The sequence below is a fragment of the Streptomyces amritsarensis genome (genome assembly GCF_001953875.1).
GTDB lineage: Bacteria > Actinomycetota > Actinomycetes > Streptomycetales > Streptomycetaceae > Streptomyces > Streptomyces amritsarensis.
This window is the reverse complement of the sequence record NZ_MQUR01000007.1, coordinates 57,115-111,950: the sequence shown is the minus strand read 5'-3', so window position 1 is coordinate 111,950 and position 54,836 is coordinate 57,115. Positions and strand designations below refer to the sequence as shown.

58 protein-coding genes (2 of these 58 only partly in view) are annotated in these 54,836 nt (G+C 73.0%); 19 read left to right on the top strand and 39 right to left on the bottom strand.

The features are described 5' to 3' along the window. From AVW11_RS05390 to AVW11_RS05350, 10 genes are all read right to left on the bottom strand, one after another. Positions 1-916 carry the 5' portion of an NAD-dependent epimerase/dehydratase gene (locus tag AVW11_RS05390; protein ID WP_030853502.1) on the bottom strand. 95 nt of this gene lie to the left of the window's left edge, so the window shows 916 of its 1,011 coding nt (coding positions 1-916); its start codon is at positions 914-916; the stop codon falls past the left edge of the window. A 168-nt stretch (positions 917-1,084) separates the two neighbouring features. Then, positions 1,085-1,990 (bottom strand): hypothetical protein, encoded by a 906-nt coding sequence (locus tag AVW11_RS05385; RefSeq protein ID WP_206281881.1) that lies wholly within the window; start codon positions 1,988-1,990, stop codon positions 1,085-1,087. Continuing rightward, a complete protein-coding gene (gene pelF / locus AVW11_RS05380) occupies positions 1,987-3,609 on the bottom strand; it encodes a GT4 family glycosyltransferase PelF (RefSeq protein ID WP_076043406.1) in 1,623 nt (540 codons plus the stop codon). Before pelF ends, AVW11_RS05385 begins: the two co-directional genes overlap by 4 nt. 193 nt (positions 3,610-3,802) lie before the next feature. After that, positions 3,803-5,443, bottom strand: coding sequence for a dipeptide ABC transporter ATP-binding protein (locus tag AVW11_RS05375; RefSeq protein ID WP_076043392.1), 1,641 nt, complete (start codon positions 5,441-5,443; stop codon positions 3,803-3,805). Then, positions 5,440-6,432 (bottom strand): ABC transporter permease, encoded by a 993-nt coding sequence (locus AVW11_RS05370; protein ID WP_060176713.1) that lies wholly within the window; start codon positions 6,430-6,432, stop codon positions 5,440-5,442. The genes AVW11_RS05375 and AVW11_RS05370 overlap by 4 nt, the downstream gene beginning before the upstream one ends. Then, complete coding sequence (locus tag AVW11_RS05365) at positions 6,429-7,412, bottom strand: ABC transporter permease (protein ID WP_076043391.1); 984 nt, start codon at positions 7,410-7,412, stop codon at positions 6,429-6,431. The genes AVW11_RS05370 and AVW11_RS05365 overlap by 4 nt, the downstream gene beginning before the upstream one ends. Beyond that, the gene (locus AVW11_RS05360; protein WP_076043390.1) at positions 7,409-9,148 is read right to left on the bottom strand and encodes an ABC transporter substrate-binding protein; all 1,740 of its coding nucleotides are present in this window, start codon (positions 9,146-9,148) and stop codon (positions 7,409-7,411) included. Before AVW11_RS05360 ends, AVW11_RS05365 begins: the two co-directional genes overlap by 4 nt. Before the next feature lie 181 nt (positions 9,149-9,329). Continuing rightward, positions 9,330-9,425, bottom strand: a complete 96-nt coding sequence (locus AVW11_RS39070) for an Ms4533A family Cys-rich leader peptide (RefSeq protein WP_318658183.1) — start codon at positions 9,423-9,425, stop codon at positions 9,330-9,332. A gap of 69 nt (positions 9,426-9,494) precedes the next feature. Next, the gene (locus tag AVW11_RS05355) at positions 9,495-10,928 is read right to left on the bottom strand and encodes a DUF3152 domain-containing protein (protein ID WP_076043389.1); all 1,434 of its coding nucleotides are present in this window, start codon (positions 10,926-10,928) and stop codon (positions 9,495-9,497) included. Positions 10,929-10,933: 5 nt separating this feature from the next. Further along, complete coding sequence (locus AVW11_RS05350) at positions 10,934-11,929, bottom strand: alpha/beta fold hydrolase (RefSeq protein ID WP_076043388.1); 996 nt, start codon at positions 11,927-11,929, stop codon at positions 10,934-10,936. 132 nt (positions 11,930-12,061) lie between these two features. Here AVW11_RS05350 and AVW11_RS05345 point away from each other — a divergent pair, with 132 nt between their 5' ends. From AVW11_RS05345 to AVW11_RS05330, 4 genes are all read left to right on the top strand, one after another. After that, entirely contained in the window at positions 12,062-12,277 is a 216-nt protein-coding gene (locus tag AVW11_RS05345; protein WP_060176708.1) for a hypothetical protein, read from the top strand. Between the two features lie 146 nt (positions 12,278-12,423). After that, a complete protein-coding gene (locus tag AVW11_RS05340) occupies positions 12,424-13,062 on the top strand; it encodes a TetR/AcrR family transcriptional regulator (protein WP_030853473.1) in 639 nt (212 codons plus the stop codon). A 177-nt stretch (positions 13,063-13,239) separates the two neighbouring features. After that, positions 13,240-13,467 (top strand): DUF3107 domain-containing protein, encoded by a 228-nt coding sequence (locus AVW11_RS05335; RefSeq protein ID WP_030772789.1) that lies wholly within the window; start codon positions 13,240-13,242, stop codon positions 13,465-13,467. A gap of 109 nt (positions 13,468-13,576) precedes the next feature. Beyond that, the gene (locus AVW11_RS05330) at positions 13,577-13,879 is read left to right on the top strand and encodes a hypothetical protein (protein WP_225884930.1); all 303 of its coding nucleotides are present in this window, start codon (positions 13,577-13,579) and stop codon (positions 13,877-13,879) included. Positions 13,880-13,975: 96 nt separating this feature from the next. On the opposite strand, the gene AVW11_RS05325 is transcribed toward AVW11_RS05330, so the two are convergent. Then, positions 13,976-14,734, bottom strand: a complete 759-nt coding sequence (locus tag AVW11_RS05325) for a ferritin-like fold-containing protein (protein ID WP_060176707.1) — start codon at positions 14,732-14,734, stop codon at positions 13,976-13,978. Positions 14,735-15,181: 447 nt separating this feature from the next. On the opposite strand from AVW11_RS05325, the gene AVW11_RS05320 reads away from it, so the two are divergent. From AVW11_RS05320 to AVW11_RS37655, 3 genes are all read left to right on the top strand, one after another. Further along, positions 15,182-17,212 (top strand): DEAD/DEAH box helicase, encoded by a 2,031-nt coding sequence (locus AVW11_RS05320; RefSeq protein WP_240528133.1) that lies wholly within the window; start codon positions 15,182-15,184, stop codon positions 17,210-17,212. Between the two features lie 108 nt (positions 17,213-17,320). Beyond that, positions 17,321-18,178, top strand: coding sequence for an alpha/beta fold hydrolase (locus AVW11_RS05315; protein WP_030853460.1), 858 nt, complete (start codon positions 17,321-17,323; stop codon positions 18,176-18,178). A gap of 95 nt (positions 18,179-18,273) precedes the next feature. Continuing rightward, entirely contained in the window at positions 18,274-18,426 is a 153-nt protein-coding gene (locus AVW11_RS37655) for a hypothetical protein (RefSeq protein WP_167389209.1), read from the top strand. A gap of 76 nt (positions 18,427-18,502) precedes the next feature. Here the strand turns inward: AVW11_RS37655 and AVW11_RS05310 are convergent, their stop codons facing one another. The 4 genes from AVW11_RS05310 to AVW11_RS05295 form a co-directional block, all read right to left on the bottom strand. After that, the gene (locus AVW11_RS05310; protein WP_030853457.1) at positions 18,503-19,108 is read right to left on the bottom strand and encodes a MarC family protein; all 606 of its coding nucleotides are present in this window, start codon (positions 19,106-19,108) and stop codon (positions 18,503-18,505) included. Positions 19,109-19,184: 76 nt separating this feature from the next. Then, positions 19,185-20,048: a PHP domain-containing protein gene (locus tag AVW11_RS05305; protein ID WP_076043387.1), complete on the bottom strand. Its 864-nt coding sequence runs from the start codon at positions 20,046-20,048 to the stop codon at positions 19,185-19,187. Between the two features lie 102 nt (positions 20,049-20,150). Next, complete coding sequence (locus AVW11_RS05300) at positions 20,151-20,795, bottom strand: DUF6758 family protein (RefSeq protein WP_060176703.1); 645 nt, start codon at positions 20,793-20,795, stop codon at positions 20,151-20,153. 60 nt (positions 20,796-20,855) lie between these two features. Then, the gene (locus tag AVW11_RS05295) at positions 20,856-21,440 is read right to left on the bottom strand and encodes a suppressor of fused domain protein (RefSeq protein ID WP_030853448.1); all 585 of its coding nucleotides are present in this window, start codon (positions 21,438-21,440) and stop codon (positions 20,856-20,858) included. A 375-nt stretch (positions 21,441-21,815) separates the two neighbouring features. On the opposite strand from AVW11_RS05295, the gene AVW11_RS05290 reads away from it, so the two are divergent. Together AVW11_RS05290 and AVW11_RS05285 are read left to right on the top strand one after the other, a co-directional pair. Further along, the gene (locus tag AVW11_RS05290; RefSeq protein WP_060176702.1) at positions 21,816-22,931 is read left to right on the top strand and encodes a magnesium and cobalt transport protein CorA; all 1,116 of its coding nucleotides are present in this window, start codon (positions 21,816-21,818) and stop codon (positions 22,929-22,931) included. A 70-nt stretch (positions 22,932-23,001) separates the two neighbouring features. Continuing rightward, positions 23,002-23,517, top strand: a complete 516-nt coding sequence (locus tag AVW11_RS05285; RefSeq protein ID WP_030853443.1) for a hypothetical protein — start codon at positions 23,002-23,004, stop codon at positions 23,515-23,517. A 77-nt stretch (positions 23,518-23,594) separates the two neighbouring features. Here AVW11_RS05285 and AVW11_RS05280 read toward each other — a convergent pair whose 3' ends face one another. Continuing rightward, entirely contained in the window at positions 23,595-24,386 is a 792-nt protein-coding gene (locus AVW11_RS05280; protein WP_225884928.1) for a hypothetical protein, read from the bottom strand. A 186-nt stretch (positions 24,387-24,572) separates the two neighbouring features. Here AVW11_RS05280 and AVW11_RS05275 point away from each other — a divergent pair, with 186 nt between their 5' ends. The 3 genes from AVW11_RS05275 to AVW11_RS05265 all read left to right on the top strand — a co-directional run bounded on the left by AVW11_RS05275 (position 24,573) and on the right by AVW11_RS05265 (position 27,729). Further along, entirely contained in the window at positions 24,573-25,844 is a 1,272-nt protein-coding gene (locus AVW11_RS05275) for a magnesium transporter MgtE N-terminal domain-containing protein (protein WP_030853436.1), read from the top strand. A gap of 175 nt (positions 25,845-26,019) precedes the next feature. Beyond that, positions 26,020-26,526, top strand: a complete 507-nt coding sequence (locus AVW11_RS05270) for a DUF1003 domain-containing protein (protein ID WP_225885142.1) — start codon at positions 26,020-26,022, stop codon at positions 26,524-26,526. Positions 26,527-26,568: 42 nt separating this feature from the next. Then, a complete protein-coding gene (locus tag AVW11_RS05265; RefSeq protein ID WP_060176701.1) occupies positions 26,569-27,729 on the top strand; it encodes an Mrp/NBP35 family ATP-binding protein in 1,161 nt (386 codons plus the stop codon). A gap of 79 nt (positions 27,730-27,808) precedes the next feature. On the opposite strand, the gene AVW11_RS05260 is transcribed toward AVW11_RS05265, so the two are convergent. The 5 genes from AVW11_RS05260 to sigE all read right to left on the bottom strand — a co-directional run bounded on the left by AVW11_RS05260 (position 27,809) and on the right by sigE (position 32,091). Further along, positions 27,809-28,561 carry a hypothetical protein gene (locus AVW11_RS05260; protein WP_076043386.1) on the bottom strand — a complete coding sequence of 251 codons (753 nt, stop codon included), beginning with the start codon at positions 28,559-28,561 and terminating at the stop codon, positions 27,809-27,811. Between the two features lie 137 nt (positions 28,562-28,698). After that, entirely contained in the window at positions 28,699-29,127 is a 429-nt protein-coding gene (locus AVW11_RS05255) for a sec-independent translocase (RefSeq protein WP_030853423.1), read from the bottom strand. A 118-nt stretch (positions 29,128-29,245) separates the two neighbouring features. Next, the gene (locus tag AVW11_RS05250; protein ID WP_076043385.1) at positions 29,246-30,598 is read right to left on the bottom strand and encodes a S1C family serine protease; all 1,353 of its coding nucleotides are present in this window, start codon (positions 30,596-30,598) and stop codon (positions 29,246-29,248) included. Positions 30,599-30,652: 54 nt separating this feature from the next. Then, positions 30,653-31,279 (bottom strand): zf-HC2 domain-containing protein, encoded by a 627-nt coding sequence (locus AVW11_RS05245; RefSeq protein ID WP_225884926.1) that lies wholly within the window; start codon positions 31,277-31,279, stop codon positions 30,653-30,655. Between the two features lie 32 nt (positions 31,280-31,311). After that, positions 31,312-32,091: an RNA polymerase sigma factor SigE gene (gene sigE, locus AVW11_RS05240; protein ID WP_076043384.1), complete on the bottom strand. Its 780-nt coding sequence runs from the start codon at positions 32,089-32,091 to the stop codon at positions 31,312-31,314. Positions 32,092-32,267: 176 nt separating this feature from the next. Here sigE and AVW11_RS05235 point away from each other — a divergent pair, with 176 nt between their 5' ends. After that, entirely contained in the window at positions 32,268-32,930 is a 663-nt protein-coding gene (locus AVW11_RS05235) for an O-methyltransferase (RefSeq protein WP_030032218.1), read from the top strand. 40 nt (positions 32,931-32,970) lie between these two features. Here AVW11_RS05235 and AVW11_RS05230 read toward each other — a convergent pair whose 3' ends face one another. Further along, positions 32,971-33,588, bottom strand: coding sequence for a hypothetical protein (locus AVW11_RS05230; protein ID WP_076043383.1), 618 nt, complete (start codon positions 33,586-33,588; stop codon positions 32,971-32,973). Between the two features lie 122 nt (positions 33,589-33,710). After that, positions 33,711-33,878 carry a DUF3117 domain-containing protein gene (locus AVW11_RS05225; RefSeq protein ID WP_003966491.1) on the bottom strand — a complete coding sequence of 56 codons (168 nt, stop codon included), beginning with the start codon at positions 33,876-33,878 and terminating at the stop codon, positions 33,711-33,713. A gap of 333 nt (positions 33,879-34,211) precedes the next feature. Between AVW11_RS05225 and chcB the strand changes: the two genes are divergently transcribed. After that, on the top strand, positions 34,212-35,015 hold the full coding sequence (gene chcB / locus AVW11_RS05220; protein WP_030853399.1) for a 2-cyclohexenylcarbonyl CoA isomerase: 804 nt from the start codon (positions 34,212-34,214) through the stop codon (positions 35,013-35,015). Positions 35,016-35,109: 94 nt separating this feature from the next. Here chcB and AVW11_RS05215 read toward each other — a convergent pair whose 3' ends face one another. After that, positions 35,110-35,697, bottom strand: coding sequence for a DNA-3-methyladenine glycosylase I (locus AVW11_RS05215; RefSeq protein WP_060176698.1), 588 nt, complete (start codon positions 35,695-35,697; stop codon positions 35,110-35,112). Beyond that, positions 35,694-36,026, bottom strand: coding sequence for a DivIVA domain-containing protein (locus AVW11_RS05210; RefSeq protein ID WP_076043382.1), 333 nt, complete (start codon positions 36,024-36,026; stop codon positions 35,694-35,696). Before AVW11_RS05210 ends, AVW11_RS05215 begins: the two co-directional genes overlap by 4 nt. Before the next feature lie 76 nt (positions 36,027-36,102). Between AVW11_RS05210 and folP the strand changes: the two genes are divergently transcribed. Beyond that, positions 36,103-36,963, top strand: coding sequence for a dihydropteroate synthase (gene folP, locus AVW11_RS05205; RefSeq protein WP_060176697.1), 861 nt, complete (start codon positions 36,103-36,105; stop codon positions 36,961-36,963). 115 nt (positions 36,964-37,078) lie between these two features. On the opposite strand, the gene AVW11_RS05200 is transcribed toward folP, so the two are convergent. Together AVW11_RS05200 and dapE are read right to left on the bottom strand one after the other, a co-directional pair. Next, positions 37,079-37,837, bottom strand: coding sequence for an LOG family protein (locus AVW11_RS05200; RefSeq protein ID WP_030660072.1), 759 nt, complete (start codon positions 37,835-37,837; stop codon positions 37,079-37,081). Between the two features lie 64 nt (positions 37,838-37,901). After that, positions 37,902-38,981, bottom strand: coding sequence for a succinyl-diaminopimelate desuccinylase (gene dapE, locus AVW11_RS05195; protein ID WP_060176695.1), 1,080 nt, complete (start codon positions 38,979-38,981; stop codon positions 37,902-37,904). A gap of 87 nt (positions 38,982-39,068) precedes the next feature. On the opposite strand from dapE, the gene AVW11_RS05190 reads away from it, so the two are divergent. Both AVW11_RS05190 and AVW11_RS05180 read left to right on the top strand, forming a co-directional pair. Then, positions 39,069-40,031, top strand: coding sequence for a hypothetical protein (locus AVW11_RS05190; protein ID WP_030853386.1), 963 nt, complete (start codon positions 39,069-39,071; stop codon positions 40,029-40,031). Positions 40,032-40,346: 315 nt separating this feature from the next. Further along, a complete protein-coding gene (locus tag AVW11_RS05180) occupies positions 40,347-40,712 on the top strand; it encodes a hypothetical protein (RefSeq protein WP_030853379.1) in 366 nt (121 codons plus the stop codon). Between the two features lie 69 nt (positions 40,713-40,781). On the opposite strand, the gene dapC is transcribed toward AVW11_RS05180, so the two are convergent. Together dapC and fdxA are read right to left on the bottom strand one after the other, a co-directional pair. Next, a complete protein-coding gene (gene dapC / locus AVW11_RS05175; RefSeq protein WP_030853376.1) occupies positions 40,782-41,876 on the bottom strand; it encodes a succinyldiaminopimelate transaminase in 1,095 nt (364 codons plus the stop codon). Between the two features lie 109 nt (positions 41,877-41,985). Continuing rightward, entirely contained in the window at positions 41,986-42,315 is a 330-nt protein-coding gene (gene fdxA, locus AVW11_RS05170; RefSeq protein ID WP_030027294.1) for a ferredoxin, read from the bottom strand. Between the two features lie 117 nt (positions 42,316-42,432). Between fdxA and AVW11_RS05165 the strand changes: the two genes are divergently transcribed. Both AVW11_RS05165 and AVW11_RS05160 read left to right on the top strand, forming a co-directional pair. Further along, positions 42,433-43,419 carry a GNAT family N-acetyltransferase gene (locus AVW11_RS05165; RefSeq protein ID WP_076043380.1) on the top strand — a complete coding sequence of 329 codons (987 nt, stop codon included), beginning with the start codon at positions 42,433-42,435 and terminating at the stop codon, positions 43,417-43,419. A gap of 65 nt (positions 43,420-43,484) precedes the next feature. Beyond that, entirely contained in the window at positions 43,485-44,210 is a 726-nt protein-coding gene (locus tag AVW11_RS05160) for a transglutaminase family protein (protein ID WP_078096312.1), read from the top strand. A 590-nt stretch (positions 44,211-44,800) separates the two neighbouring features. Here AVW11_RS05160 and AVW11_RS05155 read toward each other — a convergent pair. From AVW11_RS05155 to AVW11_RS05110, 10 genes are all read right to left on the bottom strand, one after another. Further along, positions 44,801-46,801: a peptidoglycan binding domain-containing protein gene (locus tag AVW11_RS05155; protein WP_076043378.1), complete on the bottom strand. Its 2,001-nt coding sequence runs from the start codon at positions 46,799-46,801 to the stop codon at positions 44,801-44,803. Positions 46,802-47,005: 204 nt separating this feature from the next. Continuing rightward, positions 47,006-47,389 carry a DUF6113 family protein gene (locus tag AVW11_RS05150; protein ID WP_030853364.1) on the bottom strand — a complete coding sequence of 128 codons (384 nt, stop codon included), beginning with the start codon at positions 47,387-47,389 and terminating at the stop codon, positions 47,006-47,008. After that, entirely contained in the window at positions 47,386-48,282 is an 897-nt protein-coding gene (mshB, locus tag AVW11_RS05145) for an N-acetyl-1-D-myo-inositol-2-amino-2-deoxy-alpha-D-glucopyranoside deacetylase (RefSeq protein WP_060176690.1), read from the bottom strand. Before mshB ends, AVW11_RS05150 begins: the two co-directional genes overlap by 4 nt. An 84-nt stretch (positions 48,283-48,366) precedes the next feature. Further along, positions 48,367-48,561, bottom strand: a complete 195-nt coding sequence (locus AVW11_RS05140; RefSeq protein ID WP_030036986.1) for a hypothetical protein — start codon at positions 48,559-48,561, stop codon at positions 48,367-48,369. A gap of 359 nt (positions 48,562-48,920) precedes the next feature. Further along, positions 48,921-49,985, bottom strand: coding sequence for an ABC transporter ATP-binding protein (locus AVW11_RS05135; protein ID WP_030853358.1), 1,065 nt, complete (start codon positions 49,983-49,985; stop codon positions 48,921-48,923). Continuing rightward, a complete protein-coding gene (locus tag AVW11_RS05130; RefSeq protein ID WP_030853355.1) occupies positions 49,978-50,961 on the bottom strand; it encodes an ABC transporter ATP-binding protein in 984 nt (327 codons plus the stop codon). Before AVW11_RS05130 ends, AVW11_RS05135 begins: the two co-directional genes overlap by 8 nt. Before the next feature lie 12 nt (positions 50,962-50,973). Then, on the bottom strand, positions 50,974-51,993 hold the full coding sequence (locus AVW11_RS05125) for an ABC transporter permease (protein ID WP_030853352.1): 1,020 nt from the start codon (positions 51,991-51,993) through the stop codon (positions 50,974-50,976). Beyond that, positions 51,986-52,909, bottom strand: coding sequence for an ABC transporter permease (locus tag AVW11_RS05120; RefSeq protein ID WP_060176689.1), 924 nt, complete (start codon positions 52,907-52,909; stop codon positions 51,986-51,988). The genes AVW11_RS05125 and AVW11_RS05120 overlap by 8 nt, the downstream gene beginning before the upstream one ends. A 70-nt stretch (positions 52,910-52,979) precedes the next feature. Further along, positions 52,980-54,608, bottom strand: a complete 1,629-nt coding sequence (locus AVW11_RS05115) for a peptide ABC transporter substrate-binding protein (RefSeq protein WP_030853346.1) — start codon at positions 54,606-54,608, stop codon at positions 52,980-52,982. Positions 54,609-54,715: 107 nt separating this feature from the next. Next, a protein-coding gene (locus AVW11_RS05110; protein ID WP_076043377.1) for a GNAT family N-acetyltransferase crosses the window boundary here: on the bottom strand, positions 54,716-54,836 show its end. The gene runs 806 nt beyond the window's last position; the window shows 121 of its 927 coding nt (coding positions 807-927); the start codon falls outside the window, past its right edge — the gene reads right to left on this strand; it ends in the stop codon at positions 54,716-54,718.

The window sequence follows — 54,836 nt, the reverse complement described above, 5'->3', positions numbered from 1 at the left end:
CATCGGCCTGCTGCCAGGCCCCGCAGCCGTCGGGGTAGGGGTACGGCTGGGGGACCGCGGCGGCCATCTGCTCGGCGGTGGCCTCGGAGCGGGGGGACCCGATGGAGGCGAGGCCGGCCGGGCGGCCGGGGTGCCCGTGCGCCTGCTGGGGTCCGCCGTGCGGTACGTCCAGCTCGTGCAGGGCTCCGCCGTATCCGGCGACCCGTGCCAGGACGGCGGCCGCGTCGCGCAGCCGGACGGCGCGGCCGGTGCCGATGTTCACCACGCCCTGGGCGGCGGACAGGGATGCGGCGTGCACGGCCCGTGCCACGTCCCGTACGTCGACGAAGTCGCGCTGCACTCCGAGGCCGCTGAGCTTGAGCTCGCCGTCGCCGGACTGCATCGCGCGGCGCATGGCCTCGGCGAGGCGGCCGAGCGGTGACCCGGCCGGGGTGCCCGGGCCGACGGGAGAGAAGATCCGCAGCACGACGGCGTCCAGCCCGGAGCCGAGGACCAGCTCGGTGGCGGCCAGTTTGCTGACGCCGTACGGTCCGCCGGGTCTCGGGACGGCGTCCTCGGCCGTGGAGGATCCGGGCTGGCTGGGCCCGTACTCGGCGGCGCAGCCGAGCTGCACGAGCCGGGCCCCGCAGCCGCTGCGGCGCAGGGACTCGCAGATCGTCGCGACGGCGACGGTGTTGTGCCGGGTGAGTTCGCGGGCCCCGCCCCGGGTGGCTCCGGCGCAGTTGATGACGACGCCGGGGTGGACGGCGTCGAGGAAGCGCGTGAGCGCTCCGGGGCTGCCGGTGGCGAGGTCGAAGCGGACGTCGGCGTCGTCGCCGCGGCCGAGCGCGGTGAGCTGGACGGCCGGGTCGGCGAGCAGCCGGTCGGCGACGTAGCGGCCGAGGTATCCGTTGGCTCCGATCAGCAGCACCCTCATCGCGTGACCCCTTGGTTGGTTGGCTGGCCGGTCATGTCTGTTTCTCCTTGCGGACGGACGGACGGATGGGGCGGGGTACGGGCGGAGCGCCACGGCGTCGGCTCCCGGGCGGTGTCCTGCCGATCGGGCCGGATCAGGGCGCGGTCGGCGCGGTGGTCCCGGGGGACGTCACGGCCTGGCATGCGCGGATGCGCGGGACAGGGCGAGGACGGCGTGGACGAGGAGGGCGGCCGCGGCGGCGGTGGCCGCCGCCGGGACCGGGATCAGGGCGAGGGCGAGTGCGGCGGCGACGGGTCCGCGGCGGGATCCGTGGCGCAGCAGCAGCCGGGTCAGGAAGAGCAGCAGGGCGAGCGGCACGGCCACCGGCAGCGGTGTGCCGGCGAGCGCGGCGGCCCCGGCGGCGGCCGCGGTGAAGCCCGCGACGACCGTGAGCAGCAGCGGGCGGGCCCGGTCGGCGAAGTCCTCCAGGGCGCGGCTGCCGCCGAGCCGGGCCCGGGCCCCGGCCGCGAAGGCGGTGGCGAGCAGGTGACCGGGGGCGACGGCCAGCGCGAGGCCGACCGCGAGGGCGGTGCCGTACCGGTACGCGGCCCAGCCCGCGACGGCGGCGGCCAGCAGGTGCGCGAGCCAGGGGAAGCGGCCTCCGCCGGCCCGCCCCGGCCACACCAGGGCGGCGACGGCGGCGGCCACGGCGGCCGGCCCGGCCCACGCCTGGCCCGCGGCGGCCGCGGCCGCGGCGAGGGCCCCGGGCAGCAGCGCGCAGCCGAAGGCGCGGTGGGCGGACGGCCCGGCCGGGACCGGGGCCGGGGCGGCGGCCGGAGCCTCTGCGCGCGGGCTGCGTGCGTACAGCTCCTCGGCCAGGGAGAAGACGTCGCGGTGGCGGAAGCGGGCCGCGGTGCGGTCGGTGATCCCGTGGGCCTCCAGCCCGGCTGCGATCTCCAGGGGGTCCACGGCCCGCTCGCACAGCGTGCGGTGCCGGTGCAGCAGGGCCTTGACGGGATCGCCGGCGGCCCGTCGGCGCACCTTTTCGGCCGCCGGTGACGGCGGGACTGCGGTGTCGGGGTCGACGGTGGTCATACGGCGGCCTCCGAGGTCGGGTCCGGTGCGGGCTTGGCCCAGGTCGGGCTGGTCCAGTGCCCGGGCACCCGCGCCTCCGGGGGCCGGGCGAAGGGGATGCCGCCGCCGTCGGGCCGCCCGGAGCCCTTGGCGAGCAGCCGCAGGTAGATCTCCTGGAAGGCGGCGACGTTCTGCGCGACGGTGAACAGCTCCAGGGCCCGCGCCCGGGCCGCGGCTCCGAGCCGCTCCGCCCGCTCGGCGTCCCCGAGCAGGGACAGGCAGGCCTCGGCGAGCGCCCGCGGGTTGCGCGGCGGGACGACGAGCCCGGTGCCGCCGATGACCTCGCAGACCGCGCCGACGTCGGTGGAGACGGTGGCGCGCCCGCAGAACATCGCCTCGGCGAGGGTGACGGGGAAGCCCTCGATCACGGAGGACAGCACGACGACCCGCCCGGCGCCGTACGCGTCGGCCGCGGAGGGTGCCTCGGGTCCGCCGATCTCCTCGAAGGCGACCGAGTTCTCCCCGACGGTGACGCTGTCGGCGGCCTCGTCGGGGAACAACTGTGCGGCGAGGGAACGGCAGTCGGCGAGGTAGCCGGGATCCGCCGCCGTGGCGAAGATCCGCAGCCGGGCGCGCGGTTCGGCCCTCCTGACCTCGGCGAAAGCGTGCAGCAGGGCGATGAGGTCCTTGGCGGGCTCCACCCGGCCGACCCACACGAGGGTGTCCGGGTCCCCGCGGTCGGCGGACTCCCCGACGGTGGCGAATCGGTCCGCCTCCATCCCCGGGTGGACGGTCCGCAGCCGGTCGCGGCCGGCGCCGCACCGCTCCTGCCAGCGCCGGGCGTGGGCGTTGCCGGGGGTCAGGAAGTCGGCCCGGGCGTAGATCTCGCAGGCCAGCCGCAGGTGGAAGGCGGCGAGCAGGGCCCGTACGGCGGGGCGGGGCTCCTCGCCCCGCCCGGCGCCGAGGTGGGACAGGTAGTGGGCGCGCAGTTGGACCCCGTACTCGGTGACCAGCAGCGGAACCCCGAAGAAGCGTTTGGCCAGCAGTCCGGGGAGCGCCGCCACCCCGCCCGCCGCCGCGTGGCAGACGTCGACCGCGCCGAGGCCCTCGCCGCGGGCGTCCTCCTCGTACCAGTCGAGGGACAGCGGGCGCAGCATGCGCTCCAGTTCGTCGACGAACTCCAGCAGGTCGGCGACGTGCGCCGCCTGGACGGTGCGGCTCGCGCCGTGGGCCCGGCAGGCGCCCTCCAGCGCCCGCACCGCCGACTCGGAGCGCAGCGCGGCGTGGAGCCCGCCCTGTTCGCGGGCGAGGTCGGCGAGCCCGTAGAGCCCGGCCGCGAAGGGGTCCGGCGCGCCTGCGCAGATGCCGTGGACCAGCTCGCCGAAGCAGTCGGCGAACCGCCGGCGCTCGCGCCGGGCGTAGGTCCGCCCGTCGTCGGCGGGGGCCCACAGGGGAGCCGTGCGGACGTGGGCGACGTGCTCGGGCAGCGGGACCCGGGCGCGTTCCTGCTCGGCGCTGCGGCTCAGCGCGTACAGCTCGAACTCGTGCTGCGGGAGTCCGCGCACGAGCCGGTCGCACCACAGCCTGGCCTCGCCCGTCGCATACGGATAACCACCTTCCGTGAGTAGTCCGATCCGCACGAGTGGCACCCCCGATCTCCCGTCCAGGCGGTCGCCGTCGGTCAGGCGACCCGCCGCGGAAGAACTCAAGCGGATATGCCGAAGGCGCGACGGACGGTTGTCCGTCGCGCCACCGGAAGGGGTGAAGAGTCGTAACTTTCCCGTACGGTTCGCGTTCGAGCACGCTAGAAGTACAGCCTTGGCCGGGCCCCAACTAGGCGGTGGCCAGGGCCTCCTGGCGCGAGGACCGGCGTTGCGCGGCCTGCTCCGGGTCCAGGCCCGGTACGGCGGCCAGCAGGCGGCGCGTGTAGGGGTGGACCGGACGGTCGTAGACCTGGTCCACCGGGCCCTCCTCCACGATCCGGCCGGCCCGCATGACGGCGACCCGGTCGCTGACCTGGCGGACCACGGCGAGGTCGTGCGCGATGAAGACCAGGGCGATGCCGGACTCCCGCTGGAGCTGCGCCAGCAGAGCGGTGACCTGTGCCTGCGTGGTCACGTCGAGGGCCGAGACGGGCTCGTCGCAGACGATCAGCCGGGGCCGGGGCGCCAGTGCCCGGGCGATGCCCACCCGCTGGCGCTGGCCGCCGCTGAACTCGTGCGGGTAGCGGTCGTAGTGCCCGGCCTCCAGGCCGACGCGCTCCAGCAGTTCCCCGACGCGGGCGCGCAGGGCCGCCTCGTCGCGTTCCCCGGCCGCGCGCAGCGGGTCGGCGATGGACTCGCCGATGCTGCGGCGCGGGTTGAGGGAGGAGACCGGGTCCTGGAAGACCATCTGCACGCCGGACGTGATCCCGGTGGCGGGGGCGCCGCCGTGCCGGACCAGGCCGGAGTCGGGTTGCACGAGTCCGACGAGCATCCGCCCCAGCGTGCTCTTGCCGGAGCCGCTCTCGCCGACGATGCCGAGGGTCTCCCCTGCGCGCACGGCGAGGGACACCCCGGCGACGGCGGCGACGCGCCGCCCGCGCCGGCCGAACTCCCGCCGCAGTTCCACGGCTTCGACGACGGGTGCGGCCGAGCTGTCCGGCGCGGGTCCGGGCAGGGACCGGGAGGCCCGCGGCCCGTCCAGTCTCGGCACCGCCGCCAGCAGCGCGCGCGTGTACGCCTCGGCCGGTGCGGCGAGCACGGAGGCCACCGGGCCGCGCTCCAGGGCGGAGCCGTCCCGCATGACGAGGAGTTCGTCCACGCTCTCCGCGGCCACGCCCACGTCGTGGGTGACCAGCAGCAGGCCGAGGCCGCGCTCCTCGCGCAGCCCGTGCAGCAGGTCCAGGATCTGGGCCTGGACGGTGACGTCCAGCGCGGTGGTCGGCTCGTCGGCGATCAGCAGCCGCGGGTCGCAGGCCAGCGCCATCGCGATGAGGGCGCGCTGCCGCATGCCGCCGCTGAACTCGTGCGGGCGGGCGCGGGAGCGGCGTGCGGCGTCCGCGATGCCCACCCGGTCGAGCACCCGGACGGCCCGGGCGCGGGCGGCCCGCCGGGAGGCGCCCGAGTGGATCCGGTGGACCTCGGCGATCTGGTCGCCGATGGCGAGGTACGGGTCCAGGGAGCTGAGCGGGTCCTGGAAGACCATGGCGGCCGTCCCGCCGCGCAGCCGGCGCAGTGCGGCGGGTGTCGCCGCGGCCACGTCGGTGCCGCCGACCCGGACGGTGCCGGACAGGCGCGCGCCCGTGCCGCGGTGCAGGCCGAGCAGGGCGGCGGCGACGGTGGACTTGCCGCTGCCGGACTCGCCCACGATGCCCAGGGCGCGGCCCTCCTCCAGGGTGAAGGAGACCTTGTCCACGGCTCGTACGTAGGCGTCGGCGCCGTCGACGGGGAATTCGACCGCGAGGTCGGCGACCTCCACCAGTGTCTGCGTCATGCGAGGGCCACCCTTCGGTCCGCGGCCGCGTACAGCAGGTCGGCGACGGCGCCCGCGACGACCACGGCCGTGCCGATCGCCAGGACGACGCCCACCACGACGGGCAGGTCCACGACCCGCACCGCGTCGATGAGGGTCTTGCCGAGCCCGGGGATCCCGAACAGCGACTCCGTCAGCACCGCGCCGCCGATCATCGTGCCGAAGTCGACGGCGCTGAGGGCGATCACGGGGGCGACGGCGCCGCGCACCGCGTGCCGGGTGACCAGGGCCCGCTCCCCCACCCCGTAGGCGCGGAAGGTGCGGATGTGGTCCTCGGCGAGGGTTTCGAGGGTCGAACTGCGCGTGATCCGCGCGTACTTGGCGCTCTCGAACAGGCCGAGCGTCAGCCAGGGCAGCAGCAGGTTCCAGGCCCACTGCTCGGGGTCCTCCGTGAGCGGCACATAGGTCGGGAACGGCAGCCACTGCAGGTACGCGCAGACCGCCATGAGGAGCAGCAGCCCCAGGATGAAGACGGGCGTGCCGGTGCCGGCGAGGGTGAGGACGGTCAGCAGGCGTTCGGTGATGCCGCCGCGGCGCAGCGCGGACAGCACTCCGGTGCCGACGCCGACCAGCAGCCAGATGGCCAGGGCGCCCAGCGCGAGCGACAGGGTGGCGGGCAGCCTGGTCAGGATCAGGTCGGTGACCTGCTGGTCGGTCTGGTACGACAGGCCCAGGCAGGGCGCGTCGCAGTGCAGGACGAGCCCGGCTCCGGCGGAGTGGTCCCGGCCGGCCACCAGTCCCTGGAGGAAGTGCAGGTACTGGGCGACGGTGGACTCGTTCAACCCGAGCTGTTCGCGGACCTGGGCGATCTGCTGCGGGTTGCAGCGCTCGCCGCAGGCGAGGCGGGCGGGGTCGCCGGGGGCCAGGTAGAACAGGGAGTAGACGATGACGGACAGGGCGAGCAGCACGAGCAGTGCGCCGCCGGTCCGCTTGAGGACGAACCGGGTCACCCCGTGCGCTCCTTTCCGGTGCCGACCCGCAGGCGGGAGCCTTCGCGCGGGTCGAGTGCCGTGCGGACGGCGTCGCCGAGGACGGTGGAGGCGAGCACGGTGGTGAAGAGCAGTCCGGCGGGGAGCAGGACGTAGGCGGGGTCGGCGCGGAACCAGGTCTGGGCGCTGGAGAGCATCTGCCCCCAGGAGGGGGTGGGCGGCTTCACGCCGACGCCCAGGAAGGACAGCGAGGCCTCGGCGACGATGGCGGTGGGCACCTTGATCGCGGCGTAGGTGATCACGGGTGCGGCCAGGGACGGCAGCAGTTCGCGCCGGGCGATGCGCAGCTTTCCGCTTCCGGCGAGCCGGGCGGCGTCGACGAAGTCGAGGCCGCGCAGGGCCAGGGCCTGGGCGCGCACCATCCGGGCGGTGCCGCCCCAATCGAGCAGCCCGATGATGAGGACGAGCAGCAGCGGGCGGGGGAAGTCGGGCGGGACGACGGCGGTGAGGGCGATGCCGATGACCAGCATCGGCAGGGCGATCATCACGTCGGTGGTCCGCCCGATGACCTGGTCCGCGGTGCGTCCGCCGAGCGTGGCGGCGAGGCCCACGGCGACACCGACGGCCGTCTGTACGGCGACCGCGCCGAGGGCGACGAGCAGCGAGACGCGTGCCCCGTACAGGAGCCGGGTGAACAGGTCGCGGCCGGTGCCCGGTTCGACGCCGAGCCAGTGGTCGGCGGAGATCCCGCCGAAGGAGCCGATCGGGACGCCGCCGCGGGCGGAGTCCACGAGGTCGTCGTGGTAGGTGTTCGGGTCCTGGCCGGTGAGGTGCGCGACCAGTGGGGCGGCGAGGGCGAGCAGGACGAGCAGGGCCAGTACGGCGGCGGCCACGGCGGCGGAGGGCCGTCGGCGCAGGCGCCGCCACACCTGGCGTCCGGCGCCGGCGCCCGGGGGGACGGCCCCGGGCGCCGGCGCGGACCGTTCGAGGGTGAGGCTCACTTGACCGCGACCTGCGAGATGTCGAGGACGCCGGTCCAGTCGCTGATGACGACGTTCTTGACGTCCTTGCCGACGAGCCGCTTGTAGACCGGGTGGAAGAGCGGCACGGTGAGGGCCTGCTCGCCGATCTTCTTGTCGAGGGCTCCCCAGCGCTTGCCGGCCGCGGCGAGGTCGGTGAGCTTGGCGATCTCGTCGATCTCGGCGTTGACGGCGGGGTCGTCGAGCTGCGCGTGGTTGTAGTTGGAGCCGCCGGTCACGATCTGCCGGCCGTCGAAGATGGGCGCGAGGAAGGGGCCGCCGGACGGCCAGTCGGCGCCCCAGCGGGAGAGGAAGAAGCCGGGGGTGTTCTTGGCGTCCCAGCGCCGCTCGTTGAAGGCGTTGTTCTCCAGGCCCTCCAGCTTGACGGTGATGCCGGCGGCGGCGAGCGCCTGCTGGACGGCGGTGGCGACCTCGGGGCTGGTCTGGCGGTTCTGCGCGGTGGAGTGGGTCAGGGTGACGGTGAGGCCGTCGGGGAAGCCCGCCTCCTTCAGCAGTTCCTTCGCCTTGGCCGGGTCGCCGGTCTTCCCCGCCGGGAAGTGGTCGTAGGGGGTGAAGCCGAAGGCCTCCCGCTCGGGCAGGAAGGTGGTGGCGGGCTCGGCCAGCGCGGAGCCGCCGGCGGCGTTGACCACGCTGGTGCGGTTGATCGCGTGGGAGATCGCCTGGCGCACCTTCGGGTTGTCGAAGGGCGCGACCTTCGGGTTGAAGGCGATGTAGTTGACGTAGCCGAAGTGGCCGGTGCCGACGCGGCCGGCGAGCTCCTTGTTCTCGCCGACCTGCGCCAGCTCCGCCGGGCCGAGGTTGGTGTCGGTGGTGATGGCCGCCGCGTCGGGTCCGGCGCTGGTGGTCAGGCGCTGGTTGATGACGGCGGCGTCCAGACCGGAGCGGACGTCGATCCGGTCCGGGTAGGCCTTGCGCTCCTCGTCGGTCTTCTGGTCCCAGTGCTCGTTGCGCTCCAGGGTGAGGCGCTCGCCGTCGTTCTCGTTCCCGACGACCTTGTAGGGGCCGGAGGAGAGCGGGTGCTCCTCGTACTTGGCGCCGGTGTCCTTGGCCCTGGGGACGGGGGCGAACTGCGTCTGGGTGGCGACGAAGGGGAACTCCCCCTCGGGCTTGCGCAGTTTGAAGACGATCGTCTTCGCGTCGGGCACGGCGATCGAGTCGAGTCCCTTGCCTCCGTCCTTGTACGGGCCTTCGTAGGACTCGCCGCCGACGAGCCAGTCGCGCAGGTACGGGGCTCCGCCCGACAGCTCGGCGGCGAAGGACCGCTCGATGCCGTACTTGATGTCGGCGGTGGTGATCGGGGAGCCGTCCTCGTACTTGAGGCCGTCCTTGAGGGTGTAGGTCCACTCGGTGGCGTCGGCGTTGGGCCGGCCGATGTCGGTGGCCAGGTCGGGCACGACCTTGGTGCCGGCCGCGCCGTCCTCCCGGTTGCGGGTGGTCAGGGTGCGGAAGACCAGCGAGGGAACGTTTCCGCCGCCCGAGGTGTAGAGCCGGGCCGGGTCGAAGTCGTTCTGCGGCTCGGAGTTCAGGACGGTCAGCGTGCCGCCCTTCTGCGGCGCGCCGGCGGCGCCGGGCTTGCCTCCGGCGGCGCCGGCCGCGTCCGCACCGTCCTTGGGCCCGCAGGCGGCGGCGCCCCCGGCCAGTACGAGGCTGACGGCGGCCGCGGCCACGCGGCGCGATATGTGGGACTGACGGGACATCGGAGAAGGACCTCTCGGCGTGAAGGAGAACGGAAGGGCCACGCGAGGGGCGGCGGTCGGCGGCGGCAGCGGAGCGGACCGGCACCGGACAGGAGGAAGCCGCACCTGCGGGCATGGGCGTGCCCGGGCGCGGCGGCGTCACGAAAAGGACGGAAAGGGTCGCTGCGCGGTCGGGCCGGCGTCAGCGACAGGAGATGTCGGCCACGCTGTGCGCGGCCACACCGAGGAGCGCCAGCTCAATGGCGGCGCTCGCGGTCAGGGTGTGGCGGTGCGACATGCGCAGAACGATGGCCGATGATCGGACACCTTGTCAACGCGAACACCGGCCCACACACCGGACACTGCGTCAATTCCCGGGAAACGCCCAGGGGTTGGGCCGGCATTGAATGCCGTCGATGTTGAGGGACTTGGTCTGCTGCTGCATGACCGGGGCGAGCGCGCCGGGCGTGCGGCAGTTGACGTGGCCGTGGCCGAGCCGGTGGCCGACCTCGTGGTTGATGAGCATCTGGCGGTAGGCGAACATCTGGTCCGGACCGTAGGTCTCGGAACCCTGCGCCCACCGGAAGGCGTTGATCATCACCCGCTCGGTCGTCGCCGCGTCGCAGGACACGTTGCCGACGACCGTGTCGAGGCCGGACTTGGCGCACCAGACGCCCGTGGTGCCCGGGCTGGCGAGGGTGATCACGAAGTCCGCCTCGCCGCCCGGCACCCGCTCGAAGGTCTTCGTGCCGCCGTGGCCCCAGCTGCGGTCGTCGTTGAGGGTGCGGTGGACGGCCTCGGCGAAGAGCTGCGGGTCCAGGCCCAGGCCCTGCTCGACGTCGACCCGGTAGCGCACGATCTTGCCCTTGCCGGGGGCCTTGGCCACGCCCGGCACGGTGTCGAAGGTCCCGGGCCCGGCCAGCTTCGGGTCGAGGGGCAGCTGCGCGGCCATCTGCTGTTCGTAGGTCAGCTCGGGCGCGGGGGCGGGCGCGGCGGCGGGCGGCGCGACGGGGACGGCCGCGCCGCCGTTCGGGGTGGGCCGGCCGTCGGAGCGGGAGGCGGCCGTGTCGCTGCGGTCCTTGTCGGTGGCCGCGGGCGCGCCGGCCCTGGCCTCGTCGGCGTCCGTGTCGAGGAACCCCTGGCCGGCGACGACCACCGCGAGGACCGTGGTGACCGCGGCCGCGGCCATCCCGGTGTACGCCAGGGCCTTCCTGCCGCGGCCGGAGGCGGGCCGCTCCTCGACGGCATCGGCCGGCAGCCGGGGGCCGGGCACGAGGCGGTGCGAGCCGGTGGAGGTGACGGGGTCCGGCGCGGCCGGGGGCGCGGCCTGGGGAGCCGGCTGGTCGAACGTGACCTGCGGGAAGCCCACCGCAGGGGTGCCGAAGGCCGGCGTGTCGTAGTCCCGGGGGGCGGCGGGGGCCGCCGCCCGTGCCGCGGGCGCGGGGTCGCCACCGAAGCGCGGGCGGGGTACGCCGCGCCAGTCCCCGTACACGGAGTCGGCTCCGGCCCCCCAGGCGCCGCCGGTCTCGTACTGCTGGGGGTGGCCGCCGGCCCGCTCGCCGGCGGCGGGGCGGTCCTGGGAGACGTAGCCGTGGTGCGTGACGGTCGGCTCGGGCCACCCGGCGAACGGGTCGCCGTTGCCGAAGACGTCGTCGCCGGACGCGTCGTACGCGTCGTACGCGAACCGGTCCTCGTACGCGGCGGGATCCGGCTGCTGCGCCTGCGGGCGCGCTGCTGAAGGCGCCGGCGCCGGAGCTGGCTCCGGAGCGGGCGCCCCGGATTTTCGACTGTGTCGTCCCACGGCCCTCAGCCCCTGCCGTCTTCGGTGTCCCGGACCGCAGCCCCTGCGCCGGTGTCGCGCAGCAGCTCCGTGAAGGCGGCGGCCACCGCCTCGGGGTACTCCATCATCGCCACGTGCCCGGCCTCGGGCAGGGTCAGCAGCCGCGAACCCCGGAAGGCCGCGGCCGCCTTGTGCGCCATGCGGTACGAGACCAGTTGGTCCCGGCCACCGTAGACCAGCAGCGACGGTGCGAGCACCCGCTGCGCCTGGCGCCACAGTCCGTGCTGGCCGCCGAGGGTGTAGGCGTCGACGATGCCGCGCGAGGTGCGGGTCATCGCGTCCCAGAAGTACGGCAGCGCCATCCGGCGCTCCATCTCCTCCACGGCGTTGCGGAACCCTTCGGGAGTCACCCGGGAGGGGTCTCCGTAACAGAGGTCCGTCACCCCGCGGGTGCGCTGTTCGGCGCTGAGGCCCTGGGTCATCCGGCTGAAGAGCGCGGCCACCCCGGGCAGGGCCAGCAGCGCGGTCGGCACGGCCGACCGCTGCACGCGCAGCTCGGGGAGGGCGGGCGAGACGAGCGTCAGGGTGCGTACGAGGTCGGGGCGGACGGCCGCGACCCGGGTGGAGACGGCGCCGCCGAGGGAGTTGCCGAAGAGGTGGACCGGCCCGCGCCCGGCGGCGTCGAGGTGGCGGATGACGGCCCGCGCGAACGCGGTGACGGAGTAGTCGCGGTCCGCGGGCGGCGGGGACCATCCGAAGCCGGGCAGGTCCACGGCCTCGCCGTCGACGGTGTCCGCCAGCTGCTCCATCAGCGCCGACCAGTTCTGCGAGGAACCGCCGAGGCCGTGCACGAACAGGGCGGGCGGCAGGCCGTCGCGTCGGGGCGGGCGCACCCGGACGGCCAGTTCCAGCCCGGGCAGCGCGGCGGTGCGCAGCTGCTCCCCGTCGGCCAGCCGGACCGCTCCTGAGGGGGAGGACGGCTCGGCGGCGGACCGTACGCCCGGCAGCTCGGTCGAAGACATGCGGGCAATGTTACGAGACGATCACGTTCCACTTGTTGTGTTCGCGGTCACAGTCTCATCGCGGATCCGCATAGCGGCGCCTCCCCGATCCTCCTAGGCTCGTAAGTGACACAAGGAAGCGAGGGGAGCGGCATGACTGTCGACCCTGCGGAGCCGGACACCTTCCGGGAGCGGTTTGCGGAATCCCTCGATCCTGAGGCGCCCGAGGCGGATGTGGCGGAGCAGCAGGCCGATCTCCGCCCCGGCGACGACGACCCCGACACCGGCCGCGAGGCGGGCCAGGCCGCGGACGGCGATGCCGCCGAGCAGGCACGCGTGGTGCAGCTGGACGAGGACGACTACCGCTGAGCGAGCGTCGACCGACCGCTGACCAGCGCCTCCGGCCGTCCGTACCGCGAGAAAACTCGGCTTGGACCCCCCAGATTCGGTTACCGAAAAGTACGATGGCGGCGCGGCGCAGAGCGCCTGTGTTCCGAGAGAAAGTGGGAGGCGGCGTGACAGCCATCGAGCAGACCGAGGCAGCGCGTCCGCGGGGCACGCGACTGCCGCGCCGGGCCCGGCGCAACCAGCTGCTGGGCGCGGCCCAGGAGGTCTTCGTCGCCCAGGGTTACCACGCGGCCGCGATGGACGACATCGCCGAGCGCGCCGGGGTGAGCAAGCCGGTGCTGTACCAGCACTTCCCCGGCAAGCTCGACCTGTACCTGGCCCTGCTGGACCAGCACTGCGAGGCGCTGCTGCTGGCGGTGCGCACGGCGCTCGCGTCGACGACGGACAACAAGCTGCGCGTGGCCGCCACCATGGACGCCTACTTCGCGTACGTGGAGGACGAGGGCGGCGCCTTCCGGCTGGTCTTCGAGTCCGACCTGACCAACGAGCCCGCGGTGCGTGAGCGCGTCGACCGCGTCTCGCTCCAGTGCGCGGAGGCCATTTCCGACGTCATCGCCGAGGACACCGGCCTGTCCAAGGACGAGTCGATGCTGCTGGCCGTGGGCCTGGGCGGGGTGTCGCAGGTGGTGGCCCGCTACTGGCTGTCCAGCGAGAGCCCGGTCGCCCGTGAGACGGCGGTCGGCCTGCTGACCTCGCTCGCCTGGCGCGGCATCGCCGGCTTCCCGCTGCACGGCACCGAATCCTGACGGCCCGACGGCCGACGCGGCCGCCGCGGCCGCCGCGGCGCGGCTCCCGCGAGGCCCCCGCCGGTGTTCGCTGCGAGCGTGTCCGCTGTGCGCGGTCCGCATCCCCTCTGGCGGGCTAATGTGGACCGCGTACGGCGCGGCTGATCGCGCGAACCGGATCGTCGGAGGGACAAAGCCGTGGAGGTCAAGATCGGCGTGCAGCACGCACCCCGGGAGATCGTGCTGGAGAGCGACCTGAGCGCCGAGGAGCTGGAGAGCATCGTCAGCGCGGCGCTGTCCGGCAACGAGCCGCTGCTGAGCCTCACCGACAACAAGGGCCGCAAGGTCCTGGTGCCGTCCGACCGCCTGTCGTACGTCGACCTGGGTGAGCCGACCACGCGCAAGGTCGGTTTCGGGGCGCTCTGAGAACTGTCGGAAACGGCCCGGTGGTTGATTCCACCGGGCCGTTTCTCTTTCTTCCGCTTCGGGTAGGACCGCAGTGACCCGGTTTGCCCTGACGTATGGGAGAGACCTGATGCTGCTGATGGAAGTGCTCGGCTCCGCACTGCTGGGGCTCGCCCTGTCCGCCGCAGCCGTCCGAAGGCTCGAGTCCCGACTTCCCTCTCGGCGCGTGGTGCTGGTCAGCGGGGTGCTGGGAGCACTGTTCGGGGCCTATCTCACCCGTTTCGCGCTCGGCCCCGGGCACTCCACGCTGTTGGCCACGCTGATCGGCGCCGTGCTGGTGTCCGCCGTGGTGCTGTCCCTGCTGCTCCGTCCGGCCCGCGGGCCCCGCAGGCGTCCCCACGGGGCTCCGTTTTCGCTCCCGTCGCGGGGGTGATCCCTGAAGCCGGGCCGTGAGGCCCGCTCCCGGGACCGCGTACGTCGGCCCCGGCGCGCACACGGCGCGCCGGGGCCGACGACGTACGGGGACCGGTCAGGCGGCGAGGCCGAGGGCCGCCATCCGCTTGGTGTGGGCCTTGGTGATCCGGGTGAACATCTCGCCGACGGCCGCGAGGTCGAAGCCGGCCGCCATCCCGTCGACGCCTCCGACCAGCATGGTCGAGAGGGCGTCGCGCTCGGCGACCACGCGCTGGGCCTGCGAGAGGGCCTCGCCCATCAGGCGGCGGGCCCACAGCGCGAGGCGGCCGCCGCAGCGGGGGTCGGCCTCGATCGCGGCGCGCACCTTCTCGACGGCGAAGTTTCCGTGGCCGGTGTCGTCGAGCACACCGAGCACGAGGGCGCGGGTGTCGGTGTCGAGGTGGGAGGCGACCTCGCGGTAGAAGTCACTGGCGATGGAGTCGCCGACGTACGCCTTGACCAGGCCCTCCAGCCAGTCCGACGGGGCGGTCTGGCGGTGGAAGGCGTCGACGCCCTGGGCGAAGGGCTCCATGGCGGCGGTGGGCTCGGCCTCGATCTTCGTGAGGCGGTCGCGCAGCCGCTCGAAGTGGTGGAATTCGGCGGAGGCCATCGCGGCGAGCTCGGCCTTGTCGTCCAGGGTGGGCGCGAGCTTCGCGTCCTCCGCAAGGCGCTCGAAGGCCGCGAGCTCCCCGTAGGCGAGCGCGCCGAGCAGGTCCACGACGGCGGCCCGGTACTGCGGCGAGGCAGAGGCGGCCGCCCAGTCCTGCGAGGCGATCCCCGTGGCCTCGGCGGGGTTGCTGTCGTCGGCGGGCGAGGCGTTTTCTACGGTCGGCATGCTCCGCACAATAGCCCGCCGAATGGCCCCTCAAGGCACCACGTCTACGCACGGCCTGTCCACCTAAACCCACCTACCCGGTGAATTCACCCGACACACCTGCGCGATTCCGGGGTACAGTGGTAATGCGCCTGCCGAATACTCGACGGGCCATCCGAATGAGGATGCCCGGTCGGTGGCCCGATCGGCTCCAACCGACCGCCCTCGGTGTGGTGCGTACGTCCATGCGTACCGCCTCCCACGAGGGGCCCCCTCAGCGGCAGATGCGCTTGAGCGAAGGCCAGTGGTCCCGCGCAGCTTCGTACGTGGCAGTACTGCAAGCACAGCACGGTAGGACCCCCCTCGCCGCCTCGCGCCGCGTCTCACAGAAGAGGCAGCACCCTGACTACGTTCCGAGACCTCGGGATCTTTCCCGAGACTGCCGAAGCGCTTGAAGCCGTCGGCATCGTGTCCCCCTTCCCCATCCAGGAGATGACCCTCCCCGTCGCCCTCTCCGGCACGGACGTCATCGGCCAGGCCAAGACCGGAACCGGCAAGACGCTCGGTTTTGGGCTTCCCCTGCTGGAGCGGGTCGTCGTCCCCGCGGACGTCGAGGCCGGCCGGGCCACGCCCGACCAGCTGACCGACGCCCCGCAGGCCCTCGTGGTGGTTCCGACCCGCGAGCTGTGCACCCAGGTCACCAACGACCTGTTGACCGCCGGCAAGGTCCGCAACGTCCGCGTCCTGGCCATATACGGCGGCCGCGCCTACGAGCCCCAGGTCGAGGCCCTCAACAAGGGCGTCGACGTGATCGTCGGCACCCCGGGCCGCCTGCTCGACCTGGCCGGGCAGAAGAAGCTCGACCTGTCCCGCGTCCGCGCGCTCGTCCTCGACGAGGCCGACGAGATGCTCGACCTGGGCTTCCTGCCCGACGTCGAGAAGATCATGGCGCACCTGCCCGCGAAGCGTCAGACGATGCTGTTCTCGGCGACCATGCCGGGCGCCGTCATCGGCCTGGCCCGCCGGTACATGACGCAGCCGACCCACATCCGCGCCGTCTCCGAGGACGGCGAGGGCGCGACCGTCGCCAACATCACGCAGCACGTCTTCCGTGCGCACAACATGGACAAGCCGGAGCTGGTCTCCCGCATCCTGCAGGCCGAGGGCCGCGGCCTGGCCATGATCTTCTGCCGTACCAAGCGCACGGCGGCCGACATCGCCGAGCAGCTGGAGCGGCGCGGCTTCGCGTCCGGCGCGGTCCACGGCGACCTGGGCCAGGGCGCGCGCGAGCAGGCCCTGCGCGCGTTCCGCAACGGCAAGGTCGACGTGCTGGTGTGCACCGACGTCGCCGCACGCGGCATCGACGTCGAGGGTGTGACCCACGTCATCAACTACCAGACGCCCGAGGACGAGAAGACCTTCCTGCACCGCGTGGGCCGCACCGGCCGCGCGGGGAACAAGGGCATCGCCGTCACCCTGGTCGACTGGGACGACATCCCGCGCTGGCAGCTGATCAACAAGGCGCTGGAGCTGGACTTCCACGAGCCGGTCGAGACGTACTCCACGTCGCCGCACCTGTTCGAGCAGCTGAACATCCCGGCCGGCACCAAGGGCATCCTGCCGCGCGCCGAGCGCACGCGGGCCGGCCTGAAGGCCGAGGACCTGGAGGACCTGGGCGAGACCGGCGGCCGCGGTGGCCGCGGCGGCCGCTCCGCGCAGGCCGCCACGGTGACCGAGGAGCGCCCGGCCCGTACCCGTACCCCGCGCCAGCGCCGCCGTACGCGGGGCGGGTCCGAGCTGGGCGCCGAGCAGGCCGCCGTGTCCCCGGTGGCCGAGGCCCCGCAGGAGCCGGCCGCCGGCGACGAGCCGCGCAGGCCGCGCCGCCGCCGGACCCGCGTGGGTGCGGTGCCGGTGCAGTCCGCCCCGGCAGCGGTGGCCGAGGCGCCGGTCGCGGCTCCCGTGGTTGCGGCTCCCGTGGCCGAGGCGGCCCCGGTCGCCGAGGAGGCCCCGGCCAAGCCGAAGCGCACCCGCACCCGCAAGGTCGTTCAGAGCGCCCCGGAGCCGGATTTCCAGACGGTCCCGCTCGCCGAGCCGGCGCCCGTCCGGGCGCGGCGCCCGCGCAGGATCGTGGAGACGGCGCCGGAGCCTGACTTCCAGATGGCCCCGCCCGTCGAGCCGGTCCGGGCGCGCCGCACCACCCGCAAGGCCGCGGCCGCGCCGGTGACCCCGGTCGCCGAGGCCGCCGCGGTGGCCGTGGCCGAGGAGGCTCCGGCCAAGCCGAAGCGCACTCGCACCCGCAAGGTCGCGGAGGCCGCACCGGTCGCCGCCGAAGCCGCCGTCGCGGCCGAGGAGGCCCCGGCCAAGCCGAAGCGGACCCGCACCCGCAAGGCCGCGGAGGCCGCACCGGTCGCCGCCGAAGCCGCCGTCGCGGCCGAGGAGGCCCCGGCCAAGCCGAAGCGGACCCGTACCCGCAAGGTCGCGGCCGCGCCCGAGGCGTAGGACCGGCCCGGCAGCACGTACGCCGACGGCCCCGTCCCCTTTCCGAGGGGGCGGGGCCGTCGGCGTACCCGGGCCGCGCCGGAAGCTACGGGCCGGTAACCTCTGGTCATGAGCAAGCCGCCGCGCCTCACGCTGCCGTCCGCCGCCCGTGCGTACCACCTGTCCACCGACCGCGGATCCTTCGCCGTGCACGAGGCCGGCGAGCCGGTCCGCGGCACCGCCCTGCTGGTTCCCGGCTTCACGGGCAGCAAGGAGGACTTCATCGGGCTGCTGGAGCCGCTGGCCGCCGCCGGCTACCGGGTGGTCGCCGTGGACGGGCGCGGCCAGCACGAGACGCCCGGCCCGCGCGAGGAGTCCGCGTACGGCATGGAGGAGCTCGCGGGTGACGTCCTCGCGCAGGTCCGAGCCTTGGGCGCGGAGCGCGTGCACCTCGTCGGCCACTCGCTCGGCGGGCTGGTCTCGCGCGCGGCCGTGTTGCGCGACCCGTCGCCGTTCGCCTCGCTCACCCTGCTGAGCAGCGGGCCGGCGGCGATCGCCGAGGAGCAGCAGGCGCGAACGAAACTGCTGGTCGCCGCGCTGGAGGCGATGGGCGACGACATGCCGGGGATCTGGGAGGCGATGCGGGCGCACGACGCGCAGGACGCGGCCCGGGACTCCCCCGAGCTGACACGCTTCCTGCGCGAGCGGTGGCTGGCCACCGTCCCCGAGCAGCTGGTGGTCACGGGCCGGGCGCTGATCTGCGAGCCCGACCGGGTGGACGAGCTGAGCCGGGTGGCGCTCCCGAAGCTGGTGCTGTCCGGGGCCGTGGACTACGCCTGGCCGGTCCCGCTGATGGACGCGATGGCCGAGCGGCTCGGTGCGCGGCGAGTGGTGGTCCCCGGGACCGAGCACTCCCCGAACGCCGAGGACCCCGCGACGACGGCCGCCGCGCTGGCCTCGTTCTGGGACTCCGCCACCCCCGTGTAGTTAGCCAGTGAAAAAATTTCCTTAGCGTAGGGAATGATTGCGGCTTACACTTCGTTGACTCAGTGCAAGGAGAACACCGACGAAGGGAGAAGCCCGTGCGCTTCGAGATTCTGCGCCTGGACGACGTCGACGGGACCGCCGTGGACAGCACCGTCGTGGACGCGGCCTCCGTCAACCGGATCGTGCAGCAGGCCGCGTCGATCGGCCAGCGCATCCTCATCCGACCGGCCGAGAGGGCGTCCTCCTGACGCTCCGCCCAGTACGTTCACGCCCCCGCACCGGGACCGGTGCGGGGGCGTTCGCGCAGGTACGGGGCGCAGGCGGTCAGGATCCCCGGACCACCTGGAGCACGCCGTTGATGATCTGCTGGACGGCGATCGCCGACAGCATCATGCCGGCGAGCCGGGTCACGAGGACGACGCCGCCGTCCTTGATGACCCGGATGATCACCAGCGAGTAGCGCATGGTGATCCACAGCACGACGTGCATGGCGATGATCGCGGCCCAGACGGAGATCTGGCCGGCCGCCCCGTCCGCCTTCTGGACGGCCAGGATGACCGAGACGATCGCACCGGGCCCGGCCAGCAGCGGCATGCCGAGCGGGACCAGGGCGACGTTCACGTCCTTGGTCTGCTTGGGCTCGTCGGTCTTGCCGGTGAGCAGGTCGAGCGCGATGAGCAGGAGCAGCAGACCGCCGGCGATCATCAGCGCCGGGACGGAGACGTGCAGGTAGTCGAGGATCTGCTGACCGCAGAGGCCGAAGACCGCGATCACCCCGAAGGCCACGCAGACGGCCTGCCACGCCATGCGGCGCTGCACCTTGACGGGACGGCCGGAGGTCAGCGCCAGGAAGATGGGCGTGATCCCCGGGGGGTCCATAATCACAAAAAGGGTGAGAAAAAGGGATCCGAAGACGGCGAAGTCGAACACAGTGATGCCTTGCAGGAGAGAGGGGTGTCGCGAAGAAGAAGTCAGGGACGGGTCGAGCGGGCCGCGAAGTGGCCGGTCAGCGCCCGCGCCCGCCGGCGCCCGGCACGGGGAAGGCCCCGGTCGCGCGGCGCGTGATCTCGCCGTAGATCTCGGGGTCGGTCGTGTACTCGCCCAGGCGGCACGTCTTGCGGCTGCCGTGGTAGTCGCTGGAGCCGGTGGTCAGCAGCCCGAGTTCCGCCGCCAGGGCGCGCAGGCGCGCGCGGGTGTCGGTGTCGTGGTCCATGTGGTCGACCTCGACGCCGTCCAGGCCCGCGGCCGCCAGTTCGGCTATCGCGGACTCCGACACGCAGCGGCCGCGCTTGACGGCGGCGGGGTGCGCGAGGACGGTGACGCCGCCGGCCGCCTTGACCAGGCGTACGGCGTCGAAGGGGTCGAGCTCGTGCTTCTCGGCGTACGCGCGGCCGCCGTCGGCGAGCCAGTCCGGCGTGAAGGCGTCCGAGACGGTGGGCACGACGCCCAGCTCGACGAGGGCGGTCGCGATGTGCGGCCGGCCGACCGAACCGTCGCCGGCGATCCGCGCCACCTGTTCCCAGGTGACGTCCACGCCGAGGTCCTGGAGCTTGCCGACCATGGTCCGGGCCCGCGGGACCCGGTCGTCCCGGACGAGTTCCCGCTCGCGCGCGAGCTCGGGCTCCTCGGGGTCGAAGAGGTAGGCGAGCATGTGCACACCGACCCCGTCGAGGCGGCAGGACAGCTCGGCGCCCGTCACCAGCGTCAGTCCCGCGGGCAGGGCCGCGAGGGCCTCGCCGTACCCGCCGACGGTGTCGTGGTCGGTCAGCGCGACCACGTCCAGCCCGGCGCCGGCGGCGTTGCGCACCAGTTCGGCGGGGGTGTCCGTACCGTCGGATGCCGTGGAGTGGGCGTGCAGGTCGATGCGCACAGCCGAGCTCCAGGGGTCGTACGGACGGGGGGACACCCCAGGATAACCGGGCGGAAGGTCCGCTTTCGCCGGAAGGATCTCTGCCAGGAGGCCCGCGGCGCTCTACACGGGCCCCAGGATGCGCGGGCTCAGGGCACCGCACGGGAGGAGTTCGACCTCGGCGCCCCCTTCGCGCAGGTCGGTGAGGACCAGCTCGTCGTAGAGCAGGAGGCCGGACTGCTGCGGCCAGACGATGGCCCACAGCCACAGGCCGCGTGCCTCGCCGGCGAAGACGGCCCGGTCGTCCGGGCCGCCGCCCACGTGCCACAGCGGCGTGGGCCGGCCCGCCGCGACCACCTTGGTGTGGGGCGGCCCGTCCATGTTGATGGACCGGCCCGGGTCGAGGCCGTCGATGCCCGCGTACCGCGCGCCCAGGCCGACGCCCAGCTCCTCCGCGATCAGCAGCAGCTCCCCCACCCCGCCCACCGGTCCGGGACCCGAGCAGGCGACCACCGTCGCCCGGCCGCCGCTGCGGTCGTCACCGGCGGACGCCACCCCGGTGAACAGCCATCCGAGCGGCAGCGGCCACGGCATCCACACCGGTACGCGCGCCCGGTGCACGACCACGCCCAGGCCCTCCACGCTCGGCGGGATGACGGGTTGCAGGGGGTGGACAGCGCCGTGCACCGCGCACTGCCAGGAGTCGGAGAAGAGTCCGGGCGCCCTGACCCGGCCACCGCACTTCGGGCAAGTTGGTTCACCCCTCATAGGTAGCCACGCTCCTCCCCGCCCGGCCGCCAGTCAAGGCATGGTCACCCGTCCGGGCTGTCAGTCCAGTGCGACAGCGCTACGCAGAGGATCCCGCAGGTCCGTTCCGCGCGCGAGCCAGCGCTCCTGGAGGGCCGCCGCGCCGTGGACCCGCTTCCAGGCGGCCTCGTTCGCCGTCATCGGCAGCAGCGGCAGGAACCGCACCGCCTCCATGGGCTCGTCGAGCTCCAGGTCCTCCACCAGGCCGCCCGGTTCCGCCACGAGGACGGAGCTGAACGGCGCTCCCTCCCACAGCGGCTCGCCCACGTCGAGCGAGGCCCCGGGGGCCACGACCAGCCCCTCGACCTGCGGGGAGGCGGCCAGCACCGCGAGCGGCCTGAGCAGTTTGTCGGTGTCCGCCAGCCCTCCCCGTACGGTCAGCACCAGTTCGGCGCGCGGGCCCCGTACGGGGTCGGCGACGACGGCGGTCGGATCGGTCATCGGGTTCGCGGACATCCCCAGGGTCGCGTACCGCACGAGGTCGCCCTCGGCGAAACGGAGTACCTCGATGCGGTCGGTGCCCAGGAAGGTGACGGCGGCGCGGGCGTCGGGTTCACCGAACGCGGTGCGCAGCCGGGCCTCGACGAGAGCCAGAATTTCTGCCATGAAACGAGCATAGAACTCGTATCAGCCGGGTAAAGAGCGGGTCTTGACCATCCGTCGGCTGATAGTGTTGACAGCTGTTCGGGGCCGCACGCAGAAGCGTTGTTTCAAGGCCCCGGAGACAGGACGTCCCCTACGGGGGACCGGCCGGAGGAGGTGGGGCTGCGGTGGACCGAAGTCGATCGTGCAGTACCCATCGCTCTTCCGCTTCTCCGGCGGGCGTTTCCCGCCCTCTGTGATCTTCTGATCAGTAGAAGAGCGACGGCAAGACGTTTGTCCTCCGTCCTGTTCCCTCCCGCCTGCCCGGCCTGCCCCCGCGCGGTGATGGAGGGTCTCCCACCCGTACGGTCCGCAGCCGTGCGTGCGAAGGAGCCTGCCATGTCGATGCTGCCCTACCTGCGTGCGGCCGTACGCCCGTCCCTGCGCAAGTCCACCCCCGTCCAGCCCGGCTACGACGCGACCCGCGACCCGTCGGCGAGCAGCGCGGTGGTCGACTGCGCCGTGTACCGCGACGGCCGCCGGGTGCTGGGGCCCGCGTGTCTGACACCCCGTGAGGCGATCCGCCGGGTGCGCGAGGACGGCGGTTTCGCCTGGATCGGCCTGCACGAGCCGACGGAGGCCGAGTTCGCGGGGATCGCCGCCACCTTCGGCCTGCACCCGCTGGCCGTGGAGGACGCGGTGCACGCGCACCAGCGGCCGAAGCTGGAGCGGTACGACGACACCCTCTTCACCGTCTTCAAGACCATCCACTACGTGGAGCACGCCGAACTGACCGCCACCAGCGAGGTGGTGGAGACGGGCGAGGTGATGTGTTTCACCGGCCCCGACTTCGTCATCACCGTCCGGCACGGCGGACAGGGCTCCCTCAAGGGTCTGCGCCACCGCCTCCAGGACGACCCCGACCTGCTGTCCAAGGGGCCCTCGGCCGTCCTGCACTCCATCGCCGACCACGTCGTCGACGGCTACATCGCGGTCGCGGCGGCGGTGCAGGACGACATCGACGAGGTGGAGAGCGATGTCTTCGCGGCCCCCGCCAAGGGCAGTGCGCGCGGCGGCGACGCGGGCCGGATCTACCAGCTCAAGCGGGAGGTGCTGGAGTTCAAGCGGGCGGTCTCGCCGCTGCTGCGCCCGATGGAGCTGCTGAGCGAGCGGCCGATGCGGCTGGTGGACCCCGACATCCAGAAGTACTTCCGGGACGTCGCCGACCACCTCGCGCGGGTCCACGAGCAGGTGGTGGGCTTCGACGAGCTCCTGAACTCCATCCTCCAGGCCAACCTCGCGCAGGCGACGGTCGCGCAGAACGAGGACATGCGGAAGATCACCTCCTGGGCGGCCATCATCGCGGTGCCCACGATGATCTGCGGCGTGTACGGGATGAACTTCGACCACATGCCCGAGCTCCGGTGGGAGTACGGCTACCCGATGGTGATGGCGACGATCTTCGGCGCCTGCTTCACCATCCACCGGGCGCTGCGCCGCCACGGCTGGCTCTAGAAGGCCGCGATCCCGGCCTGAGCGCGAGACACCCCCTCGGGCCCGCGGGGCGACCCCCTACCCTGTCCGCATGACTCTCAGCACGCTCGACCTGGCCCTCGTCGAGGAGGCCACCAAGAAGTCCGGCCTGATCTGGGTCCGCGGCGCCGGCGCCGACCGCGCCCTGTGGCACGCCTGGGTGGACGGTGCGGCCCACGTGCTGGGTGACGGGCCCGGCGAGCAGCCGTTCCCGGGGTTGGCGGACGGCGCGGGCGCCGAGGTGACCGTGCGGAGCAAGGACAAGGGCGGCCGGCTGGTGGCCTGGACGGCGACCGTACGGGAGCTGCCGCCCCGCGGCGAGGAGTGGCAGGCGGCCGTCGCCGAGCTCAAGGGCAAGCGGCTGAACGCGCCCGACGCGCAGGACATGACCGAGCGGTGGGCGCGGGAGTGCCGGCTGCTGCGGCTGGAGCCGGAGTCGGTGCGGTCGGCGCTGCCGGACGGCTCGCTGGCCGCGGCCCCGCTGGGCTCCCCGGCGACGACCCGCCGGCCGGTCCCGGCGGCCCTGCCGAAGCTGCTGCTGAAGCGCAGGAAGGCCGCCCGGGGCTGACCGGAAGAAGGCCCGCCCGGCGCCTGACCGGCGATACGCCGCCGGGCGTCGTCCGGTCCTGGCCGGCGGGTCGCCTCCTACGGCGTGGTCGGGTTCGCGCCCTGGCCGGAGCCCTTGGAGGCGGCCGGGGCGGGCGCGCCGCCCTCCCCCTTGGTCGTCGGCAGCTGGCTGCCGTAGTCGACCGTCTGGTCCTGGGCGGGCGGGTCGAGCTGGAACGGCTTGCCCCACTCGGCGAGTTCCACCCGGCCGGCGCCGCCGGCCCGCTCCATGAGCAGCGGGTACGGGGTCCCCTCCAGCGACACCGAGAGCTTGCCGCCCTTGCCCTCGTCCGCCGTGACCTGGACCGCGCGGGTGTGCCCGACCTTGGTGTAGGAGCCCTTGGCGAGCTTGCCCTCCAGGCCCAGCAGGCCGTCCAGCAGGACGTCCATGTCGGTGAAGCCGCGGAACTGCTTGTAGGAGGGGTCGCCCTCGGGCACCTTCACGTACTTGTCGGCGAGCTTGCCGGCCGAGTCGGTCTGCCCCCAGAACGCCGCGCTGGCCTTCAGGTAGAGCTGCTCCCCCACCCGCAGCAGCTGGAAGGTGTCGTCCTGCGACTTCACCTCGCCCGAGCCGCCGTCCGACTTCAGCCGCATGTCGACGGTGAAGGCCTTGCCGCCGCTGACCAGCGTGCCCGACAGGTGTACCGATTCGGCATCGCCCGCGGCCGCTTTGGCCTTCGCCTCGATCTTGTCGGCGGTGAGCCTGCCGACGCCGTTCGTGCCCTCGTCCGGGTCGTCCCCGCAACCCGTACCGGTCACGGCGAGGCCCGCGCACAGCACACCGATCAGGGCGGCCCGGCGCAGCCGCGCGGCGGGGAAGTAGGCGGTCACGGGCAGGTGCCTCTCGTCGTCGTCTGCGGGCAGCAGGCAGCGTACCCGCCCGTGTGCGCCGGCCCGCGACCGCTCCCCGGGGTCCGCGGGGCCCCGGGCGGACCTCCCCACCAGGACGCTTGCCTGCGGCACGGGCTAGCCTGAGGGGCGGCAGGACTGTCGATTGACGCTCTAGGAGGCGCTCGGATGGTTGCAGGCGCCCCGCGGATCTTCGTCTCGCATCTGTCGGGTGTGCCGGTCTTCGATCCCAACGGCGACCAGGTCGGCCGGGTCCGCGACCTCGTCGCGATGCTGCGGGTCGGCGGCCGACCGCCGCGGCTGCTGGGGCTCGTGGTCGAGGTGGTCAGCCGGCGGCGGGTCTTCCTGCCGATGACACGCGTCACGGGAGTGGAGTCCGGGCAGGTCATCACCACCGGCGTCATCAACATGCGGCGCTTCGAGCAGCGCCCCACCGAGCGGCTGGTGCTGGGCGAGCTGCTGGACCGGCGGGTGACGCTGGTCGCCAGCGGCGAGGAGGTCACCGTCCTGGACGTGGCCATCCAGCAGCTGCCGGCCCGCCGGGACTGGGAGATCGACCGGATCTTCGTGCGGAAGGGCAAGTCGGGTGCGCTGCGCCGGCGCGGCGAGGCCCTGACGGTGGAGTGGTCGGCCGTGACGGGCTTCTCCCTGGAGGAGCACGGGCAGGGCGCCGAGAACCTGGTCGCCACCTTCGAGCAGATGCGCCCGGCCGACGTGGCGAACGTCCTGCACCACCTGACGCCGAAGCGGCGTGCCGAGGTGGCCAACGCCCTCGACGACGACCGGCTCGCGGACGTGCTGGAGGAGCTGCCCGAGGACGAGCAGGTGGAGATCCTCGGCAAGCTGAAGGAGGAGCGCGCCGCGGACGTCCTGGAGGCGATGGACCCGGACGACGCCGCCGACCTGCTCTCGGAGCTGCCGGAGGACGACAAGGAGCGGCTGCTGACGCTGATGCGGCCCGACGACGCGGCCGACGTGCGCCGCCTGCTGTCCTACGAGGAGAACACCGCCGGCGGTCTGATGACCACCGAGCCGATCGTGCTGCGCCCGGACGCCACGGTCGCGGACGCGCTGGCCCGCGTCCGGCAGGCGGACCTGTCGCCGGCGCTGGCGGCGCAGGTGTACGTGTGCCGGCCTCCGGACGAGACGCCGACGGGCAAGTACCTGGGCACGGTGCACTTCCAGCGGCTGCTGCGGGACCCGCCGTTCACCCTGGTCAGCTCGATCGTGGACACGGACCTGCCGCCGCTGCGGCCGAACGCCTCGCTGCCCGCGGTGACCACGCACCTGGCCGCCTACAACATGGTCGCGGTGCCGGTGGTCGACGAGAGCGGGTCGCTGCTGGGCGCGGTGACCGTGGACGACGTACTGGACCACCTGCTGCCGGACGACTGGCGGGAGACGGAATTCCATTCCGAGGAGGCCGTCGGTGGCCGCTGAGCGAGGGCGCTTCGACCGGGGCCGTGGCGAGCAGGCGCGCGAGCGGCGCCGTGAGCAGATCCGGGAGCGGCGCGAGCAGGCGCGGACGCAGGCGCGCGAGCACGGGTTGGCGGCGGAGGCGGCGGAACGATCCGGCGAGCGGGCGTCGAAGCCGTCGGGCACCGGGTCGAGCGCGCTGACGCGTCCGCGGGTCCGCCTCGACCTGCCGCGGGCGCCGCGCCGGTCCCTGCTGCCCGAGTACGACCCGGAGGCGTTCGGACGGCTCTCCGAGCGGGTGGCGCGGTTCCTGGGCACCGGCCGCTTCATCGTGTGGATGACGCTCGTCATCATCCTGTGGGTGCTGTGGAACGTCTTCGCGCCGGACGACCTGCGGTTCGACAAATACCCGTTCATCTTCCTGACGCTGATGCTGTCGCTCCAGGCCTCCTACGCCGCCCCGCTGATCCTGCTCGCGCAGAACCGGCAGGACGACCGCGACCGGGTCACCCACGAGCAGGACCGCAAGCAGAACGAGCGGTCCATCGCCGACACGGAGTACCTGACGCGGGAGATCGCGGCGCTGCGGATGGGTCTCGGCGAGGTCGCCACCCGCGACTGGATCAGGTCGGAGTTCCAGGACCTGATCAAGGAGATGGACGAGCGGCGTCTATTCCCGGCGGAACGTGATGAAGGCGACCGCTGAACGGCTTTCCTGAGGCGTGCTACCGAGCCGTACCATCGGGGCATGGCTACCGACACAAGCTCCGCCGCCGTGCCTGAGCAGGACGCGATCCTGGACGCTCTGGCGACGGTGAACGACCCCGAGATCCACCGGCCGATCACCGAGCTCGGCATGGTCAAATCGGTGGAGATCGGCGACGGCGGCGCGGTCGCCGTCACGGTCTACCTGACCGTGTCGGGCTGCCCCATGCGCGAGACGATCACCAAGAACGTGACCGAGGCGGTCGAGAAGGTCGCCGGTGTCACCTCCGTGTCGGTGTCGCTGGACGTGATGAGCGACGAGCAGCGCAAGGACCTGGCGGCCACGCTGCGCGGCGGCACCGCCGAGCGCGAGGTGCCCTTCGCCAAGCCGGGCTCGCTGACCCGCGTGTACGCGGTCGCCTCCGGCAAGGGCGGCGTCGGCAAGTCCTCCGTCACGGTCAACCTCGCCGCGGCGATGGCGGCGGACGGCCTGAAGGTCGGCGTGGTCGACGCGGACATCTACGGCCACAGCGTGCCGCGCATGCTGGGTGTGGACGGCCGTCCCACCCAGGTCGAGAACATGATCATGCCGCCGTCGGCGAACGGCGTGAAGGTCATCTCCATCGGCATGTTCACCCCGGGCAACGCGCCGGTCGTGTGGCGCGGTCCCATGCTGCACCGGGCCCTGCAGCAGTTCCTGGCGGACGTCTTCTGGGGCGACCTGGACGTGCTGCTGCTGGACCTGCCGCCGGGTACGGGCGACATCGCGATCTCCGTGGCGCAGCTCGTGCCGAACGCGGAGATCCTCGTCGTCACCACCCCGCAGCAGGCCGCGGCCGAGGTGGCCGAGCGGGCCGGTTCGATCGCCGTGCAGACCCACCAGAAGATCGTCGGTGTCGTCGAGAACATGTCGGGCCTGCCGTGCCCGCACTGCGACGAGATGGTGGACGTCTTCGGCTCGGGCGGTGGCCAGAAGGTCGCCGACGGGCTGACCCGGACCACCGGCGCGACGGTGCCGGTGCTGGGCACGATCCCGATCGACGTCCGGCTGCGCGAGGGCGGCGACGAGGGCAGGCCCGTCGTCCTGTCCGACCCGGACTCGCCGGCCGGCGCGGCCCTGCGCTCGATCGCGGGCAAGCTGGGCGGCCGTGCCCGCGGCCTGTCGGGGATGTCCCTGGGCATCACCCCGCGCAACAAGTTCTAGGCCCTGCGGGGTACGCGGAAGGGCACCGCCGGCCGGCGGTGCCCTTCCGCGTACCCGTGCCCGTACCGGCCGCGGACGGCTACTGGTACGTGCCGAGGTCCGCGATGGCCGAGAAGCCGAGGCCGTAGGCGCTCATGCCGCGGCCGTAGGCGCCCAGGTGGACGCCGCTGCCGGTGGAGCCGGCGAGCACCCAGCCGAACTCGGACTCGCGGTAGTGGAAGGGCGTCGGCTCCCCGTCCACGGGCAGCGACAGCGTGGACCAGTCCTCGCCGTCGAGGTCGTCGGCGAGCTCCCACGCGGCCTCGGTCTGCTGGTCGAGCCAGTCGTCGCGCAGGGCGTGGTCCATCTGTCCGGGCCAGCTGTACGCCAGCAGCCCGGAACCGGCCAGCCAGGCGGCCGAGGAGACCGAGGTGGCCTCCAGGACGCCGGTGCCGTCGCCGCTGCGGCGCAGCGGGTTGCTCGCCACGGTGATGACCACCGCGAAGCGCTCCTTCTCGCCGGTGGCGATCTCGCCCCGGGCGGAGGGCTCGTCGCCGTGGCCGGTGGAGCCGTGCTCCACCGTTCCGTCGGCGGCGGTGCCGACGTGCATGAGCCAGCGGGGGCCGGTGAAGGCTCCGTCCAGCCCGTACCAGGGGAAATCGGCCGCCAGGAAGCCCTCGGCGGTCCGGCGGGCCGCCGGCACGGGGGCGGCGGCCTCCGGATGCTGCGCCTCGGCCGGATCGCCGGTATGCGGGCTCGTATGCGGGCCGGTATGGGGTTCCTGCGCGGCGTCCGCGGCGGCGGGTGCCTCGGCGGTCTGCGCCCCTACCAGGCTGCTGCTCGTCGTCTCCATCTGGGCGGCCTCTCGTTCCGTGGGGTCCGGAACGGCCCTCCCCCTCGCTGTGCTGGGGGGACCCCCTCCCTCGGGCGTCCCGCGATCCGGACAGATGGAGGATAGCCACCGGACCCCGGATCGCCGGGCAGGCTCGGTCAGGTGGCGTCGGCGTCGAAGCGCACGCGCTGCTCGGCAGCCGGGGCGGCGGGCTTCTTCAGCAGGTCCGGACCGGCGGCGGCCGGGGCGGCCGCGGCGGGGTCGGGCTCCGGGTTGTTGACGGCGTCCGAGACGTCGTTCAGCTCCTTGCGGAGGTCGAAGCTGCTGCGGATCTCCTTGAGGTCCTCGTTCTCCGAGAGCTGCTTGCGGATGAAGGTCTTCGGATTCAGGTCCTCGAATTCGAAGTCCTTGAAGTCGGGTCCCAGTTCGGAGCGGATGTCGTGCTTGGCGCTGTCGGAGAACGCCCGGACCTTGCGGATGAAGCCCGTGACGTCCTGGATGACCTTGGGCAGCTTGTCCGGGCCGAAGACGAGAATCGCCAGAACCACGATCGTGACGAGTTCGAGTGCGCCTATGTCGTTGAACACCTTGCCGCTCCTCGGCTCTCTGTCACTTCGGGCCCGAACACACGGTACCCGTCCTTGCCCGCGGGCCCCTACACGCGTTCCGGACCTGTGAGGGTTTCACCCCCCGGCCACCCGGTGATCATGAGCCGTTCGCCGATCCGAGGACGACGTCCAGCGTGCGTTCCCGGCCGTCGCGCAGCACGGTGAGGGTGAGCGGGTCGCCCGGGCGGTGGGCCCGGATCTTGATGATCAGCTCGTCGCCGCCGCGGACCCGCTGTCCGTCCACCTTGGTGATCACGTCACCGGGCTTGATGCCGGCGCGGGCGCCGGGTCCGCCGGCGGTCACGGACGGCTTGCCGTCCTCGCCCTTGTCCCCCACCCGGGCTCCGTCGCCCGTGTAGTCCATGTCGAGGGTGACCCCGATGACGGGGTGCGTGGCGCGGCCCGTCGCGATGAGCTCCTCGGCGACGCGCTTGCCCTGGTTGATGGGGATGGCGAAGCCCAGGCCGATGGAGCCGCCCTGCCGGTCGGGGTCGTCCTTGTCGGCGCCGCGGATGGCGCTGTTGATGCCGACGACGTGCGCCCGGGCGTCCAGGAGGGGTCCGCCGGAGTTCCCCGGGTTGATGGGGGCGTCGGTCTGGAGCGCGTCGACGTAGCTGATGTCGCTGCCGTCGCCCTTGTCGCCGCCCGCGGTGACGGGCCGGCCGGTGGCGCTGATGATGCCCGCGGTGACGGTGTTGGAGAGGTCGAAGGGCGCGCCGATGGCGACGACCGGGTCGCCGACCTGCACGTTCTCGGAGTTGCCCAGGCTGAGCGGCCGCAGCCCGCGCACGCCGCTGACCTTGACCACGGCCAGGTCGTAGCCGGAGTCGCGGCCGACCAGCTCGGCGGTGACGCTCTCGCCGGTGCTGAAGGTGACCGCTATCTCCTTGGCATCGGCGACCACGTGGTTGTTGGTCAGGATGTGGCCCTGCGGGTCCAGTACGAAGCCGGTGCCCGTGCCGCTGCTCTTCGCGCCCCGCACGTGCAGGGTGACCACCCCGGGCAGTGCGGTGGCCGCGATCCCGGCCACGCTGTCGGGCGCCCGACCCTTGTCGGTGACGGCCGCCTGCGGCAGCTCCAGCCTGGTGCTGCTCTGCCGTTCGGCGAGGACGCCGAGCCAGCCGCCGATGCCGCCGGCGAGCAGGGCCGTGACGGCGGCGAGGGCCGCCACCTGCCACAGCCGGAAGCCGGGCCGGTCCCGGCCCCGGTCCACGGCCTGGAGGGGCTGCGCGCCCCAGGGGTCGTAGCGGACCTCGGGGGCCGGCGCCTCCTGGGCGGGGGCCGCCTGCCCGGCGGCCCGGTCGCCCTCGGCGCCGTCCCCGTCCGCACCGCTGCCGTCGTCGCGGGTCCGGGGGCGCGGGGCGGGAACCCCGTCACGACGGCTGTCGGCCGTGCCCTCGGGCCGGCTCCACCACTGTGGAGCCGGGTCGGTCTGCTGCCTGTCGGCCATGGGCGCTCCCCGCGTACCTGTGCGCATGTCCGGCCGATTCAACCAGGTCCGGGGTCAGCGCAGCAGGGAGACCGGACGGGCCGAGCCCGGCGGGGAGGGCTGGGGCGGCGGCAGCGGGCTCGCGACGGCCGTCAGGAGGCTCGGTACGGCCGCGGGAGTGGGCAGCCGGTCGCGGACCGCCGCGTCGCTCACGGGCAGGGCGGGGCCGGGCCTTGAGGCGGGCGCCGGGGAATCCCCCCGGACGGTGGGTTCCGTGCCCTCCACCGGCAGCGTGCCGCCCAGCGCGAGGGCGGCCAGCGAGACCGCTCCGGCGGCGACGAAGGCGAACCGGCGGCGCGGACGGCCCACCTCGTGGATGCGGAAGCCCTCCTGCGGCCGCGTGGCGGCGGCGACGGGCAGCCCGTACGCGAAGGCCTCGAACGGGTCTCGGTCGCCGGCGCCCGGCCCCGGTGGCCCCAGGGGGCCGGACGGGCCGTCGAGACCGCCCGGGAGCCCCTGGAGGCGCGCGAGCAGGCCCGCGGACAGCGGCGGCGGCGCGCTCTCCACGAACATCGTCTTCAGACGGCGCTGGGCGTCGGCCTCGGCCTTGCACTTGGCGCAGGTCGCCAGGTGGGCCAGGACCCGCTCGCGGGCGTCGTGCTTCAGCTCCCCGTCAACCAGGGCGGCAAGCCGGTCGCCCAAGTGCTGTTCGGCAGGGGAAGGACTGGCTCCGGTCACTCGGCTCCGCCCTCTCTCCCGGCACCCGGCGCGCCCGGCGCCACCCCGGCCAGCGCCCGCTGCTCGGCCCGGGCCGAGGGGGACCGGTGCTTGAGCGCCTTGCGCAGGTGCGAACGGCCGCGGTGGATACGGCTGCGTACGGTGCCGAGCTTCACGCCGAGCGTCGCGGCGATCTCCTCGTAGGACAGGCCCTCGATGTCGCACAGCACCACGGCAGCACGGAACTCGGGGGCGAGGGTGTCCAGCGCCTGCTGGACGTCCGCGTCGAAGTGCGTGTCGTGGAGGACCTGCTGGGGGGACGGCTCACGGCTCGGCAGCCGCTCGGCGGCGTCGTCGGCGAGCGCGTCGAAGCGGATCCGCTGCTTGCGGCGGACCATGTCCAGGAAGAGGTTCGTGGTGATGCGGTGCAGCCAGCCCTCGAAGGTGCCCGGCGTGTACGTGGACAGCGAGCGGAAGACGCGGACGAAGACCTCCTGGGTGAGGTCCTCGGCGTCGTGCTGGTTGCCCGTCAGACGGTAGGCAAGGCGGTAGACCCGCGCGCTGTGCGTGCTGACGATCTCCTCCCACGAGGGAGGGGTCCACGCCTGCGATCCCGCATCTGCGGCAAAGGTCGCGGTGGTTGCGGTGTCTGCGGTGTGGAAGCGGTCAGCAGTGTAGGTCACGGATTTCGGCTCACCCGCCGACCAGAAGAGGCGTCTGAACACGCCTCCACGATCCACAGGCGCAGCCGCACCTCCCCTGTCGGCTCTGGTGGTGTCCAGTGGAGTCCCTACCATAGCCACCCCCTCTGTCAGCTCCGGATAAGGGTTTTTGCAGTATCTTTACGCAAGTCTTAGGCCCCGGGGCGGTCACGCCGCCGATCTGCCCGGCGCCGTCCTTCTCGTCCCGCCTCCACCCCTCACAACGCCCGGTCCCATCTGCGGGTTCCCGACGTCAACGGATACAGTCACCGTTGCGCCAACTATGGGGACAGGAGAGGGTCATTACCGGCAACCGGCAGACGAGCTGGGCGTTCGCCGACGCGTTTGTCGCCGAGGACGACGCTCTGCGATGGGCCCGCGACCGGTCCAGGGAAGCGGGCCTGCGCTCCGTCTCCCCCGGGACCGGCGCCGCGCTGCGCCTGCTGGCCGCCACGGCGGACGCCAAGGCGGTCGCCGAAATCGGTACCGGGACCGGCGTCTCCGGCATCCACCTCCTGCACGGGATGCGCCCCGACGGGGTGCTGACCACGGTGGATCCCGAAGCCGACCGGCAGGCCTTCGCCCGCCAGGCCTTCCGCGCCGCCGGCTTCGCGGGCAACCGCGCCCGCTTCATCCCCGGCCGCGCCCTCGACGTCCTGCCGCGCCTGGCAGACGGCGGCTACGACCTCGTCTTCTGCGACGGGGACCCGACCGAGTCCCTCGACTACCTCGCTGAATCGTTGCGCCTGCTGCGCCCCGGGGGGCTGGTGTGCTTCGAGGGGGTCTTCTCCGACGGCCGTACGGTCGACTCCGCGGCCCAGCCCGTGGAGGTGCTCCGCGTCCGCGAGCTGCTGCGCAGCGTCCGGGAGAGCCCGGCGCTGGAGGCCGCGCTGCTCCCGGTGGGCGACGGCCTGCTGTGCGCCGTGCGCCGCTGACCCGCGTACGCCCGCCCCGCCCGCCCCGGCCCGGACCGGATCAGCTCAGGAGCGCGAAGGTGAGCGCCGCCGTACCGCCCAGGGCGGTGCCGGCGAGCAGCTGCGCCGGGGTGTGCGCCCGCAGCGCGAGGCGGGACCAGCCGACGGCGGCGGCGACCGCGGCCGCCGGGAGGACCGCCGGGCCGAAGACGAGCAGCAGGATCATCACGGTGCCGCCGGCCACCGACATGTGGATGGATATCTGCCAGGCCACCGTCACCAGCAGCGAGGAGACCAGGCCGACCAGCATCGCCACGACGAGCGCGAAGACGTCCGCGGGGGCGCCCAGGGCGCGCAGCAGGGCGACCCCGGCCAGGACCGAGACCAGGCTCAGCGCCATCGGGACGACCCGCTGGCGCCGGACCCGGATGTGCTGGTCGGTCAGGGCGCCCCGGCGGACCCCCACGGTGATGATGGCGATCGGGACGGCACCGCAGAACAGGGCGGCGAGCAGGCCCCAGCCGAGCCCCGTCCACGACCCGGTGCTGTGCCACCCGACGAGCAGGAGCAGGGCGACCACCAGGTTCGCCGGGGCCAGTACGTCGGACAGGACGCGGGCCGCCTTCTGGCGCGGGGTGCAGTCGGCGAAGGCCGGCGGCGCGGGCGGGGAGAAGGTCACGTGCGGCTCCGCCGGGATCGGGGACAGGGGTCCTCGGACGACACAGCGCTGCCCCGGCCGCTGATCGCGGTCGGGGCAGCGCAGAGAATGCGAAAGCAGAAGGTGGAAGTGCTGTCAGCGGGTCAGCCGACGACCTTCTTCAGGGCGTCACCCAGGGCGTCCGCCTCATCGGGGGTCAGCTCGACGACAAGCCGACCGCCGCCCTCGAGCGGTACGCGCATGACGATGCCCCGCCCCTCCTTGGTGACCTCGAGCGGGCCGTCGCCCGTCCGCGGCTTCATGGCCGCCATGCTCGTTCCCCTTCCTGAAACCAGCTCATCGTCAGCCGACGGCCCCATTCAGGCGCCTAATACCCGGCATCGAACACATTGCTTCCCAGCCATTATCCCGCATGTCAGGACCCGATGACCAACATCACCCTGGAACGCTTGGGCAACGCGCTCGACCAAAACCACTCATTTCGGGGATCCGCCTGCGATACTTCGCCGCCGCACCTGGGGAACGGCTCCGGCTTTCTTTGACACACATCACATGTGCGCTCCCGGTCCGGTCCGCCATGCTGGCCCTTGCACCGGCCGGTACCGACCGGTAGCCAAGCCCGCGACGAAGGGGGACCCCCTGCCATGGCCGACAGTGTGCTCTACGAAGTGACCGACGGACTCGCGACCATCACGATCAACCGTCCCGACGCGATGAACGCGATGAACACCGAGGCCAAGGTCGCACTGCGCGACGCTGCGCTGGCGGCGGCCGCGGACACCGCGGTCCGGGCGGTCCTGCTGACGGCCGCCGGCAACCGGGCCTTCTGCGTGGGCCAGGACCTCAAGGAGCACATCGGCAACCTCGCGGCGGACCGCGAGAGCGGCTCCTCGCTGACCATGAACACGGTCAAGGAGCACTACAACCCGATCGTGCGGGCGCTCACCGAGATGCCGAAGCCCGTGGTGGCCGGCGTCAACGGCGTCGCGGCCGGGGCGGGCTTCGGCTTCGCGCTCGCGGCCGACTTCCGGGTCGTCGCCGACACCGCCTCCTTCAACACCTCCTTCGCCGGGGTGGCCCTCACCGCCGACTCCGGGGTCTCGTGGACGCTGCCCCGCCTGATCGGCGCCTCCCGCGCCTCGGACCTGCTGCTCTTCCCGCGTTCGATCAAGGCGCAGGAGGCGTACGAGCTCGGCATCGTCAACCGGCTGGTGCCGTCGGACTCCCTGCACGCCGAGGCCGAGGCCGTGGCCCGCGCGCTGGCCGCGGGCCCGACCGTCGCCTACGCGGCGCTGAAGGAGTCCCTCGCCTACGGGGCCACCCACACGCTCGCGGAGTCCCTGGCCCACGAGGACGTGCTGCAGACCCGCGCGGGGGCCTCCGAGGACCACTCCATCGCCGTCCAGGCGTTCCTGGCGAAGCAGCCGCCGAAGTACCTCGGCCGCTGAGCCGCACGGGCGTGCGCGGCCCGGTCGGGCGGTGCCGGGCGGCCGGGCCCCTGCCCTCGGGCCGGGTCGCGCGCCTCAGGCCGGGTCGCGCGCCTCAGGCCGGGTCGCGCAGGGCGCAGGCGGCCAGATGGTCGTTGACCAGCCCGCAGGCCTGCATCAGGGCGTAGGCGGTCGTCGGGCCGACGAAGCGGATGCCGGCCTTCTTGAGGGCCTTGGCCAGGGCGGTGGACTGCGGGGTGATCGCCGGCACCTCGGTGACCGTGAGCGGGGCGGGGCCGGGCTCCTCGGGGGCGTGGGACCAGATCAGGGTGTCCAGCTCGCCGGGCTCCCAGTCGGCCAGAACCTTCGCGTTGGCCAGGGTCGCCTCGATCTTCGCCCGGTTGCGGATGATCCCCTCGTCGGCCAGCAGCCGCTCCGCGTCCGCCGTCCCGAACTCGGCGACCGCCGCGATGGAGAAGTCGCAGAAGGCCTTCCGGAAGCCCTCGCGGCGGCGCAGGATCGTCAGCCAGGACAGCCCCGACTGGAAGGCCTCCAGGCACAGCCGCTCGTAGAGGGCGTCGTCGCCGTGGACCGGGCGGCCCCATTCGGAGTCGTGGTAGGCGACGTACTCCCCGGTGGACCCCGTGGACAGCGCCCACGGGCAGCGCAGCAGCCCGTCCGGGCCCGCGACCGGTCCGCTCACCGCTCGCCGCCCTTGGTGAGGTCCACGCGGCCGGGCGCGTCCGCGGGGGCCGTCAGCTGCGCGATCCGGGCGTCCCGCTCGGCGAGCTCCGCGGCGAGCCGCTCCAGTACGTCGTCCACCTCGGCCATCCGGTAGCCGCGCGGGGCGACCGGCAGGCGCAGCGCGTCGATGTCCTCCCGCACCACGGGCCGGTTCTCCGGCAGTCCGTCCGCCACCCGGTCCGGCTCGGCCTCCGGCAGGACGGCCTCAGAACCGCCGCCGATCACGGCGAGGGTGACCGCTGCCACGACCACGACCAGCGCGATCATCAAGAAGAAGAACACGATCAACTCCCCTGAGAGACTCCGGCCACCAGGTTAAGGTCGCTGGCGAGGCGCGAGGGCCGCCGAAGGAGGAAAGACCAGGATGCTGCGACTGGGCAGGCGCGAGTTCGACACCCACGAGCCGGTGATCATGGCCATCGTGAACCGGACTCCGGACTCCTTCTACGACCAGGGCGCGACGTTCCGCGACGAGCCGGCGCTGGACCGGGTGGAGCAGGCGGTCGCCGAGGGCGCCGCGATCATCGACATCGGCGGCGTCAAGGCGGGCCCGGGCGAGCACGTGGACGCCGCCGAGGAGGCGCGGCGCACGGTCGGTTTCGTGGCCGAGGTCCGGCGCCGCCACCCGGACGTGGTGATCAGCGTGGACACGTGGCGGCACGAGGTCGGCGAGGCCGTGTGCGAGGCCGGGGCGGACCTGCTGAACGACGCGTGGGGCGGGGTGGACCCCAAGCTGGCCGAGGTCGCGGCGCGCCACGGCGTCGGGCTGGTCTGCACGCACGCCGGCGGGGTCGAGCCGCGCACCCGGCCGCACCGGGTCGCGTACGAGGACGTGATGGAGGACATCCTGCGGGTCACGGTCGGGCTCGCGGAACGGGCCGCGGCCCTCGGTGTCCGCCGGGACGCGATCATGATCGACCCGGGCCACGACTTCGGGAAGAACACCCGCCACTCGCTGGAGGCGACCCGCCGGCTGGAGGAGATGACGGCGACCGGCTGGCCGGTCCTGGTCTCCCTGTCCAACAAGGACTTCGTCGGCGAGACCCTCGACAAGCCGGTCAAGGAGCGGCTGCTGGGCACCCTGGCCACCACGGCCGTCTCGGCCTGGCTGGGCGCCCAGGTCTACCGCGTCCACGAGGTCGCGGAGACCCGGCAGATCCTGGACATGGTCCGGTCCATCCAGGGCCACCGGCCCCCGGCGGTCGCCCGCCGCGGCCTGGCCTGAGGCCCGACGGCCCGCCCGGCCTGGTCCCGCCGGCCCGGCCGGCCTGAGGCCCGACGGCCGCGGGCCCGCCCGGCCTGGTCCCGCGGGCCGGCCGCGGCCGGCCCGCGGGGGCGGGCTACTTCCCGACTTCCTTCGTCACCAGGGCGATCGCCTCGTCCACGTCGTCGGTGACGTGGAAGAGGTAGAGGTCCTTCTCCGAGGCCTTGCCCTGGGCGATGACCGTGCCCCGCAGCCAGTCGACGAGCCCGCTCCAGTACTCCGTGCCGAACAGCACGATGGGGAAGCGGGTGATCTTCTGGGTCTGGACCAGGGTCAGCGCCTCGAACAGCTCGTCCAGCGTCCCGAGTCCGCCGGGCAGCACGACGAAGCCCTGGCTGTACTTCACGAACATCGTCTTGCGGACGAAGAAGTACCGGAAGTTCAGGCCGAGATCGACGTGCTGGTTGAGCCCCTGCTCGAAGGGGAGCTCGATGCCGAGGCCGACCGAGATCCCGTTCGCCTCGCGGGCGCCCTTGTTGGCCGCCTCCATCGCCCCCGGACCGCCGCCGGTGATCACCGCGAACCCGGCGTCGACGAGCGCGCCGCCGATCCGCACGCCCGCCTCGTACTCGGGCGAGCCCTCCGGGGTGCGGGCCGAGCCGAACACGCTGATCGCGGGCGGCAGCTCGGCGAGCGTGCCGAAGCCCTCGATGAACTCCGACTGGATGCGCAGGACCCTCCAGGGATCGGTGTGCACCCACTCGGAGGGCCCGGCGGAGTCCAGCAGCCGCTGGTCCGTCGTACTGCCCGCCTGCACCTGGCTGCGCCGCCTCAGCACCGGCCCGAGCTGCTGCTCCTCGGGCCGACGACGAGCGCTGCCTTCGGGGTTGCCCATGATGTGCTCCCTCCTGCTGATCGTTGGATCAGGGTAGGCGCACCAAGGTGACGAGAAGCGGAATTCAGGAGGTCAGCCAGGCGCGGAGTCGTTCCTCGCAGTGCAGGATCGCCTTCGTCTCAACCCGCTCGTCCACCTTGTGGGCCAGCAGGGCGTCGCCCGGGCCGTAGTTCACCGCCGGAACGCCCAGGGCACTGAAGCGGGAGACGTCGGTCCAGCCGAACTTCGGCATCGCCCGGCCGCCGACCGCCTCCATGAACGCGGCCGCGGCCGGGTGGGAGAGGCCGGGGAGGGCGCCGCCGGAGAAGTCGTCGATCACGAACTCCTCGACGCCGCAGTCCGCGAAGACCTCCCGGACGTGGGCGATCGCGTCGTCCATGCTGCGGTCCGGGGCGAAGCGGAAGTTGACCGTCACGGTGCAGGCGTCGGGGATGACGTTGTTGGCGACGCCGCCCTCGATGCGCACCGCGTTGAGGCCCTCGTGGTACTCCAGGCCGTCGATGACGGGCCTGCGGGCCTCGTACGCGGCGAGCCGGGCCAGGATCGGGCTCGCCGCGTGGATGGCGTTGGAGCCCATCCAGCTGCGGGCGGAGTGGGCGCGCTCGCCGGAGGTGCGCAGCAGGACGCGCAGGGTGCCCTGGCAGCCGCCCTCGACCTCGGCGTTCGAGGGCTCCAGCAGGACCGCGAAGTCACCCGTGAGCCAGTCGGGGTGGGCGCCTGCGACCTTGCCGAGGCCGTTGAGGTCGGCGGCGACCTCCTCCTGGTCGTAGAAGACGAAGGTGAGGTCCCGGTTCGGCTCGGGCACGGTCGCGGCGATGCGCAGCTGCACGGCGACGCCGGACTTCATGTCGGTGGTGCCGCAGCCCCACAGGACGCCGTTCTCGTCCAGGCGCGAGGGGACGTTGTCGGCGATCGGCACCGTGTCGAGGTGGCCGGCGAGCACGACGCGCTCGGCGCGGCCGAGGTGCGTGCGGGCGACGACGTTGTTGCCGAAGCGGTCCACGGTGAGGTGGGGCAGGCCGCGCAACGCGTGTTCCACGAGGTCGGCGAGTACCTTCTCGTCGCCGCTCACGGAAGGGATGTCGACGAGCCGGGCGGTCAGCTCGGCGGCGTCCAGGGTGAGGTCCAGCTCGGATTCGGACATGGAACTGACCCTAACGCCCCGGGGTGTGCCGAAGCGTCCCTCGTCCGGCCGGTGGACGCGCCATATGCCTCAAGTACGGTGGGCCGCGTGTCCGAGATCCGTGAACCCCGTCCTCGCCGCCGCAGGCTGCTGCGTGTGGTCGTCGGCCTGCTCGTTCTCCTTTCGGTGATCGGGTACTTCGCCGTGCAGCGCGCCTCGGTCGGCGGTGGCGCGCCCTTCTGCGTCGCCAGTGCGGATGCGTCCGACCGCGGCGGCGAATCCGAAAAGTACGAGATGTCTCCGGAGCAGGCGGCGAACGCGGCGACGATAGCCGCCGTCGGCATCGCCAAGGGGCTGCCCGACCGGGCCGTCACCATCGCCCTGGCGACCGCCATGCAGGAGTCCGCCCTGCGCAACCTCGACCACGGCGACCGGGACTCGCTGGGCCTCTTCCAGCAGCGGCCGTCGATGGGCTGGGGCACGCCGGAGCAGATCACCGACCCGGTGTACTCGGCCGGGATCTTCTACGACCACCTCGTCGACGTGCCCGGCTACTCGCGGCTGCCGCTGACGGTGGCCGCGCAGAAGGTGCAGCGCAGCGGCTACCCGCAGGCCTACGCCAAGCACGAGCCGGACGCGACCGTGCTGACGGCCGCCTTCGCCGGCGGCGGCAGTCTGGACTGCGGCGGGCCGGCGCCCACGCAGCCGGGCGACCCGGAGAAGGTGCGGGAGGGCCTGGCGCGGATCTTCGGCAAGGACGGGATGCACACCTTCGGCCCCCAGGGCGGCGGCGGTCAGGCCGGCCGCAACGGCGGCGGCGGCCGGACCTCCCCGGAGCCGGAGATCACGATGGTGGAGAAGGGGGAGGCGGGCGAGGCCGCGACGCGCCGCAGCCGGGCGATGGCCCACTGGGCGGTGGCCAACTCCCGCGAGATGGGGATCGCCAGGGTCTCCTACGACCTGCGCGGCTGGGTCGCGGGCAAGGACCGGGGCAGGTGGCAGGACAAGGCCGGCGACGGCGACCCCTACGGCGCGGCGCCCGGCGAGGTGCGGATCTTCATGGCCCGCTGAGCCGCGGCGGCCCCGCCGCCCTGCAGCCCCGCCGCCCTGGGGTCGCGGCGGACCCTGCGGTCGCGGCGGACCCTGCGCGGGTCAGCCGGGAGCGCCCGGCCGCGCGTACGAGTGATCACTCCTGCGGGGGTGATCACCATCGCCCCCGCGAGTGCCGTGGATCGACGGAACCCCTGGTGGGCGCGCATCCAATGCTCTTGTCGCGGAAGCCGATTAAACGATGCGTTACCGATCCTTTACCCGGTGGCGCCGCAACTCCACCCGCCCCACGAGCGGTTAGTCAGGTGTACTCAGCCGCTACCGCTTAGGAGCATCATGTCCCTCCCCCTGACCCGTCGGATCGCCCGTGCCGCGCTGCTCGTCGCAGCCGGGGCAGCGCCCGTGGTCGGTGCGGCCGGCGCGGCCAACGCCGCCGGTCTGGAGTCCGTGCCGCAGCTGGGCGCACTCACCGCCACGGACGCCCCCGCGGCGACCGCCGAGACGGCCACGGGAACGGCCACCGACGCCCTCGGCAACGCGGGCGCCGCCACCCAGTCCCTGCCGGCCCCCGCCTCCGACCTGGCCGGCCAGGCGGGCGGCCTGCTCGGCGGGCTGCCCACCACGCAGGACCTGCCGGTCTCCGCACTGCCCGTGGGCGGTGTCCTGCCGGCGGGACTGCCCGGCGGCGCCCTGCAGGGCTGACGCCCGGGGAACACACCGAGGGGGCCGGGAGTTTCGTACTCCCGGCCCCCTCGGGCTGTCACGGGCCGGTCAGCCGAGGCGCTTGACCGCCGCCTCCACGCGCTCGTCGGTGGCGGTGAACGCCACGCGTACGTGGCGGGCGCCGGCCTCGCCGTAGAAGTCGCCCGGCGCGACCAGGATGCCCAGGTCGGCGAGGTGGGCGACGGTGTCCCAGCAGGGCTCGTCCCGGGTCACCCACAGGTAGAGGCTCGCCTCGCTGTGCTCGACGCGGAAGCCGTGCGCCTCCAGAGCCGCGCGGAGCGCCGTCCTGCGGGCCGCGTAGCGCTCGCGCTGCTCCGCCACGTGCCGGTCGTCGCCGAGGGCCGCCACCGTGGCCGCCTGGACCGGTGCGGGGGTCATCATGCCGCCGTGCTTGCGGATCTCCAGGAGTTCGCCGAGCACGTCCGCGTCACCGGCGATGAAGGCCGCCCGGTAGCCCGCGAGGTTGGAGCGCTTGGAGAGGGAGTGGACCGCGACGATGCCCTCGTAGGAGCCGCCGCACACGTCGTCGTGGAGGACGGAGACGGGCTCGGCCTCCCAGCCGAGCTCCAGGTAGCACTCGTCGCTGAAGAGCAGGATGCCGTGCTCGCGCGCCCAGGCCACGATCCGCACGAGCTCGTCCTTGCCGAGGACCTTGCCCGTGGGGTTGGAGGGGGAGTTGAGCCACAGCAGCTTCACACCGGCCGGGTCGAGCTCGGTGGGGTCGTCGTAGACCACCGCCTCGGCGCCGCACAGCCGGGCGCCGACCTCGTACGTCGGGTAGGCGAGGCGCGGGTAGGCGACCTTGTCGCCGGCGCCGAGCCCGAGCTGGGTCGGCAGCCAGGCCACCAGCTCCTTCGAGCCCACGACCGGCAGGACGTTGCGGTGGCCCGCGGCGCTCGCGCCGAGCCGGCCGCGCAGCCAGCCGGTGAGGGCGTCGCGCAGGGCCTCCGTGCCCCACACCGTCGGGTAGCCCGGGGAGTCGGCGGCTTCGACCAGGGCCTGCCTGATGAGCTGCGGGACCGGATCCACGGGAGTGCCGACGGACAGGTCGACGATGCCGTCCGGGTGGGCCGCCGCCGTCTTCTTGTACGGCTCCAGCTTGTCCCAGGGGAAGGCGGGAAGACGGTCGGATACTGCGGCCACGGTGGTCTCTGCTCTCTCTCGGTACTGGCTGGTAGCGGGTCGGAAAACACCGCGGTCCCGTGCGGCGGGAAGGCCGTACGGGACCGGGGGGCGCTTCTGCCGTGAAAGGTCAGTGCTCGCCGTTGATGCCGGCGGGCAGCCCCGCGACGAAGGGGTGATCGCGCTCGATCAGGCCCAGCTTGGAGGCACCACCGGGCGAACCGAGCTCGTCGAAGAACTCGACGTTCGCCTTGTAGTAGTCCTTCCACTCTTCCGGAGTGTCGTCCTCGTAGAAGATGGCCTCGACCGGGCAGACCGGCTCACACGCACCACAGTCGACGCACTCGTCCGGGTGGATGTACAGGGACCGCTGGCCCTCGTAGATGCAGTCGACGGGGCACTCTTCGATGCATGCCTTGTCCTTGACGTCGACACAAGGCTCCGCGATGACGTAGGTCACGCTCTCGTTCCTCCTCGGTAGGGCTTTCCATATCGCGCGGGAGCGCGGCGTCGTCGATGCCCGCACCTAGTATCTCCGTTCCCGGGCACGATCCGAACAGGAGGGGCGGACAGAGCTGTGGAAATCACTGCCGGAGGACTGCTGGGGGTCCGAATCACCCCGGCTGACGTGGGTAAACGTGTCTCTGTACGACGGGTGGAGACCGGACTGAGCGGATCACCCGAGTTCACGGACACGGTCGGTGTTCTCACATCCTGGGACCGGGGTGTGCTGCTGATCACAAAGAAGAACGGACAGTCCGTCCGCATCCCGGAATCCTCGCTGGTGGCGGGCAAGGTCGTGCCCGCGGCGCCGGCCCGGCGGCGGGGGCCGGCGGCCTCGTTCGAGGAGCTGACGAGGGTCTCGGCGCGGGCCTGGCAGCCGCTGGAGAGCGAGCCGCTGGGCGGGTGGACGCTGCGGGCGGCGGCCGGGTTCACCCGGCGGGCGAACTCCGTCCTCCCGATGGGCGAGCCGGGCATACCGCTGGACGATGCACTCGCCCGAGTGACCTCCTGGTATGCGGAACGAGGACTTCCGGCCTATGTGCAGGCCGCCACGGGCGCCGCCGGGACTCAGGAGCTGCTCTGCGCGGAGCTGGAGCGCCGGGGCTGGGCGTCCGAGGTGTCGGCGGAGGTGCGGATCGGGGCGCTGGCCCCGGTGGGCGACGTGGACGCGCCCGCGAGCGAGTCCGTGACTCTGGCCCGTGTCCCGGACGAGGAGTGGCTCGGGCGCTACGGGAGGGTCTCCGACCCGGACGTGGCCCGGCGGGTCCTGGTGGAGGGGCCTTCGGTGTGGTTCGCCTCGCTGCCCGGCGGGCGGGCGATCGGACGGTGCGTGGTGGACGGCCGGTGGGCCGGCTTCGCGGCGGTGACGGTCGATCCGCAACACCGGCGGCAGGGGCTCGCGACGGCCGTGATGGCCGCCCTGGCGCGGCGCGCGCTGGAGGAGGGCGCTTCGGCGGCGTGGCTGCAGGTCGAGACGGACAATCCGGGGGCGCTGGCGCTGTACGACCGGCTGGGCTTCGCGACGCACCACACCTACCACCACTTCCGGGCGGCCCCGTGAGCACGCCGGACTGGCGTCGGCAGTTCGCGGAGCAGGCCCGCTCGGAGCGGCCCGACCTGGCGCTGATGTGCCTGCTGCTGGCGGCGGAGGCCGATCCGGAGCTGGACGAACGCGCCATGGACTGGGCGCAGATCGAGCTGGACCGGCTGGCCGGGATGCTGCCGTACGGCCTGCGGAGCGGGGCGGCGTGGGCCTCGGCGGTGACGGAACTGCTGGGCGGGCGCCTCGGGTTCCACGGCACCCCGGCGGACTACGAGCGGCTGTCGTCCTCGCTGCTGCACGAGGTGCTGCGGCGACGGCGCGGCCTGCCGATCCTGCTGTCGGTGGTGTGGCTGGAGGTCGCCCGGCGGGCGGGCGCGCCCGTGTACGGGCTGGGCCTGCCGGGGCACTTCGTGGTGGGCTTCGGCGACCCCGAGGAGGGGGTGGTGGTCGACCCGTTCGCGGGCGGCGCCTCCCTGGGCACCGGACCGGCGGAGCTGGCGTCGGGGCCCCGTACGCCGGCCCGGACGCTGGACATCGTGCTGCGGATCCTGACCAACATCCGGGCATGGGCCTCGACCCGCCCGGAGCAGTCGGGTGTGGCCCTGTGGGCGCTGGAGCTGTCGCTGCTGCTGCCGTCGCATCCGGCGTCGCTGCGCTACGAGCGGGCGCGGCTGCTGGTGGAGCGGGGTTCCTTCCGGGAGGGCGCGGCGGAGCTGGACGCGTACGCCGAGGTGGTGTCGGCGGTGGACGCCGACGCGGCGGCCCGCATCCGCGCCGAGGCCGTCTCGGCGCGCGCCCTGCTGAACTGACCGCTGCCCGGCGGTGCCGCGGAGGCGAGACATGCGGCCCGCCCCGGCCGAGCCCCCGCTCCACCAGGATCGGCAGCCCACCGGAGCCGACCTCCACCGGCCGGGTCCCCACCAGGACCGGCTTCCACCGGGGTAGGTGACCTGGGCCAAGGCCCCGCCGAGGCGAGGTTCCGCAGGGGCAGGGTCCCGCCAAGGCAACGCCCCACCGGGGCGGGGCTCCACTGGGGCGGGATCCCGCGGGGGCGGGGTCCCACGGGGCAGGGCGCCCCGCCCAAGCAACGTCCCATCGGGGCCGGGGCCCGGCAGGGGGCCAGGCCCCACCGGGGCCGGACGCCCGCCAGGGCACGGTCCCGCCAGAGCAGGGTCCCGCCGAGGCAGGACGTCCGGGCGAGCAGCGTCCCACCGGGGCAGGGTCCAGCCAGGGCAGGGCGCCCACCGGGGCAGGGCGCCCGCCGGGGCCGGGCGCCCACCGGGGCCGGGCGCCCACCGGGGCCGGGCGCCCACCGGGGCCGGGCGCCCACCGGGGCCGGGGCCCCGCCGGGGCGGGGAGTCGGTCGGCGTCGTGGGGGCGGGCGTTCTCCTGGCGGGTGTCAGCTCGGGTCGGTGTCGATGACCACGGTCCGCTCGGCCGCGGTCTTGCCGCGCAGGGCCTTGCCCAGCGCGCCGGCGACGTCCTGCGGGGTGACCGCCGTCTTGGCCCCGGTACCGCGGGTGATCATGACGCCGTCGAAGGTGTTCCCGTAGGTCGCCTTGAGCGCCTCCAGGTCGAACTTCTCCGTGAGCCTGCCGTCCACCGCCTGCATGCTGAGGATCTTGGGCAGCGACAGCTTGCCGAAGGCGATGGACTTGGTACCGGCCTTGACGGTGGCGTTGGCGGACATCGCCGGCTCCGCGAACTCCTTCATCGCACGGTCGAGTTCGGCCTGCCCCACGACCGGTTCCCTGGTCACGGTCGGCAGCTGCACGACGGCCGCCTTGCCGGTGCCGACCTGGTCGCGGAAGGCCTTGGTGACGAGGTCGACGGAGCCGTCCACGTCCAGCGCCGTGCCGGCCTTGCCGGGGACGGCGACGGCCTTGCCGCCTTCGAACGTGATCGTGCCCTCGGTCACGGAGCCCGCCGCGCCGGCGAGTTCCTGGAGCGCGACCTGGAGCTTCTCCTCGTCGACGGGCATCACGGCGTCGGCCACCCGCTCGTTGCCGAGGAGGGAGCCGATGACCGTGACGGGGTTGTAGTCGCTGCCGGCCGCGTTGCGGACGGTGGTCTGGGCGTCCAGGGTCAGGCCGGCCTTGTCGGGCTTCAGCTCGACCGGCTTGCCGCCGACGCTCAGCTGGAGCGGCGCCCCGGCACGGGTGCCGAAGGCCGTCTGGAGCTTGGAGACCGCCTCGTCGCGGCTGCCGCTGATGTCGACGCCGAGGACGGTGGTGCCCTTGGGGACGTCGGAGTGGTTCAGGAGCAGCCCGGCGCCGTAGGCCACGCCGACGAGCGCCACGATGCCGCCGCCGACGAGGACCAGCTTGGAGCGGCCCTTCTTGGCGGGCTTCGCGGCGGGCTTCGCCGCGGCCTTCTTGTCCGCGGGCGGCGTGGCCCGGGGAGCGGCCGGCGCGGGCGCCGGTACGGGCGTGGGCAGCGGGCCGTCCAGATCGGGGCCGGGCCAGCCGGCGGCGTCCGCGGCGGCCGGGCCGCCGGCGGCGGGGCCGGAGCCGAAGCCGGGGCCGCCCGTCGTGGGGCCGGCGGGCCCGCCGGAGTGGCTGTCGTAGACGGGGAACGCCTCGGTGGACGGGCCGCCGTCGCCGTGGCCGGTGCCGTACGCCGGGAAGCCCTGGGTCGCTCCGACGCCGGGGCCGCCGGGCATCGGGGCCGCCGGGAGGGGAGCCTGCGGCTGGGCGTAGCCGGTGCCGTAGTCGGCGACGGGCGGCGCGGTGCGCGGCGGCGCGTACGCGGCGTCCGGCTCCGGCGGGGCCTGGAAGTTCTGCGGGGGCGCGAAGCCGGCGCCCGGCACGGGCGGCGGGGTCGGCGTCGCACCGGGCACCCGCTTGGCGAGCGGCGGCGCCGGGGCGGCCTGCGGCATCTGCGCGGCGGCGGGCGCCGCGGGCGCGGGAGCGGGGGCGGGCGGCTTGCGGGGCGCGAACCAGTTGCTGGCGGCCGGCTCCTCGGCCTGCGCCGGGGCCGGGTCCGGCTCGGGCGCGGCCTCGACACGGGTCGGCCGGGGCCCCGGACGCTGCGCGAGCGGGACCCTGTCCTGCTGCGCGGGTCCCTGCTCCGGCTCCGGCGGGGTCTGGGACCCTCCGCCGGACGTGCCGGAGTTGGTGCCCATCGACTTGCGCACGACGACCGGCGGGATCGGCCGCGAACCGGGGATGTTGATCCGGATCCGGGTCGTCAGGGTCGTCTCGGTCTTGGGCCCGTCGGATTCGGGCGTGGACGGATTCGAGGTCACAGGGTTCTCCTCCGGGGCGGTCGCCGCGCCAGGCCCGGGTGGCACAGTCGTGGACGGGTACTGGCCGGTTCCGTACGGCGGCGTACCCGAGGGGTAAGCGGCTCCACCGTGCCCCTTGGGCCCGGAGGACGAACTGTCGGTTTCACGACTCAAGGCAGGTTCTCCCGGTTGGCTCCGCCGCCCGTCATACCGTGCGCGGGCAGCTCGGCGGCCCGTCCACCATACTGGCCGCCGCCCGCGCGCAACTGACTGCGGCGGATCAGGGGTTCCTCACGGGACCCGCCAAACCCCCCTGAAGCGCCCCGAGAGCCCCGGCCCGCCACCGGGGCCGGACTCCCTACGAGGTCCGACACCACGTCACTTGACGGGCCGGGAGGCCGAAACCTGCCGATCGGCCGGAAGGCTGACCGTGGCACACATCACAGCCAGCACCGTTCCACCCAAAAGGTAGGCGTACATGCCGATTCCGGACGAACTGAGGAGGAAGTCCCCCTCGGGGCGCGGGACACCGAGCATCACGTAGGCGAGGAACCAGCCGACGGCGCCGCCGCCCACCCCGAGGGCGGTCCCGAGGGCGATCCGGCCGCCGAGGAACAGGCCGAAGAGGGCCAGCAGCGCGAGCAGCAGCCCGCCGGGGAACCACAGGTCCACGACGAGCCAGCCGGCCACGCCGGTCAGGGCGCCCAGCACCAGCAGGCCCAGGCAGCCGGCGATCCGGCCCGCCGTCAGGGTGCCGGTCACGCCTCAACCCCCGCGAAGAGGTCGTGTTCGCGCTCGCCCGCCGCGGCGCCCGGCCGGCCCTCGACCAGTTCGTAGTATTCGCGCGCGAACAGCGGCTGCGCCAGGTCGTTGGAGAGGGCGAAGAAGGTCCCGTCCACGGCGATCTGGGTGGCATGGGCGCGCATCGCGGCGGTCTTGGCCGCGACGAGGGCCTCGTCGGCGTCGATCTCGGCGGTGATCCGCCCGTCGTCGACGACCCCCGGCACGTCCTCGGGCGAGGCGAGCCCCGGGAAGGACACCTCGGCCCCGGCGGCGGCCAGCCGCGCGAAGCCCTCCTCGACCACCGAGAGCGGGACGCGGTTCCAGTAGATCTTCCCGATCGTGTGGGGGTCGCCCAGGTCGCGCCGGTACGCGCTCTCCGCGGCCAGTTCGGCGGCGCGCATGGCGACGCGGTGGGCCTGGATGTGGTCGGGGTGCCCGTAGCCGCCGTCCGGGTCGTAGGTGACGAGCACCTGCGGGCGCAGCTCCCGGATCACCTCCACGAGGTACGCGGCGGCCTCGTCCACGTCGGCGGACCAGAAGGCCTCCGGGCGGCGGTTCTGCGGGGCGCCCATCATCCCGGAGTCCCGGAAGCGGCCGGGGCCGCCGAGGAACCGGTGGTCGTGGACGCCCAGTTCGGCCATGGCGGCGGCGAGCTCGCCGATCCGGTGGGCGCCGAGGGCGTCGTCGCGGTCGGCCGCCAGATGGGCGAGGCCGGGCGGGATGACCTCGCCCTCCTCGCCCAGGGTGCAGGTCACCAACGCGACGTGGGCGCCCTGGGCCGCGTACTTGGCCATGGTGACGCCGTTGTTGATCGACTCGTCGTCGGGGTGCGCGTGCACGAAGAGCAGACGACGGGCGGGAAGACCGTTCATGGGCCTAGCGTAGGGGGTGCCCCGCGCCGGCCCCGGCCCGCCCGCCCTGCCCGGCGGGCCCCGGCGCGGACGTCGGGGCGCGCCCTAGAACTTGATGCCGCTGATCATGCTCGCCACGTTCGAGGTGAGCTGACTGAGGGTCGGGGCGATGGTGGAACTCGCCAGGTAGAAGCCGAGCAGCACACAGACCACCGCGTGTCCCGCCTTCAGGCCCGCGCGGCGGACCAGCAGGAAAACGATGATCGCCAGCAGCACCACGGCAGAGATCGAGAGTGCCACGGCGTTTCACCTCCACGTCGAGCGGACATCGGTACGCGCATTCGTGCTCGGCGAGAGTCATACCCACCGTGCGCTACGGATCATAACTATCCGTGCCAGCGCATCGATCGAAATCCGGCAGCACGAGGGGCGCATGCCGCGCATGTGCGGGGTCACGGAAAGGCCGGCCGGGGAGCGATTGCGCCCCCCGGCCGGCTGTCGGCACCCGCACGGCCGCACGGCACCCAGGCTGCATGCCCCAGATCTCGGGGCAGAAACGGTCAAGTTGCCCTCAGGTAAACCGTGTTGGGCCGTCGCGCCGCTCCTGCAGCCGGCACATGACGGGTGGCCGGAAATCGCCGGTCTGTGGATAAACCGTCTCAGTCCGTGTCCTGCTCCGCGCCTCCGCCGGGCCCTTCCGGCGGCACGTGCGGGACCACCCGCTTCTCCGCCGCGAAGTGGCACGCCGAAGGATGCGCCGCCGGGCCGGAGGGGAACACCTCGGGAACCGCCAGCAGCGGAACCTCGGCCGCGCAGCGGTCCCGGGCCTTCCAGCAGCGGGTGCGGAAGCGGCAGCCCGAGGGCGGATCGGCCGGGGAGGGGACGTCACCGGAGAGGATGATCCGCTCGCGGTGGGCACGGGCCTGCGGGTCGGGGACCGGCACGGCCGAAAGCAGCGCCTGCGTGTACGGGTGGGTCGGGTGCTCGTAGATCTCGGTGTCGGTGCCGATCTCGACGACCCGGCCGAGGTACATGACGCCGACCCGGTCGGAGATGTGCCGGACGATCGACAGGTCGTGCGCGATGAAGACGTAGGACAGGTCGAACTCGTCCTGGAGCTTCTCCAGCAGGTTGACGACCTGCGCCTGGACGGAGACGTCCAGGGCGGAGACCGGCTCGTCGGCGACGATGATCTCCGGCTGGAGGGCCAGGCCGCGGGCGATGCCGATGCGCTGGCGCTGGCCGCCGGAGAACTGGTGCGGGTAGCGGTTGATGTACTCCGGGTTCAGGCCCACCACGTCCAGGAGCTCCTGGACCCTGCGGCGCCGGTCGCCCTTCGGGGCCACCTCGGGATGGATCTCGTACGGCTCTCCGATGATGTCGCCGACCGTCATGCGCGGGTTCAGCGAGGTGTACGGGTCCTGGAACACCATTTGGATGTTGCGGCGGACGGCCTTCAGCGCCCGCCCGGACAGCCGGCTGATGTCCTCGCCCTTGTACGCGATCGAACCGGCGGTCGGCCGTTCCAGGTTGACCAGCATCCTGGCGACGGTGGACTTGCCGCAGCCGGACTCCCCCACGATGCCCAGGGTCTCCCCGGCGTGCAGGCCGAAGGAGACCCCGTCGACGGCCTTGACCGCGCCGACCTGCTTCCTGAAGAGGATGCCCTGGGTCAGCGGGTAGTGCTTGACCAGGTCCTTCACCTCAAGAAGGGGCTCAGCCATGGAGGCACTCCTTCCAGAAGTGGCAGGCGCTGGCCCGCGCGACGGGCGACTCGGTCACCGGGTACAGCGGCGGGACGTCGCTGCGGCACACCTCCCGCGCCATCGGGCAGCGCGGGTTGAAGGCGCAGCCGGGCGGGATGCGGAGCAGGTTGGGGGGCAGGCCCTTGATGGCGTAGAGCTCCTGGCCCTTCTGGTCCAGGCGCGGGATGGAGTCGAGCAGGCCGCGCGTGTACGGGTGCGCGGGCGCCTTGTAGATCTCGTGGACGGGGGCCGCCTCGACGATCCGGCCCGCGTACATGACCGCGATCTTGTCTGCGACGTCGGCGACCACGCCGAGGTCGTGGGTGATCAGGATGAGGCCCATGTTGAACTCCCGCTGGAGCTCGGCGAGCAGGTCCATCACCTGCGCCTGGACGGTGACGTCCAGGGCCGTCGTCGGCTCGTCGGCGATGATCAGCGAGGGCTCCAGGGCCAGCGCCATGGCGATCATGATGCGCTGGCGCATGCCGCCGGAGAACTGGTGCGGGTAGTCCCCCACGCGCTGTTTCGCCGCGGGGATCCTCACCCGGTCCATCAGCTCGACGGCCTTGGCCCGGGCGTCCTTGCGGGACATCCCGCGGTGGACCTCGTACATCTCGCCGAGCTGTTTGCCGACGGTCAGCACCGGGTTGAGGGAGGACAGCGCGTCCTGGAAGATCATCGCCATCTCGGCGCCGCGGATCCGGCGCCGCTCGTCCTCCTTCATCTTCAGCAGGTCGCGGCCCTTGAAGAGGATCTCGCCGCCGGCGATCCGGCCCGGCGGCACGTCCAGGATCCCCATCACGGCCTGGGCGGTCACGGACTTGCCGGAGCCGGACTCGCCGAGCACGGCCAGCGTCTCGCCCGCGTCCACCGCGTAGGCGACCCCGTTGACCGCCTTCGCGACTCCGTCGCGCGTCTTGAATTCCACGTGCAGGTCTCGGACCTCGAGCAGCATGTGCGGGGCTCCTCAGCGCAGCTTGGGGTCGAGGGCGTCGCGCACCGCGTCGCCGAGCATGATGAAGGCGAGCACCGTGATGCTCAGCGCGCCCGCGGGCCACAGCAGCATGTGCGGGGCGTTGCGGATCTGCGAGGCCGCGTTGGAGATGTCGATGCCCCAGGAGACGGTGGGCGGGCGCAGGCCGACGCCGAGGAAGGACAAGGTCGCCTCCAGGGCGATGTACGTGCCGAGCGCGATCGTGGCGACGACGATGACGGGCGCGACGGCGTTGGGCGCCACGTGCCGCAGCAGCATCCGGGCGTTGCCGGCGCCCAGGGCCCGGGCCGCTTGGACGTAGTCGTTCTGCTTGGCGGTGATCACCGAGCCGCGGGCGATGCGGGCGATCTGCGGCCAGCCCAGGAGCACGATGAATCCGACGACGGGCCAGACGGTGGTGCTGGTGACGACCGAGAGGAACACCAGGCCGCCGAGCACGACGGGGATGCCGAAGAAGATGTCGGCGACCCGGGAGAGCAGGGAGTCCCCCCAGCCGCCGAAGAAGCCGGCGAGGCCGCCGAGGGCGGAGCCGAGCAGGGCGGCGCCGAGGGTGGCGCAGACGCCGACGGTGATGGAGGCGCGGGCTCCGTAGACGGTGCGGGTGTAGACGTCGCAGCCCTGGGTGTCGTAGCCGAAGGGGTGGCCGGGGGCGGAGCCCTGCTGGGACTTGGCGAGGTCGCACTGCAGGGGGTCGCCGCTCGCGATGAGCTGCGGCCAGATCGAGATGACGACGAGGAAGAGGATGAGAGCTGCGGAGATGACGAAGACGGGGTTGCGGCGCAGTTGGTGCCAGGCGTCGGACCACAGGGAGCGGGGCCGCTCGCGGGGGCCGCCGGCGCCCGGTCCGGCGGTCTTCTCGATGCCTTCGACGCTCTCGGCCTCGTCCAGCGCGAGATCCATGGGTCCCCCTTGGCCCGTGGGTGAGACCGCCTCCTTCGGGCGGGGCCCGACCGGGTCGTAGCCGGCGGGTTCGGGGCGCTCGGGATCAGGCATAACGGATCCTCGGGTCCAGGACCGCGTAGAGCAGGTCGACGAGCAGGTTCGCCAGCAGGAAGACGATGACGAGGATGGTCACGAAGCCGACGACCGTGGGCGAGTTGTTGCGCAGGATGCCCTGGTAGAGCTGGTAGCCGACGCCGTGGATGTTGAAGATCCGCTCGGTGACGATGGCGCCGCCCATCAGGGCGCCGATGTCGGTCCCGATGAAGGTGACCACCGGGATCAGCGAGTTGCGCAGCAGGTGGCGGGTGACGACGCGGCTGCGCGGCAGGCCCTTGGCGGTGGCGGTGCGGACGTAGTCGGCCTTGACGTTCTCGGCGATGGAGGTGCGCGACAGGCGCGTGACGTACGCGAGGGAGACCAGCGCGAGGACGATGCCGGGCAGGATCAGCTCGTTCAGCGGGGCGTCCGGGGAGACGGTGGGCCGCACCCAGCCCCATTTGACGCCGAAGAGGTATTGCAGGAGGTAGCCCGTCACGAAGGTGGGCACCGAGATGACCACGAGGGTGAGCACGAGCACGGAGGTGTCGACGGTCCGGCCGCGGCGCAGGCCGCTGATCACGCCGAGGGTGATGCCGATGACGATCTCGAAGAAGATCGCGACCAGGGTCAGGCGCAGGGTGACGGGGAAGGCGCCGGCCATCAGCTCGGTGACGGACTGTCCGTTGAAGGCGGTGCCGAAGTCGCCCTGGAAGATCGCGCCCATGTAGTGGAGGTACTGCTTCCACAGGGGTTGGTCGAGGTAGAGGTCCTTGCGGATGCGGGCGGCGGTGGCGGGGTCGGGGGCCTTGTCGCCGAAGAGGGCCGCGACCGGGTCACCGAGCGCGTACACCATGAAGAAGATCAGGAACGTGCTGCCGATGAACACCGGGATCATCTGGAGCAGCCGCCGGATCACATAACGTCCCATGGAGTGCTCCATGCTGTTGGCGGGCGCGGCCGGCCCCCCGCGGGGCGGGGGGCCGGGATCCTGGTGGGGGTCAGATCACCTTGATCTGGTCGTAGACCGGGACGCTGAACTGGTTGAGGGCGACGTCCTCGAGGCGCTCGGAGTAGCCGGCGCTGCCGTTCTGGTACCAGAGCGGGATGGACGGCATCTGCTCGGCGAGGATCTTCTCCGACTCCTGGAAGGCGGCGATGGCCTTCGCCGGGTCGCTCTCCCGGTTCGCCTGGTCGACGAGGTCGTCGAACTGCTTGTTGCTGAACTTCCCGTAGTTGGAGGACGCGCCGGTGTAGTAGAGCGGCTGCAGGAAGTTCTGGATCAGCGGGTAGTCGGCCTGCCAGCCGGAACGGAAGGGGCCGGTCAGCTTGTAGCTGCTCTGCTGGTTGCGGAAGTCGGCGAAGGTGCCGACCGGGTTGACCGTGCAGACCGGGCCCTCCCCCAGCGCGTTGTTGACGCTGTTGCAGACGGCGTCCATCCAGTCCCGGTGCGAGCCGGTGTCCACGTTGGAGGTCAGCGTGACCTTGCCGCCCGGCAGCCCGCCGCCCTCCTGGATGAGCTTCTTGGCCTCGGCCGGGTCGTAGACGCAGGCGTCGCCGCAGACGGTGGCGGAGAAGCCGCCCTTCTCGCCGAGGGCCGGCGAGGTCCAGTCCTTGGCGGGGGTGCGGGTCTCCCGGAAGATCTGCTTGGTGATCTCGTCGCGGTTGATGGCCCGCGAGATCCCCTGGCGGACCTTCTCCATGCCCGGCTTGCTCCACTGCGGGTCGTACAGCGGGAAGGTGAGGGTCTGGATGATGAGGGCCGGCTGGTTGATGTACCGGTCGCCGAGGTCGTTTCGGACGTTCTTCAGCTGCTGCGCCGGGACGTCGTCGACGAGGTCGAGGTTGCCGGAGATCAGGTCGGTGTAGGCGGTGTTGTTGTCGGTGTAGACCTTCAGGTCCACACCGCCGTTCTGCGCCTTGTCCTCGCCGGGGTACGCGTCCCACTTGCGCAGCTTCATGCCGGTGCCCTTGGTGTACGAGTCCACCGTGTACGGGCCGTTGCCGACCGGCTTGTCCAGCCAGGCGGTGTGGTCGGTGAAGAAGGCCTTGGGCAGCGGGGAGAAGGCCTGGTAGCCGAGGGTCTCCGGCCAGGTGGAGAACGTGTCCTTGAGGGCGACGGTGAAGGTCTTGGGATCCTTGACGACCAGTCCGGACATCGTCTTGGCCTTGGGTTCGCCGGACGCCGGGTGCACGTCGTCGTAGCCGACGATGTCGGAGAAGAACGGCGAGTTGTTCTGCTTGTTGCGCACGTCCGCGCCGTAGTTCCAGGCGTCCACGAAGGACTGCGCGGTGACCGGCTCGTCGTTGCTGAACTTCCAGCCGTCCTTCAGCGTGATGGTGAAGTTCTTGCTGTCCGTCGTCTGGATGGACTCGGCGAGCATGTTCTTGGCCTCGCCGGTCTCGGGGTCGTAGCGCTTGAGGCCGCGGAAGAGCATGTCGAGGACCTTGCCGCCCTGCACCTCGTTGGTGTTGGCGGGCTCCAGCGGGTTCTGCGGGTCGCCCCACGACGAGCTGATGATTCCCGCCTCGCCGCCCCCGCCGCTGTCGCTCCCGCCGCCGCAGGCCGTCGCCGCGAGGGCGACGGCCACCGCACATGCGGCCCACTTGGCGTGGGTGGCTCCGCGCATCGAGTGCCTCCTATGGCTCCCAAGACTCACTTAGGGGCCAATGTCACCCTATGAGGGGTGTCGCACACGCATGGTTGGACCGATTGCACCCGCGCGTCCCGCCCCTGTCACCCCTGGGGGTGCAAAGCCAGCTCCCAGGCGTCGACGCCGTAGTGCAGGGCCATGCCGTGCGCCTCGTAGAGCGCGAGTGCGCCGGTCGCGTTGTGGGTGTCCACGCCGAGGCCGATG

What these genes read in the sequence shown, in the direction of transcription:
- mshB (WP_060176690.1), bottom strand. Translation starts at nt 48,282, where the DNA reads ATGAACGGTCTTCCCGCCCGTCGTCTGCTCTTCGTGCACGCGCACCCC.
- AVW11_RS05200 (WP_030660072.1), bottom strand. Translation starts at nt 37,837, where the DNA reads ATGGGCAACCCCGAAGGCAGCGCTCGTCGTCGGCCCGAGGAGCAGCAG.
- AVW11_RS05135 (WP_030853358.1), bottom strand. Translation starts at nt 49,985, where the DNA reads ATGGCTGAGCCCCTTCTTGAGGTGAAGGACCTGGTCAAGCACTACCCG.
- AVW11_RS05125 (WP_030853352.1), bottom strand. Translation starts at nt 51,993, where the DNA reads ATGCCTGATCCCGAGCGCCCCGAACCCGCCGGCTACGACCCGGTCGGG.
- AVW11_RS05130 (WP_030853355.1), bottom strand. Translation starts at nt 50,961, where the DNA reads ATGCTGCTCGAGGTCCGAGACCTGCACGTGGAATTCAAGACGCGCGAC.
- dapE (WP_060176695.1), bottom strand. Translation starts at nt 38,981, where the DNA reads ATGTCCGAATCCGAGCTGGACCTCACCCTGGACGCCGCCGAGCTGACC.
- AVW11_RS39070 (WP_318658183.1), bottom strand. Translation starts at nt 9,425, where the DNA reads ATGTCGCACCGCCACACCCTGACCGCGAGCGCCGCCATTGAGCTGGCG.
- chcB (WP_030853399.1), top strand. Translation starts at nt 34,212, where the DNA reads ATGGCCGACAGTGTGCTCTACGAAGTGACCGACGGACTCGCGACCATC.
- AVW11_RS05350 (WP_076043388.1), bottom strand. Translation starts at nt 11,929, where the DNA reads ATGTCTTCGACCGAGCTGCCGGGCGTACGGTCCGCCGCCGAGCCGTCC.
- AVW11_RS05290 (WP_060176702.1), top strand. Translation starts at nt 21,816, where the DNA reads ATGTCGATGCTGCCCTACCTGCGTGCGGCCGTACGCCCGTCCCTGCGC.
- AVW11_RS05225 (WP_003966491.1), bottom strand. Translation starts at nt 33,878, where the DNA reads ATGGCGGCCATGAAGCCGCGGACGGGCGACGGCCCGCTCGAGGTCACC.
- AVW11_RS05285 (WP_030853443.1), top strand. Translation starts at nt 23,002, where the DNA reads ATGACTCTCAGCACGCTCGACCTGGCCCTCGTCGAGGAGGCCACCAAG.
- AVW11_RS05330 (WP_225884930.1), top strand. Translation starts at nt 13,577, where the DNA reads ATGCTGCTGATGGAAGTGCTCGGCTCCGCACTGCTGGGGCTCGCCCTG.
- AVW11_RS05260 (WP_076043386.1), bottom strand. Translation starts at nt 28,561, where the DNA reads ATGGAGACGACGAGCAGCAGCCTGGTAGGGGCGCAGACCGCCGAGGCA.
- AVW11_RS05265 (WP_060176701.1), top strand. Translation starts at nt 26,569, where the DNA reads ATGGCTACCGACACAAGCTCCGCCGCCGTGCCTGAGCAGGACGCGATC.
- AVW11_RS05250 (WP_076043385.1), bottom strand. Translation starts at nt 30,598, where the DNA reads ATGGCCGACAGGCAGCAGACCGACCCGGCTCCACAGTGGTGGAGCCGG.
- AVW11_RS05120 (WP_060176689.1), bottom strand. Translation starts at nt 52,909, where the DNA reads ATGGGACGTTATGTGATCCGGCGGCTGCTCCAGATGATCCCGGTGTTC.
- AVW11_RS05275 (WP_030853436.1), top strand. Translation starts at nt 24,573, where the DNA reads ATGGTTGCAGGCGCCCCGCGGATCTTCGTCTCGCATCTGTCGGGTGTG.
- folP (WP_060176697.1), top strand. Translation starts at nt 36,103, where the DNA reads ATGCTGCGACTGGGCAGGCGCGAGTTCGACACCCACGAGCCGGTGATC.
- AVW11_RS05375 (WP_076043392.1), bottom strand. Translation starts at nt 5,443, where the DNA reads ATGACGCAGACACTGGTGGAGGTCGCCGACCTCGCGGTCGAATTCCCC.
- AVW11_RS05315 (WP_030853460.1), top strand. Translation starts at nt 17,321, where the DNA reads ATGAGCAAGCCGCCGCGCCTCACGCTGCCGTCCGCCGCCCGTGCGTAC.
- AVW11_RS05160 (WP_078096312.1), top strand. Translation starts at nt 43,485, where the DNA reads ATGTGCCTGCTGCTGGCGGCGGAGGCCGATCCGGAGCTGGACGAACGC.
- AVW11_RS05300 (WP_060176703.1), bottom strand. Translation starts at nt 20,795, where the DNA reads ATGAGGGGTGAACCAACTTGCCCGAAGTGCGGTGGCCGGGTCAGGGCG.
- AVW11_RS05345 (WP_060176708.1), top strand. Translation starts at nt 12,062, where the DNA reads ATGACTGTCGACCCTGCGGAGCCGGACACCTTCCGGGAGCGGTTTGCG.
- sigE (WP_076043384.1), bottom strand. Translation starts at nt 32,091, where the DNA reads ATGGTAGGGACTCCACTGGACACCACCAGAGCCGACAGGGGAGGTGCG.
- AVW11_RS05115 (WP_030853346.1), bottom strand. Translation starts at nt 54,608, where the DNA reads ATGCGCGGAGCCACCCACGCCAAGTGGGCCGCATGTGCGGTGGCCGTC.
- AVW11_RS05325 (WP_060176707.1), bottom strand. Translation starts at nt 14,734, where the DNA reads ATGCCGACCGTAGAAAACGCCTCGCCCGCCGACGACAGCAACCCCGCC.
- AVW11_RS05180 (WP_030853379.1), top strand. Translation starts at nt 40,347, where the DNA reads ATGTCCCTCCCCCTGACCCGTCGGATCGCCCGTGCCGCGCTGCTCGTC.
- AVW11_RS05360 (WP_076043390.1), bottom strand. Translation starts at nt 9,148, where the DNA reads ATGTCCCGTCAGTCCCACATATCGCGCCGCGTGGCCGCGGCCGCCGTC.
- AVW11_RS05385 (WP_206281881.1), bottom strand. Translation starts at nt 1,990, where the DNA reads ATGACCACCGTCGACCCCGACACCGCAGTCCCGCCGTCACCGGCGGCC.
- AVW11_RS05295 (WP_030853448.1), bottom strand. Translation starts at nt 21,440, where the DNA reads ATGGCAGAAATTCTGGCTCTCGTCGAGGCCCGGCTGCGCACCGCGTTC.